Origin of the sequence: Pseudomonas machongensis, from assembly GCF_034961125.1 — a bacterium.
In the GTDB taxonomy this organism is placed as follows: Bacteria; Pseudomonadota; Gammaproteobacteria; order Pseudomonadales; family Pseudomonadaceae; genus Aquipseudomonas; species Aquipseudomonas machongensis.
This window is the reverse complement of sequence record NZ_JAYFUI010000054.1, coordinates 51,128-99,062: the sequence shown is the minus strand read 5'-3', so window position 1 is coordinate 99,062 and position 47,935 is coordinate 51,128. Positions and strand designations below refer to the sequence as shown.

The window sequence follows — 47,935 nt, the reverse complement described above, 5'->3', positions numbered from 1 at the left end:
CTTTCCTGCTGATTCTGCTGCGCCTGCGCGCACCCCGCCAGGGCCTGGGTGGCAGTTGGAAGGGCGGTCTGGCGCTGTTCCTGTATGCCTGGCTGTTCTCGGTGGCCTATGTGCAGCTGGGTGCTGGGGTAGGGGCCTTGGTGCTGTTCGGCGCGGTGCAGATGACCATGTTCCTGTACGCCTGGATTCGTGGCGAGCGTTTCAGCGGGCGGGTGATGGGAGGCATGTTGATGGCCTTTGCCGGGTTGGTGCTGCTGCTGTTGCCGGGGGCTGCAGCGCCGCCTTTGGCGAGTTCGCTGGTGATGGCGTTGGCGGGAGTGGCCTGGGGCGCGTATTCGCTGCTGGGCAAGGGGTCGTTGCGGCCCTTGGCCGATACGGCGGGCAATTTTCTCTTCAGCTTGCCGTTGCTGCTGTTGCTGGCTGCGGGGCTGGTGGTTGGCGATGGGCCGGTGGTGGGGACGAGTGGAGTGCTCTATGCACTGGCCTCAGGTGTACTGGCATCGGGGGCGGGGTATGCGGTGTGGTATGGCGTGGTCAGGCAGGTCAGCGCACAGCAGGCGGCGACCATGCAGTTGAGTGTGCCAGTGATCGCTTCGCTGGGCGGGGTGTGGCTGTTGGGCGAAACGCTGTCGCTGCGCTTGCTGGTGGCCTCGGTGGTGGTGCTGGGCGGGGTAGGGCTGGCGCTCTCGGCACGGCGCGTGTAGGCGCGCTTGTTGGAGCACCGAACCCACAGGTATTCAGCATGCCTGTGGGCTCGGGTTGGCTTCAGCGATCAGGGCATTTCACCGCAATTGCCCTTGGCTCACTGGTTGCGCGTCACTCGCCAGATGGTGTTGGCCAGGTCGTCGGCGATGATCAGCGCACCCTTCGGATCCACCGTTACCCCCACCGGGCGGCCGCGGGTCTTGCCGTCGTCACCGCGGAAGCCGGTGGCGAAGTCGATTGGCTCGCCCGCTGGCTTGCCGTTGCTGAACGGCACGAAGATCACCTTGTAGCCGACAGGGTTCGGTCGGTTCCAACTGCCGTGTTCACCCACGAACACACCGTTGGCGAACTTTTCGCCCATCGCCGGCAGGGAGAAATCCACGCCCAGTGCGGCGACGTGCGAACCCAGGCTGTAGTCCGGCTTGATCGCCGCGGCGACCTTCTCCGGGTTCTGTGGTTGGGCACGAGTATCGACGTTCTGCCCCCAGTAGCTCCAGGGCCAACCGTAGAACGCCCCCTCGCGCACTGAGGTCAGGTAGTCCGGCACCAGGTCCGGCCCCAGCTCGTCACGTTCGTTGACCACCGCCCACAGTTGCCCCGAATCAGGCTGGATGGTCAGCGCCGTGGGGTTGCGCAGGCCGGTCGCGTAGGGCTTGTGGGCGCCGGTCTGGGCGTCGATCTGCCAGACCATCGCGCGGTCGATCTCCACTTCCATGCCACGCTCGGTGATGTTGCTGTTCGAGCCGATGCCCACGTACAGGTAGCGCCCGTCCTCGCTGATGGTCAGCGCCTTGGTCCAGTGGTGGTTGATCGCCGAGGGCAGCTCGGTGAGCGTGGTCGGCGGGCCGTCGGCCTTGGTCTGGCCTTCGGTGTAGTCGAAGCGCACCAGTGCGTCCTGGTTGGCCACGTACAACTTGCCATCCGCAAACGCCAGGCCGTAGGGGGCGTTGAGGTTGTCGGCGAACACCGTCTGCACTTCGTAGCGGCCGTCGCCATCGGCATCGCGCAGCAGGGTCAGGCGATTGCCGCTTTTGACCTGGGTGTTGCCCTTGGCCTTGATCTGGCTGGCGATCACGTCCTTGGGCTTGAGCTTGGCGGCATTGCCGCCCCGGCCTTCTGCCACGATGATGTCGCCGTTGGGCAGGATCAGCGTCTGGCGCGGGATCTTCAGGTCGGTGGCGATGGCCGTGATGCTGTAGCCCTCCGGCACCTTGGGTTTCTGCTCGCCCCACAGTGCGGGTTCGGCGATCTTCATGCTTGGCAGCAGGCCACGTTCGGGGGCCGGAAGTTTCGGGTCGGGGCCGCGGGCCTGGGTGGCCTCGCCTTCACCACCGCAGGCGGCCAGCAGCAGGCTCATGCTCAGGATCGACAGCGCAAGAGGTGTCTTCATGCTGCACCTCCCGAGCGCAGGTTGGTCAGGCCGACCCAGGTGGCGATGCAGGCCAGCACGCTGACGATCACCGACAGTACCAGCCCTGAGGGCATGACCGCCCAGGCGTCCTTGGCGTGTTCGAAGGCGTTGACTAGCCCCAGCAGCCAGGTCACCAGCAACAGCAGCACGTACAGCACCGGGCGACCGGCCTTGCGCTCGGCGCGCACCAGGTTGGCCAGTGCGAACAGCACGGCCAGGCCGCAGAACAGCAGGCCTCCGGCGATCAGCCAGGCGGCGAAATTGCTCCACTGGATCTGGAAGGTCTGGTAGTAGGCGATGTCGCTGATCAGTGCCCCGAGAAAAAGCGGCACGGTGCCGGCCAGCAGGGTCGCATGCAGCGGCCCGGGCGTGCACCGGTAGGGGTCGTGGACGGTCGTGGTCATGGCGGCTCCTTGTCGTTGGCGATGAAAGCCAGCGATTTTTTACGCTGGCTGCGCCTAGGGAAGGATCGCGCGGGTGGTCGGTTGGTTCAGTGCAATTTCGCGTTCAAGTATTTTGTTCGCGTACCAGCTGCCCGTTTCGGTCCAGGTGATAACGCTGAAGATCGCGCGCCAGGATCAAGCAGCCGTTGAAGTGGGCCTGGGCTTCGGCGTGAATGTCGTCGATGCACGGGCTGCGCCGTGGATCGCCCTGGTAGCGCGCGCTGAAGTGCGTGAGCACGAGATTCTTCACCCCGGCGGCCTGGGCGAAGCGCGCCACCGCCTCGGCACTGCTGTGTCCGAAGCTGACTCCGGTGCGTTCGATCAGTGGCTGGGTGAAGGTCGCTTCATGCACCAGTACATCCGCGCCCTTGGCAACCTCTGCCAACAGTTCGGGGCGATCGTTGTCGCCACAGACGATGATCCGTCGCGCCGGCCGAGAGGCGCGCAGGTAGTGCCGTGGATCGAGTGCGCGGCCCTCGTGAACCACGGCAATGCCCTTGGCCAGTTCGCCCCACAACGGGCCGCGCGGGATGCCGTCGGCCTCCAGGCGCTGGATGTCCAGGCGGGGCTCGGGGTTGATCTCGGTGAACACATAGCCACGGCTCGGCACCCGATGGGACAGCTCGACCGCATTGACCTGCAGGCTGGTGTTGCTCCAGGTGCCGAAGGTTTCGGCCGCGTGCAGGCGCAGCTCGAAGGGCAGGTAGGTGTCGCTGACCGAAAGGCTCAGGCGCACCCAGTCGTGCAGGGCAGTTGGCAGGATCAGCTCGAGGGGCTCGCTGCGCCCGGACATACCGGCGCTGGCCAGCAGGCCGGGCAGGCCGAAGCAGTGATCGCCATGTACGTGGGTGATGAAGATCGCGCGCAGGTCGCGGACCGATAACGGTGTGTGCAGGAGCTGGTGCTGGGTGGCCTCGCCGCAGTCGACCAGATACCAGCCGCTGCCGCTCGTGTCGATGACGGCCGTTGCGCTGACATTGCGCGCCTTGGTGGGCGCTCCGGCGCTGGTGCCCAGGAACAGCAGGTCCATATGAAATGCTTCCAGAGAGTGTCGGCCTATTCTAAGGCGCGACATCCTGGTGGGCACAACCCGCGTTGGGCGCTGTGTCAGGCAAAGCTGCCGGTCTGCACCGCGCCACTGCGCCGGTAATGGGCGAGCAGTACCCCGCGTGGCGTGCTCAAGGACTCCACCAGGCTCAGCGCTGCCGGTTGGGCGTTGTCTGCGAACAGCCGTTTGCCGTGCCCGAGCATTACCGGGTTGATCAACAGGCGCAGCTCGTCCACCAATCCGGCAGCCAACAGTTGCTGCACCAGTTCGGCGCTGCCTTGGGTGAGCAGTGCCGGGCCGTCCTGCTGCTTGAGCGCACGGACGGCCTGGATCACGTCGGCGCCCAGGGCGCGGCTGTTTTGCCAGTCGAGGCTGTCGGGGTGGTGGGTGGCGACGTACTTGGGCACCGTGTTGAACAGCTCGGCCATGGGCGCGTTGTCAGAGCCTGCGTCTACCTTGGGCCAGTAGCCGGCAAAGATGTCGTAGGTACGCCGCCCCAGCAGCAGCTCGAAAGGCTGGCTGAACAGCGCTTGCATGGCCTGGCCAAAGGTCTCGTCGGCATAGGGCACGAGCCAGCCGCCAAAACCGAAACCTTGGCTGGTGTCTTCCTGCGGGCCGCCAGGGGCCTGCATGACGCCGTCCAGGCTGACGAACGCGGCAACGATGAGTGTGCGCATGGGAATGTCCTCGCGAGGGGTGTTCGGGGCAGTGGAAGAATAGGTCACTGCGGTGCCTGAACATTGGTCGAACGGGCAAGACGCGAATCGACAGCCCATTCGTTACCAGCGGCGATCAGTCCCGCCTTTGGCATAAGCACGGCCATGCAGGTGCGTTATAGTCCGGCGCGTGAACCCTTTCCTCCACAGGAGTGCCGCCCGTGACCGAGTACACCGCGTTCAAGGTCGAACTGACCGACAACATCGCCCATGTACAGATCAATCGCCCGGAAAAAATCAACGCGATGAACGCGGCCTTCTGGGAGGAAATCGTCGAGATCTTCCAGTGGATCGACGACACCGAGGCGGTGCGGGCGGTGGTTGTCAGCGGCGCGGGCAAGCATTTTTCCTCGGGGATCGACCTGATGATGCTGGCCTCGCTGGCCGGCCAGATGGGCAAGGAAGCCGGCCGCAATGCGCGCCTGCTGCGCCGCACCATCCTGCGCCTGCAAAGCTCGTTCACGGCCGTCGACAAGTGCCGCAAGCCGGTACTGGCGGCGATTCAGGGCTATTGCATCGGCGGGGCCATCGACCTGGTGTCGGCCTGCGATATGCGCTATTGCAGCGCTGATGCGCAGTTCTCGATCAAGGAAATCGACATGGGCATGGCCGCCGATGTCGGCACCCTGCAACGTTTGCCACGTATCATCGGCGACGGCATGATGCGTGAGCTGGCCTACACCGGGCGTATGATCGACGCCACCGAGGCATTGCGCATCGGCCTGGTCAACCGGGTCTATGACGACCAGGCTGCATTGCTCGACGGTGTCTTTGCCATCGCCCGGGAAATTGCAGGAAAATCGCCCATCGCCGTGGCCGGCACCAAGGAAATGATCAGCTACATGCGCGACCATCGTATCGACGATGGCCTGCAGTACATCGCCACCTGGAACGCCGCCATGCTGCAGTCAGAAGACCTGCGGGTCGCGGTGGCGGCCCACATGAACAAACAGAAACCGACGTTCGCCGACTGACTTCCCGACGGCGCACGCGCTTGAAGGGATCCGAACATGTCAGCACGCTGGACTACCGCAGTACTCGACCCGCAGACCGCTGGCGGCCTGGCCGTCGCCCGCAGCCCTGCGGGGTTCCTGGTGGACGACAACGGTGCGTTGTTCCCGCGGGACTGGCTCAAGCGCCAGGAGCTGGACGTGCTCTGCGAGCACGGTATCGGTCATTTCGACGGCGAACCGGTGTTCCTCCTGGAGCTGCGCACTGCCAGCGAACTGCCGGGCATGAGCTGGCGCGGCCTGCGCCAGTTCATGCTCGAAGGCGACTTCGACACCTACAAGCTGCTGGGTTACGCCGCACAGATCGGCACCTGGGCGCGCGAGCATCGTTTCTGCGGCAGCTGCGGCCAGCCGATGACGCAGATTTGCTGGGAGCGGGCGATGCATTGCCAGGCCTGCGACCTGCGCAGCTACCCGCGCATCTCGCCCAGCATGATCGTGCTGGTGACCCGTGGCGACGAAATCCTGCTGGCGCGCTCGCCGCGCTTCGTCACCGGGGTGTACAGCACCCTGGCCGGGTTTGCCGAACCGGGCGAGTCGGCGGAGGATTGCCTGGTGCGCGAAGTGCGCGAGGAAGTGGCGGTGCAGGTCAAGAATATCCAGTACGTGGGCAGCCAGTGCTGGCCGTTCCCACATTCGATGATGCTGGGCTTCCACGCCGAGTACGCCGGCGGCGAGATCGTCATGCAGCCTGACGAGATCGAGGATGCCCAGTGGTTCAACGTGCACGACCTGCCGCCATTGCCCGCTGGGCGCTCCATCGCCCGCTACCTGATCGACCTGTACGTGGCGCGGCGTCTGGGGCTGGCAGAGCCGGTGCTGCCGACCTGATCAGGGCTGTTCCGCGTGCAACCACGACGGGGTTGTTATCGTGGTTAATCCAAATGAGGGCTGGGCCGCTCAGGCCTGGCCGAACCAGTGCTGCCAGGCCAGGCGCACGGTCAGCGCCAGCACCACGGTGATGAACACCGGGCGAATGAACTTGCTACCGCCGCTGATCGCCGTGCGGGCGCCGAAGAATGCACCGATCATCACCGACACGCCCATGGCCAGGCCGACGATGTAGTCCACTTGCCCGGAAATCACGAACACCGTCAGCGCCGCGATGTTGCTGACGAAGTTCATGCTGCGCGCCACACCACTGGCACGTACCAGGTCTATGGGGTAGAGCAGCAGTGTGCTTACCGTCCAGAACGCACCCGTGCCGGGGCCTGCTACGCCATCGTAGAAACCTAGGCTGAAACCCTGGGGGAACTGCCATTTTTTCCTGATCGGTGCATCGGCATCCAGCGGCGCCTTGGGGGTGCCGCCGAACAGCAGGTACACGCCACAGGCGAAGACGATCACCGGCAGCATCTTGTTCAGCCATTCGGCGGGCATGTAGTGCGCGATCACCGCGCCGATCAGCGCGCCACTCAGGGTGCCGACGATCGCCAGGCGCCACTGGGCCGGGTGGAACAGCTTGCGCCGGTAGTAGGTGAATCCGGCGGTGGCCGAGCCGAAGGTCGAGCTGAGCTTGTTGGTGCCCAGCACCAGGTGCGGCGGCATGCCGGCGGTGAGCAGGGCGGGGGTGGTGAGCAGGCCGCCGCCACCGGCAATGGCATCGATGAAACCGGCGACGAAGGCCACTGCGGCGAGGATCAGCAGGGTAAGCGGTTCTACGGTGAGTTCGAAGGGCATGGGACGGCTTTCAGGCTACAGGCGAGGGCGCGGCAAAAGGTCGCGCCAGAGGCTGCACATGGTAGCCCTCGGGGCGCGCCCTTGCCAGAGTCGCTAACGCGGGTATGTGCCTGGCGCTTGATCCACTTCTCGCTCAGCGTGGAGAGGAAATTGTGAAACACCACCTAGTATTTTTGCCAGTTCCGCCCCGTCAATGATTCGCCCACACTCGGCTGAAATCTCCCCGCCACGGACTCCGCCATGGAACAGCCTACACACACCCTTGCCGCTTCCACTTCGGAACCGTTGACCTTCCGGGTCACGCGCCAAGCACAGGAATCTTTCATTGCACCCACGGTGCTTGAGGCGGCCAACAACGGCACAGGGCCGCTAGACCCGATCGATGCCCTGAGAGGCGCGACCGTGCGGGTGAGGTATGACGGTATGCAAACCACCGATATTCTGGTCGTGGACTGGGATGGGGGGGCTACAGCCGCTAATTGGCAAAGCGCGCAGGAGGCCGGCAGCGTCGTTGGCTACGTCGATTTCCTCGTGCCGGTGAGCGTGGTGGCGGCCAGCCAGGGCAAAAGTGTCACGATCGTGTATGTCGTGCTGCGAAATGGGCAGCCTAGATCGTCCCAGCCGCTCGAGCTGGCGGTGGGGGAATTGGCCGTTGGCGAGCTGAACGAGCCGACCGTGCCCGAAGCCCCGGACAAAACGCTTGATCTCGCGGCATTTGCTGGTGATGCCAGAGTCGTGGTCCAGCCCTGGCCGCTAATCGCCCAAGGGCAGCGTTACTGGATCAAAGTCAGCGGTGAGTTGGAAAATGGTAGTGCTTACTTTTTCTACGTCGCACAAAACTTACCGGTGACAGAAGATGAAGAAAAAGCGGGTCTTGACAAGCCACTTTTGCGCGCCGAATTGGAAAAATTCAAAGATGGGGCAAACCTTGAGATAGAACTCAGCGTGGCATTCGATCATTTGACTCCGAGGCAGTTTCCTAACTTAACTATAGTTTTGCTTAAAGCAATTACAGTAATGGAAGACTTCAGGAGCTTTTCCGCTCAGCAACTGGTTGTTGGTAACCCCTTGACATCTGTAACTGGAGTCATCATAACTCCTGAAATTGTAACTTGTAAGCGTGATAAGTGCACGGCTCTGTGGATCGATTCAAGTGCCCCATTACATATGGCAGATGGTTCAATCATAAAATTCACCGCGGGAAATAGAGCCAGAACACTGACCGTAGGCTACCACTATCTCCATACTGTTGGGCACTACGTCGAACTATTTGGCGCTTCAGGCCGGATGGTAAGTTATACATTGCCTGCTTCTGGTTATGCTACGGTCGAGGTTGATATTCACTCCACCAACAATGCTCCGATATTGTTTGTAAGGGTTCGCAGTGTAAGGGAAGCTGGCGAAGATGATACGGGATTTCTTATCGATTATTTGATATGGCGCTAGTGTGGTGCTTCACAAGTAGCACTCATATTTTTCGGGCTGAAGCCCCAACTGTCCAGCCGACGCTCGCCAGTATATCCTCGGCTTTTCGATACCAGCGAAACAGTCGAGGGTTGGTGTTGTAAGTGGACAAGTAGTGGTCAATCGACTCCTCCAGATCCTTCACGCGGGTATGTGCCTGGCACTTGATCCACGTCTCGCTCAGCGTGGAGAGGAATTTGTGAAACACCACATTAGCCCTGCGCAAACAACTCGCTGATCACCCGGCGCAACCACACACTGCGTGGCGCCTGCTGGAAGCGTGCGTGCCAGAACTGCTTGAGGTCGTAGCAAGGGATCTCTACCGGCGGCTCGACGATCTGCACGTTCACGGTATCCAGGTACAGATTGGCCACGGTGCGTGGCAGCACCACTACCAGGTCGGATTGCTCGATGATCGAGGGCACGCTCATGTAGTGCGAGGTCTCGAGCACGATGTTGCGCTTGATCCCCGCTTCGTTCAGATGCGCCTCGAACATTTCCTGGCGGCGGCTGCCGTCGCGCACCTGCAGGTGCTCCATGCGGGCGAAATCCTCGAGCGCCAGGCGCTCGCGGGCCAGTGGGTGGCCGCGGCGCAGCATGCAGGTGAGGTCGTGGGAGAACAGCCGTTGCTGATAGATGTTGGGGGCCGTGAGGTCGGGGAAGTAACCCAGCACGGCATCGACCTTGCCGTCATGCAGGCTGTCGGTGAGCGCATCGGGTGCCAGGCTGAGCGTGCGCAGGCGAATGCGTGGCGCGAGCTGGCGCAGCTTCTGGAACAACGGTGGCAGGAACACCACCTCGCCGATCTCGCTCAGGCAGAACACGAACTCGTCTTCGGCGGTGGCAGGGTCGAAGGTTGGGCTGCTGAGGATGTCGCGGTCGATGATTTCGATGACTTCGCGGGTGCGCTCGATGATGCCCTGGGCCCGTGGCGTGGCCTCCATGCCGGCACCGGAGCGGATGAACAGCGGATCCTGCAGCGAATGGCGCAGACGGGCGAGGGCGGCGCTGGCGGCGGGCTGGCTGATGCCCAGCTGTTTCGCCGCAGCGGTGACGTTGCCGGTTTCGTAGACGGCTAGAAGGACGCGAAGCAGGTTGAGGTCGGTGCGCATCTCTATAACCAAATCAAATAGTGCGAATAAAGAGAATTAGCTTCTGCGATTAAGCGCCGGTTGCGAGGATGAGTCCAGACAAAAATAAAACCAAGGGACTCCACCCATGATCAACCTGCACGATATCCGCTACGTGCGCCTGGGTACCGCCAACCTGGACGATGCACGCCGCTACGCGACGCAGATCCTCGGTCTGCAGGTGGCCCGCGAGGCCAACGGTGCGGTGTATTTTCGCTCCGACAGCCGCGATCACACCCTGTGCTACTACGAGGGTGACCCGCGCGAAACCACAACCGCCTTCGAGGTCACCAGCAGCGACGAGCTGGAGCACGCCGCCGTGCTGCTCGAACGCAATGCCTTCAGCGTGGTGCACGGCTCGCGTGAAGACGCCGAGGTGCGCCACGTCAACGAGCTGATCCGTTTCAAGGACCCCAGCGGCAACAACATCGAACTGGTGTTGCGCCCCCACGCCAGCGGTAGCCGCTACTTCCCCAGCCGCGACGCTGGCATCACCGGCTTCAGCCATATCGGACTGCGCACCACCGACGCCCGCCGCGACGAGGATTTCTGGACCCGCCTGGCCAACGCACGGGTCAGCGATCGCATCGGTGAGGCGCCGCTGCTGCGCATCGACGAGGTGCATCACAAGATCGCGCTGTTCCCCTCCAGCCACGCCGGGGTGCAGCACATCAACCACCAGGTCGAGAGCATCGACGACCTGATGCGCGCGTACTACTTCCTGCGTGAGCGCAACATCAAGATCCTCTTCGGCCCGGGTCGGCATCCGACTTCGGGTGCGGTGTTCCTGTACTTCGAAGGGCCGGACGGCATGACCTACGAGTATTCCACCGGGGTCAGCCACATCCGCGCCGAAGACGACTCCAGCCACCAGCCACGGCAGTTCCCCGGCGTATCGTCGTCGTACTGCGCCTGGGGTTCGAAACCCGATATCCCGGAGTTCAAGGCATGAGCGGCCAGCCGATTGCCAGCCAGGCGCAGCAACGCCAGGTACGCATGGCGGCCCGCGCGCTGGGCCGCGCCGGCCTGGCGCATGCCTACGGGCATTGCAGCCTGCGCCTGGACGCCGAGTACTTCCTGGTCTGTGCAGCGCGCCCGATGGGCCTGATCGGCGTGGGCGAGCCGGGCACCGTGGTGCCGGTCCATGGGCCGCTGCCAGACGGTGTGCTGGGCGAGGTGCGTATCCACCAGCAGCTCTACCGCCGCCGCGCCGACCTGGGCGCAGTGATCCGCAGCATGCCGGCGCAGGTGATGGCGCTGTCCTGCGCCGGTCTCACGCCACTGCCGCGGCACGGCATGGGCAGTTACTTCCAACCGTCGATCCCGCTGTGGGACGACGTCCAGTTGCTGCGTGACGATGCCCAGGCCAGCGCGCTGGCTGAGCTGTTCGGCCAAGGCAAGGCCCTGGCCATGCGCGGCAACGGTGCCATCGTCGCCGGCGATTCGTTGGTCGAGGCCCTGACCCTGACCTGGTACCTGGAGGATGCCGCGCGCATCGAGCTGCAACTGCAGGCCGCAGGCCTGGCCGAGCGCGGCCCGTTGCTCGATGCCCAGGCCTGCGCGCAACGCGCCACCCGTGGCGGGCGGATCTACGAGCGGATGTGGGAATACCTCACTGCCGGCGATCCGGAAGCCAGCGACACCGTATTCGAATAAAAAACAGAGGACTACCGATCATGCCTGCGCAAGCGTTCCGTCATTTCATCAATGGCGAGTGGGTCTCCAGTGCCCGCACCTTCGAAAACCGCAACCCTGCCGATAACAGTGTCATCGGCCTCGTCCACGAAGCGGGGCAGGCCGAAGTCGATGCCGCCGTGGCCGCTGCCCGTGCCGCCCTCAAAGGCCCTTGGGGGGCGATGACGGTCGCCCAGCGTACTGCGCTGCTGCACAAGGTCGCCGAGGGCATCGAGCGTCGCCACGCCGAGTTCGTCGCGGCCGAAGTGGCCGACACCGGCAAGCCCGCACACCTGGCCGGGCACCTCGACATTCCGCGCGGCGCGGCCAACTTCAAGGTGTTCGCCGACCTGATCCGCAACGTACCGACCGAAAGCTTCGTGATGGACACCCCGGACGGCGGCAAGGCGGTCAACTACGCCGTGCGAGCACCGCGCGGGGTGATCGGCGTGGTCTGCCCGTGGAACCTGCCGCTGCTGCTGATGACCTGGAAGGTCGGCCCGGCCCTGGCCTGCGGCAACACCGTGGTGGTCAAGCCGTCCGAGGAAACCCCGGCCACTGCCACGTTGCTGGGCGAGGTGATGAACGAGGCCGGTGTGCCGCCGGGCGTATACAACGTGGTGCATGGCTTTGGCGCCGATTCGGCGGGGGCCTTCCTGACCTCGCACCCGGATGTCGATGGCGTGACCTTTACCGGCGAGACCGGGACTGGCGAGGTCATCATGAAGGCTGCGGCCAAGGGCATTCGCCCGGTCTCGCTGGAGCTGGGCGGCAAGAACGCCGGTATCGTCTTTGCCGATGCCGACCTTGAGAAAGCGGTCAAGGGGCTGGGGCGCGCAGTGTTCGAGAACAGTGGGCAGGTGTGCCTGGGGACTGAACGCATCTACGTGCAGCGGCCAGTGTTCGAGCGCTTCGTCGAGGCCTTCAAGGCGCACGCCGCGAGCATCGTGGTGGGCGATCCGAACGCCCATGGCACCACCATGGGGCCGCTGATTTCCCTCGGCCATCGCGAGAAGGTGCTGTCCTACGCCCGCCAGGCTGTCGACGATGGCGCCACCGTGGTGTGCGGCGGCGGCATTCCCCAGGTGCCGGCGCACCTGGCCGAAGGCGCCTGGTTCGAACCGACCATCTGGACCGGCTTGCCGGAAACCTCCGCGGTGATCCGCGAAGAGATCTTCGGCCCCTGCTGCCACATCGCGCCGTTCGACACCGAAGAAGAGGCCGTGGCCCTGGCCAACGACACCCCTTACGGGCTGGCTGCCAGTGTCTGGACCCGCGACCTGCAGGTCGCCCACCGCTTGGGCAGCGCGCTGGATGTCGGCATCTGCTGGATCAACGCGTGGTTCCTGCGCGATCTGCGTACCGCCTTCGGCGGCGCCAAGCAGTCGGGCATCGGCCGTGAGGGAGGCGTGCACTCGCTGGAGTTCTACACCGAATTGCGCAACGTCTGCGTCCGCCTGTGAGGGGCACACCATGAACCTGAACGATATCCAGCGCGCTGGCCAGCAACTGCACCAGGCCCTGGCGTGTGGCCAGGCCCTGGCGCCGCTGACCGAAACCCACCCCGACATCACCCTGGAGCAGGCCTACCAGGTGCAGTTGGCGATGATCCAGCCGCGCCTGGACGCGGGCGAGCGGGTGCTGGGCAAGAAGATTGGCGTCACCAGTCAAGTGGTGATGAACATGCTCGGCGTCGACCAGCCAGACTTCGGTCACCTGCTCAGCGACATGCTCCACGCCGATGGCGCGGCCATCGCTATCGACGGCCTCATCGCGCCCAAAGCCGAGGGTGAGATTGCCTTCGTGCTCAAGGAGTCTCTGCAGGGCCCGGGCGTCACCGTGGCCGATGTGCTGCGCGCCACGGCCTATGTGATGCCGTGCTTCGAGATCGTCGACTCGCGCATTCGCGACTGGAAGATCCGCATCCAGGACACCGTCGCCGACAACGCCTCGGCCGCTGCCTTCGTGCTGGGGGACCGCGGTGTCGATCCGCGTGACGTGGACCTGGCCTGTGTCGGCATGACCCTGGAAAAGAACGGCGAGATCGTCGCCACCGGCGCCGGTGCCGCCGCGCTTGGCCATCCGGCCAACGCCGTGGCCTGGTTGGCCAACACCCTCGGCCGCCTCGGCATCGCGCTGAACAAGGGCGAGGTGATTCTCTCCGGTTCGCTGGCGGCCATGGTGCCGGTGCAGGCCGGCGACCAACTGCGTATCAGCCTCGGCGGCATCGGCTCGGCCGCTGTTCGCTTTGTTTGAAGGAAAATCCCTATGAACCTGTCCCAAGCCACCATCGCCCAACTGGCCGAACACCTGGAAAACGCCGAACTCAAGCGTGAGGCGGTGGCCAAGATCACCGACGCCCACCCCGACATGGACTGGGACGACGCCTATGCCATCCAGGACGCCATCCGCGCCCGCAAGCAGGCTCGTGGCGTACGTATCGCCGGCCTGAAGATGGGCCTGACCTCGTTCGCCAAGATGAAGCAGATGGGCGTCACCGATCCGATCCACGGCTTTCTCACCGACTACGGCTCGAGCCTCGACGGCGCGGCCATCGATGTCGACAGCCTGATCCACCCCAAGGTCGAGGCCGAGATCGCCTTCGTCCTCAAGCACCCGCTCAAGGGGCCGGGTGTGCATGTTGGCGACGTGCTGGCGGCCACCGATTTCATCGTGCCGGCGGTCGAAGTGATCGATTCGCGCTACGAGAACTTCCGTTTCGACCTCAAGAGCGTGATTGCCGACAACACCTCTTCGGCACGTTTCGTCACGGGCGGGCGCATGTCCGGGGTCGAGGGCATCGACCTCAAGTGCCTGGGCGTGGTGCTGGAAAAGAACGGCGAAGTGGTCGCCACCGGAGCCGGTGCCGCGGTGCTCGGGCACCCGGCGCAGAGCGTGGCGATGCTCGCCAACATGCTCGGCGCCAAGGGCCGCGAGCTGCCGGCGGGTACCTTCATCATGACCGGCGGCATCACCGAGGCCATTGCAGTGCAGGCGGGCGACAACGTCACCGTGCGCTACCAGCATCTGGGCAGCGTGTCGATGCGCTTCACCTCGTCCGGCCAACGCTGACAGGAGTACCTGACATGCCTATTGCCATCATCCATATCGCCGAAGGCCGCACCCCCGAGAAGAAGCGCGCGCTGCTGGACAAGGTCACCCTGGCTATCGCCGACAGCCTCGAAGTGCCGATCGAGAGCGTGCGCGTCCTGTTGCAGGAAATCCCCGAGACCCAGTGGGCCGCCGGTGGCCAGACCCTCGCCGAACGCCGTGCCAAAGCCTGAACACAGGACCACGACAATGAACGACAAGATCAGCGTTGCCATCATCGGTTCGGGCAATATCGGCACCGACCTGATGATCAAGATCCTGCGCAACGGCCAGCACCTGAAGATGGGCGCCATGGTCGGCATCGACCCGGCCTCCGATGGCCTGGCGCGGGCCGAACGCCTGGGCGTGGCGACCACCGCCAAGGGTGTCGAAGGCCTGCTGGCGCTGCCGGGTTTCAAGGATATCCGTATCGTCTTCGACGCCACCAGCGCCGGTGCCCACGGTCGCCACAACGCGTTGTTGCAGGAGCACCGGGTCAAGGTCATCGACCTGACGCCCGCCGCCATCGGCCCGTTCACCATTCCGGCGATCAACCTGGATGCCGAACTGGCCGCGCCGAACATCAACATGGTCACCTGCGGCGGCCAGGCCACCATACCGATCGTCGCTGCGGTGTCGCGCGTGGCCAAGGTGCATTACGGTGAAATCGTCGCCTCGATCAGCAGCAAGTCGGCAGGCCCCGGCACCCGCGCCAATATCGACGAATTCACCGAGACCACTTCCCATGCCATCGAGAAACTCGGCGGGGCACAGAAGGGCAAGGCGATCATCGTCCTCAATCCGGCCGAGCCGCCGCTGATGATGCGCGACACCGTGTTCGTGTTGTCGGAGCCGGCAGATCAGGCGGCGGTCGAGCGCTCGATCCTGGCGATGGTCGAGGCCGTGCAGGCCTACGTGCCCGGCTATCGCCTCAAGCAGCAGGTGCAGTTCGAGGTGATCCCGGCAGACCAGCCGGTGAATGTTCCGGGGCTGGGGCTGCGCAGCGGCCTGAAGACTTCGGTGTTTCTCGAGGTCGAGGGCGCCGCGCACTACCTGCCGGCCTACGCCGGCAACCTGGACATCATGACCTCGGCGGCCGTGGCCTGTGCCGAGCGCATCGCCGCTACCCAGTTCGTGGAGGGCTGAACACATGAACGCCGGCAAGAAACTCTACATTTCCGATGTCACCCTGCGCGACGGCAGCCATGCCATCCGTCATCAGTACACCTTGCAGCAGGCCCGCGACATCGCGCGCGCGTTGGACCTGGCCAAGGTCGATTCGATCGAGGTCGCCCACGGTGACGGCCTGCAGGGTTCGAGCTTCAACTATGGCTTTGGCCGGCACTCGGACCTCGAGTACATCGAGGCGGTGGCCGAGGTCATCAGCCACGCGAAGATCACCACGCTGCTGCTGCCTGGCATCGGTACCGTGCATGATCTCAAGGATGCCTACAACGCCGGTGCACGGGTGGTGCGCATCGCCACCCACTGCACCGAGGCGGATGTCTCGCGCCAGCACATCGAGTACGCCCGCGAGCTGGGCATGGACACCGTGGGCTTTCTGATGATGAGCCATATGCTGGCGCCCGAGCAGTTGGCGCAGCAGGCGAAGCTGATGGAAAGCTACGGCGCCACCTGCGTGTACATGGCTGACTCGGGCGGCGCGATGAACATGCAGGATGTACGCGAGCGCTTCCAGGCGTTCAAGGCGGTGCTCGACCCATCCACCGAGACCGGCATGCACGCCCACCACACCCTCAGCCTGGGCGTGGCCAACTCGATCACCGCGGTGGAGGCGGGCTGCGATCGCATCGACGCCAGCCTTGCCGGCATGGGGGCTGGTGCCGGCAACGCGCCGTTGGAGGTGTTCATCGCGGCCGCCGAACGCCTAGGCTGGAATCACGGCACCGACCTGTATCGGCTGATGGATGCGGCCGACGATATCGTCCGGCCCTTGCAGGATCGCCCGGTGCGGGTCGACCGCGAAACCCTGGCCCTCGGCTACGCCGGGGTGTATTCCAGCTTCCTGCGCCACGCTGAGGTCGCTGCTCGCCGCTACGGCCTGAACACCGTGGACATCCTCGTCGAGCTCGGCCGTCGCAAGATGGTGGGCGGTCAGGAAGACATGATCGTCGACGTTGCCCTGGACCTGCTGCGACCCTGAAACCACAACGCCTTGCCAATGCTTTGCCCCAACCACAAGCCTAATAAAAAGGGGAAATACCATGAGCCAGCACACTGCCCGAATCGGCGAGATCATCGATAACGCACGAATCTCGCCTTACCAGATCATCGTTCTTACCCTGTGTTTCCTGATCGTTCTGGTCGACGGCTTCGACACCGCCGCGATCGGCTACATCGCTCCGGCCCTGCGTGAGGAATGGGGCCTGCTACCGGCACAATTGTCGCCGGCCTTCGGTGCCGGTCTGTTCGGCCTGTTGGTCGGCAGCCTGGTGTTCGGGCCCATCGCCGATGCCATCGGGCGCAAGCGCGTGCTGCTGGTGTCGGTGCTGGTGTTCGGCGTCGGCACCCTGGCCTCGGCCTATGCCCACTCGATCGAGTCGCTGACCGCACTGCGTTTCGTCACCGGTATCGGCCTGGGCGGGGCGATGCCCACCTGCATCACCCTGAGCTCGGAGTACTCACCGGCGCGGCGGCGGATGATCATGGTCACCCTGAGCTGGAGCGGCTTCACCGCGGGCCTTGCGCTGGGCGGCATGCTTGCGGCGCAGATCATCCCGCTGTTCGGCTGGCGCGGTGTGCTGATGATCGGCGGTATCGTGCCGCTGGCCATGTTGCCGCTGCTGGCCTGGCTGATGCCTGAATCGGTGCGCTTCATGGCCTCCAGCCCCAAGCATGGCGATGCCCTGCGCAAGGTGGTCGAGCGCATCACCGGCAGTAGCTATGCCGGGGTGACCATCCTCGACGACGAGCGCCCGGCGCAGGTCCGCTCGCCCATTTCGCACCTGTTCATCGAGGGCCGTGCGGTGCGCACGCTGCTGCTGTGGCTGGCATTCTTCTGCTCGCTGTTCGTCTTCTACCTCCTGACCAGTTGGCTGCCGAGCCTGCTCAAGGACGCCGGTTACGACATCGCCCATGCCGCGCGTGTCGGTGCGATGGTGCCGCTGGGCGGCACGGTCGGGGCGATCCTGCTGGCGCTGCTGATGGACCGCGTCGGACCATACCGTGTGCTGGCCTGCTCCTACCTGGGGGCGGCTGTGGTGATCGCGCTCACCGGTTACCTGATGGGCGATATCTATGGCCTGGCGGCGGCGGTGTTCCTGATCGGTTTCGGCGTGGCCGGTGCGCAAAACGGCCTGAACCTGGTGTCGGCGACCCTCTACCCGACCACGGCCCGCGTCACAGGGGTCAGCTGGGCCATGGCCTGCGGGCGTTCCGGCTCCATCGTCGGCTCGACCCTGGGGGCCTGGCTGATCGCCGCGGCCGGTACGCCGGTGGTGTTCTTCCACTGGCTGGCCATCCCAGTGGTGGCAGGTGCGGCGGCGATCTTCGTGCTGTACCGGCTGAGCATCCGGCCATCTGCGGCCTGGCCGGCTGAAGCACCTCCCGCGCACTCCTGATCCCTGAACGAGTACCAGCGCCCGCTTCCTGACAGAAGCGGCGTCGGGCACGGCTTGCCTGCGCCTGGCGTTCGGCGCTGCACATAACAACAAGAAACGAGGAGCACACAGCATGTCTTGCAAACGATCTTCTTTCGCTCCCGGGCTGATCGCCCTGGCGCTGGCCCCCCTGACCAGCCAGGCCGCTGGCCTGATCGAGGATTCCCATGCGCGCCTGGAAATGCGCAACATCTACTTCAACCAGGACAACCGCAGCGGCAGCGCCAACCCGTCCAAGCAGGAGGAGTGGGGCCAGGGCTTTCTGTTCGACTTCACTTCCGGCTACACCGAGGGCGCCGTCGGTGTCGGTGTCGATGCCCTGGGCATGCTTGGCATCCGTCTGGATTCGGGCAAGGGCACCCACTACAACCCGCAGAGCACCAACCGCGGTGGCCTGGTGTTTCCCAGCGACAGCGATGGTCGTGCGGTGGACGAGTTCAGCACCTTGGGCGTGACTGGCAAGCTTCGCGTTGCCAAGACCGAAGCGCGGCTCGGCACTTTGCGTCCGAAGATGCCGGTGCTGACCCTCAACGACGGTCGCCTGTTGCCGGAAACCTTCGAAGGCCTGCAGATCACCTCGCGCGACCTGGACAGCTTCACGTTCACCGGTGGGCAGATCCAGCGGGTCAAGAGCCGCAACTCGTCGAACAACGAAGGCATGGCGATTGCCGGGGCGGGCGGGCCGTTCGGCAAACGCAGCAATGCGTTCAACTTCTTCGGCGTCGACTATGCCGTGAGCCGCGACCTGACCTTGCAGTACTACTACGGCGAGCTGGAAGATTTCTATCGCCAGCACTTCGTCGGCCTGGTGCACCAGTTGGCCTTGCCGGTGGGCAGCCTCAAGACTGACCTGCGCTATTTCGACAGTGGTCCGTCGGGGCGCAACGGCAGTGTGGCTGGGCGGGCCGAGGGGTACCGCAGTGCCGGTTTCGGCAACAACGGCAAGGTCGATAACCAGGCGTTTGCCGGGCTGTTCACCTACAGCCTCGGCGGCCACGGTTTCAGCCTGGGCTACCAGCAGCTTGAAGGCGACAGCGACTTTCCCTTCGTCAACCAGGGCGATGGCTCGGCCACCTACCTGATCACCGACCGCCAGACCGGTGCACGTTTCCAGAAGGCCGGCGAGCGGACCTGGGTGGCGCAGCACACCTACAACTTCGCCGCTGTCGGCATTCCGGGCCTGACCACGCTGCTGGCCTACCAGCGCGGCGATAACATCAAGTCGGCGCAGGGTGACCAGCATGAGTGGGAGCGTGATTTCTGGGTGACCTACGCAGTGCAGGGCGAGATGTTCAAGGGGTTGTCGTTCTCCTGGCGCAACGCCAGCTTGCGCAGCACCTACGCCAACCAGCGTGACCTGGACGAGAACCGTCTCTACATCACCTACAGCCTGCCGTTGTTCTAAGGCATAGCCCGCGCCACTCTTGTGGGCGCGGGCTTGCTCGTGAACGGGCGCTGGAGTGAGCGATTGGCAGATGGGCACCATGCCGATGTCGTTCGTCTAACCGCCGACTGGGGCACGGCGCTGATGGCAGAGGATCCGGTGTGGGCACCGGTCAGGTAGCGTCGGGTTGAATGCCGCTGCGCTGCACGAGCATTCACGCGCGATCACCGCCAGTGCTACAGTCGCTTCTTTTTTGCCCCGAGGATGGAACATGCGAGCACTACTGCCGATGACTGCAGCCCTGATGTTGATTGGCTGCGCTTCGTCGACCATGGAGGCCGCGCGCAACGGCCAGCCCAGCGCGCGCCTCGACTCGCAGAAAGCGCCGGAGTTGGTGGCCCAATGCATCCAGTTCAGCTGGCAGGAAGAATCGCGCTTCGGCGTTGACGCCAGTGGTTACCTGGAAACGCGCAAGGGTGGTGGCTTGACGGTGTACACCCGCGAGGCGGAATCCTTCGTTGACGTCTACCCGCAGGCTGGCGGGACCCGGGTCGATTACTACGCCCGCAAGAACGACATGGTTGCGCTGCAGCGCAAGGCTGCTGCGGCAACCTGCCTGTGAGTCAGCGAGGCATGTAGCGCAGTTGCCAGCGCCGTGGAATCTTCCACGAGACCACGGCGAGCAGCAGGGCGGTCAGCGCGCTGGCCAGCAGTGCCGCTCGCTCGAAGCGTTGCTCCAGCAGCACACCCAGCACTGCGCCGATGAACATGCCGCTCCAGGGCACCAGTTGTACGCGCCACCCCAGCCGTTGTTGGCCCAACAGGGTGCGGCCCAGCCCGCGGCCGAACCGCGACAGCGCGCCGGTGACGTAGGTCAGGCCGATCGGCAGGCCGTTCACTTCCTCGACCACCGCATTGATCATGCCCATCGCGGTCACCGCCGCCAGTAGCGCGGGCAGTTGCATGGGCTCTGGCAGCATGCCGGCGGTCGCCAGCAGCAGGGCGATCACACCCAGCAATGGCCAGTGGCGCCGACCGCTTCTGGCGGCAACGATCACCCCCAGTGCATTGCCCAGCACGAACGCCGCGATCACCAGCGCCAGGCGCAGCACCGGCCCCAGTTCGGCGCTGCCCAGCGAGACCGCTAGGCGCGTGGTGTTGCCGCTCATGAACGAAACGAAATCGCCCGTGGCCATGAAGCCGATGGCATCGGTCATGCCGGCGAGTACCGACAAGGCGGCAACGAAATACAGCCCCACCGTGCCGCGGCGCTGTACCCGCTGTTGACGCTGGCTGTCGAGTGACGCACTTCCCGGTAGCATCGCAGCTCTCCCCCTGAATCAGCCCAGCCGTGCCTCGAGCCTGGCGATATGTGCTTGCAGCCGTTCATGTTCTTCGCGTTCGGCGGTGATGTTCGCGAATACGCTGATCAGGTGCTCGGGTTGGCCGTCGGCCTGGCGTTGCAACGAAGTACGCGCGCGGACCCACAGGTAGTGGCCGTTTTTGTGGCGTACGCGCTTTTCCACTTCGTAGCGGTCGATCTCGCCGTCAAGCAGGCGCTGCAGCAAGTGCAGGTTGTGCGGCAGGTCGTCGGGATGGGTCAATTGCTGGAAGGTGGTGCCGTAGAGCTCGTCTTCGCGGTAGCCCAGCAGTTCGCAGAAGCTGCCGTTGACCCGCTGCCAGCTGCCGTCGGGATCGATGTAGGCCAGCGCGCCCCAGGCGAACTCGAAGATGGTGCGAAAGCGCGCCTCGCTCTGGCGCAATTCTTCTTCGGCGACTTTGCGTTCGGTGGTGTCCATGCTGATGCCGACCATCTTCACCGCGCGCCCGGCGCTGTCGGCCAGCACGGTGGCGCGCGAGGCGATCCAGCATTGGCTGGCGTCGGGGCGGGTGATGCGAAAATCGCATTCGCAACCGGTGCCGTCGGCGACGGCCTGGGCGTACATGGCCTGCATCGGCGGAATGTCGTCCGGGTGGATATGCGCCCAGAACTCTTCGTTGCGCTGCACGGGCCAGCCATACACCGCCTCGACGTTGGGCGAGTAGGTGACTTCATCGGTGACCAGGTTCCACTCCCAGGTGACGATGCGTGCGCCTTCCTGGGCCAGTTTCATGCGGGTTTCACTTTCCATGATCTCGGCGGTGTAGCGGCGCCGCACGTCGGTCATCGGCAGCTCTACCACCTCGGCCTGCTGCACGCTCTGCAAGGCTTCTTCACCGTAGCGCAGCCAGATCCAGTTGACCTTGAGAAATGCGGCGAGCTTGCGCAGGTTGTCGTAGTCGATTTCGCCACCGCGAGTCCACTTGTGCACCGCGGTGCGTGAAATGCCCAGGGCGGTGCCCACGGCTTGCAGGGTCAGCTTGTGGTGTTCGAGCAATTCCTTGAGGCGAAAGGCAAAGCTGTTTTCAACCATGGGGCGGTTCCTGGAAGCGGGCCGGAAACGCGAGTATACCCGAGCCGTAAACTTCAGGTTGACGGGCAAATGCGGTTTTTTCTCATCCGGGTATTCCTCGCATCGTTCATAAATTGTTATGTTATTACATGAAATTTAGGAGCGTCGTTGATGAAAGTTTCCCCCGCCCGGTTCTACCTGGGTTTTTCCCTGTCTGTGTTCGGCCTGCCCGGCAATGCTGCCGAACCTGTAATACTCGAGGCCCTGACCGTCAGCGACAGTCATCTGCAGGAGCGCGCCGACGGCCCTGTGCAGGGCTATCGCGCCACCCGCTCGAGCACCGCGACGCGCACCGATACCGATGTGCGCGACACGCCGCAGAGCATCGCCGTGGTGCCCAGCCAGGTGCTTGAAGACCTCAACAGCACGCGCATTGACCGTGCCCTGGACTTTGCCGGTGGCGTCACCCGGCAGAACAACTTCGGTGGCTTGACCTTCCTCAACTACAGCGTGCGCGGTTTTACCACCGGCGAGCTGTACAAGAACGGCTTTGCCATCAACCGCGGCAGCTACAGTGCACCGGACACCTCGACCATCGAGCGCATCGAGGTGCTCAAGGGCCCGGCCGCCAGCCTGTACGGGCGCGGCGATCCGGGTGGCCTGGTCAATATCGTCAGCAAGCGTCCACAGGAGGAGGCTTTCACGCGCCTGAAAGCCAGCGCCGGAACCTGGGATCGCTACCGCGGCAGCCTCGACGTCAACACGCCGCTGGACGAGGAGGGGCGCCTGCTGTCGCGCGTCAATCTGGCAGTGGAGGACAACGGCAGCTTCCGCGATCACGTCGACAGCCGCCGCCAGATCGTCAGCCCGTCGCTGAGCTGGCAACTCGACCCTGACACACGGTTGTTGCTGGATGCCGAATTCTCGCGCACCGAGTCGGTGTTCGACCGGGGTATTCCGGCGGTCAACAATCAGTTGGGATCAGTGAAGCGCTCGACCTTTCTCGGCGAGCCCAACGACGGCCACATTCGCAACGACAACCAGACCCTGGACCTGGCCCTGGAACGCTACCTGAACGACAGCTGGAAACTGCGCCTGGCCAACCACTACACCCAGGGCCACCTGCGCGGCAACAGTTCGGAGCCGTCGCGGGTGGTCGGCCAGGCGATCAGCCGTTTCTACCGCGAACGCAATTTCGAGTGGAACGACAACATTACCCAGGCCGAACTGCACGGGCAGTTCGATTTCCTCGGCTGGCAGCACCAGAGCCTGATCGGCCTGGAGTACGAGAACTACCGCAACAGCCAGAAATACCCACAGAGCGCTACGTCGCTCGGCTATGGGCTGGATATCTACCAGCCGGTCTACGGCCAGCCCAAGCCGCCGCTGATCAACCCCAATGACTTCTTCGAACGCACCGAAAGCCAGGCGCTCAACCTGCAAGACCAGATCATCTTCGACGAGCGCTGGCGTGGCCTGCTCGGCGTGCGCCTGGAACGGGTCGAGCAGACGGCGCTGAACCGTGCCACCGGGGTAAGCAACAGCCAGGTCAAGGAAGTCGCTACGCCGCGTGTGGGGCTGTTGTATCAATGGACGCCGGAAGTGGGGGTGTTCGCCAATGCTTCCACCTCGTTCAAGCCCAACGCCATCGGCACCCAAGGCCAGGTGTACAAGCCGGAGAAGGGGCTGGGCTACGAGACGGGTCTGAAGCTCGACCTGTTCGACAGCCGGCTCGGTGCGACTGTGGCGTTGTTCAGCATCGACAAGGAAAACGTCGTCACCACCGATGCCTTTGGTGAAAGCATCGCCGCGGGCAAGGCGCACAGCCAGGGGCTGGACGTGCAGTTCAGCGGTCAGCTCACCGAGGCCGTGCGGGTAATCGGTGCCTATGCCTATATCGATGCCGAGGTCACCAAGGGCGATGCCGCACTGCCCAAGGGCAGCGACCTGCTGGGCATTCCTCGGCACAGCGGCAGCCTGATGGTGGTGCACGAGTTCCAGAACGGCTGGCTGCGTGGCTCGGATGTCGGCGCCTCGGCCAACTACGTGGGCGAGCGTTCCGGGCAGGCGGGCGGTGACCTGCGCCTGCCGGCGTACAGCACGCTGGACTTGCTGGCGCACTACAAGGCCAGCGAGCAGTTGAGTTTCGGGGTGAACCTGAACAACGTCTTCGATCGCAAGTACTACGAACGCGGTTACAACGCGGCGTGGAACATGCCGGGCGAGCCGCGCAACCTGAGTGTGAGCATGAGTCTGTCGTTGTAACCTCGGGCCGCACGGCGGTCCTGGAAAGCCCCATCAACCCCGCTGCATCCACCCTGGGCAGCGGTCCTCGAACGAGTGCCCGGTCGGTACCAGGCGCTCGTCCTCGATCTCATCGAAACACCCCAGCAGCAACGCCACCGTCGGTGCATCGTCGATTGCCCCTATCGAACTGCCGCAGCATCGGCAAAATGCCCGGCTGGAATAATCCGAAGAGCGCCAGGTGTCAGGCGCCCCGCCGGCGCCGACCCAGCGCACTTGCGCACGATCGAACTCCACCCAGCTCGCCACCAGTGCTCCGGTGTGCTGCTGGCACCAGCGGCACGAGCAGTGGTGGGGATTGCCCGCTGGCCCATCGGCCTCGAAGCGGATCGCACCGCACAGGCAGCCGCCCTTGTAGGTCTTCATGCTGGCGTTCTCTCCTTGAATGGCTGGTTGTCGGCCTGCCCCCTGGCCGGTTAACGTGGTGGTTTTCCGCACAGGGAAGTGTCCATGAATCCGTCACTGGAACTCAACCGCGCCAATTGGGACGAGCGGGCGCCACTGCACGCCGCCTCGCCGGGCTATGAAGTCGAATGCTTCGTGCAGTCTGCCACGCATCTTTCCGAAGTCGTGCGCTTCGACCTGCCGCGCCTGGGCAATATACAAGGCCTCAAGACCCTGCACCTGCAATGCCACATCGGCACCGACACCTTGTCGCTCGCGCGGCTGGGCGCGCAGGTCAGCGGGCTGGACTTTTCGCCCGCATCGCTGGCGCAGGCGCGGTTGCTGGCAGAGCGCTGTGGCACCGATATCGACTATGTCGAGGCGGATGTCTACCGTGCCAGCGACGTGCTGCCCAAGGCGAGCTATGACTTGATCTACACCGGGATCGGCGCACTGTGCTGGCTGCCGGACATCCGGCGCTGGGCGCAGAATGTCGCGGCATTGCTCAAGCCGGGCGGGCGGCTGTTCCTGCGTGAGGGGCACCCGATGTTGTGGGCGCTCGACGAAACCCACGCCGATCGCCTGCAGGTCGACTTTCCGTACTTCGAGCATGAGGCGCCGCTCATCTTCCACAGCGACCAGACCTACGTCGAAAGCGAACATCGCCTGGCGCAGACCGAGACCCATTCCTGGAACCGCGGCCTTGGCGAAATCATCACGGCGTTGCTTGAACAGGGCATGCAACTGACCGCCCTGGTCGAGCACCCGAGCATCCCGTGGGAGGCGTTGCCTGGGCAGATGCTCAAGGGCGCCGACGGCGAGTGGCGCCTGGCCGAGCGGCCCGAGCGCCTGCCGTTGAGCTACACGCTGCAGGCGCGCAAGGGCTGATCAGGAAAGGAAACCGCCGTCGACGTTGAGTGCGGTACCGGTGGTATAGCTCGACGCGTCGCTGGCCAGGTACAGCACCGCGCCGGCCATCTCGCTCGGGTCGGCCACGCGCTTGAGCGGAATCTGCTGCAGGGCGGCGTTGAGGATGGCGTCGTTCTTCACCAGTGCCGAGGCGAACTTGGTGTCGGTCAGGCCCGGCAGCAGGGCGTTGCAGCGGATGCCGAACTGCGCGCACTCCTTGGCGAAGACCTTGGTCATGTTGATCACCGCAGCCTTGGTCACCGAGTAGATGCCCTGGAACAAGCCCGGTGTCACGCCGTTGATCGACGCTACGTTGATGATGCTGCCACCGCCGTGCTCGCGCATCAGCTTGCCGGCTTCCACCGACATGAAGAAGTAACCGCGGATGTTCACGTCGACGGTCTTCTGGAAGGCGCTGACATCGGTGTCGAGTACGTTGCAGAACTGCGGGTTGGTGGCGGCATTGTTGACCAGGATATCCAGGCGTCCGAACTGCTCGCGGATGCCGGCGAACACTTGCTGGATCTGTTCCAGCTCACCGATATGGCAGGCCACCGGCGTAGCCTTGCCACCGGCTGCGATGATTGCGTCGGCGACCTGCTGGCAGCCGTCGAGCTTGCGGCTGGAGACGATCACATGGGCCCCTTGCTGGGCCAGCAGGTGGGCGATGGCTTCGCCGATGCCGCGGCCGGCGCCGGAAACGAAGGCGATCTTGCCGTCAAGGTCGAACAGTTGGGTCTTGGACATGCTGGTTTTCCTTGTTGTCGCCGGTTACAGGGTGGATTTGCCGATCAGTTGCAGGCTCATCTGCTCCAGCAGCCTGTTCATGTGGATGAACTGGGCGAAGCGTTTGTCCTGGGTCTGGCCGTGGAAGAAGCGGTAGTAGATCTGCTGGACGATCCCGGCCAGGCGGAACAGGCCGTAGCAGTAATAGAAGTCGAAGTTGTCGATGCGAATGCCGGCGCGCTCGGCGTAATAGTCGACGAACTGGCGGCGGGTCAGCATGCCGGGGGCGTTGCTCGGCTGGCGGCGCATCAGTTGCACCGGTGCCGGGTCGTTGGCCTCGATCCAATAGGCCAGGCTGTTGCCCAGGTCCATCAGCGGGTCACCGATGGTCGCCATCTCCCAGTCCAATACGCCGATGATGCGCATGGGGTTGTTGGCATCGAGGATGACGTTGTCGAAGCGGTAGTCGTTGTGCACGATGCCAGGGCGCGCGTGGTCGGCGGGCATCTTCTCGCGCAGCCAGGCGATCACCTCTTCCCAGCGCGGCGCATCCGGGGTCAGGGCTTTTTCGTAGCGGCTCGACCAACCTTCGATCTGACGCTGCACATAGCCTTCGGGCTTGCCCAGGTCGGCCAGGCCGCAGGCGTTGTAGTCGACCTGGTGCAGTTCCACCAGACGGTCGATGAAGCTCTTGCACAGCGCCTCGGTGCGGCTGGCGTCGAGGTTCAGCTCCGGGGGCAGGTCCGAGCGCAGGATGACACCCTCGACCCGCTCCATCACGTAGAACTCGCCGCCGATCAGCGATTCGTCGGTGCAGTGCACATAGGCCTTGGGGCAGAACGGGAAGCCGTCGTTGAGCTGGTTTAGAATGCGAAACTCGCGGCCCATGTCATGGGCCGACTTGGCCTTGTGCCCGAAGGGCGGACGACGCAGCACGAACTCGCGCTCGGGGTAGGCGACCAGATACGTGAGGTTGGAGGCGCCGCCGGGGAACTGGCTGATGCTCGGGGTGCCTGCGAGGCCCGGGATATGCGCCTTGAGGTAAGGATCGATGATGGCTGCATCGAGTTCTTCGCCGGGGCGGACCTGGGTGGACTGGTCGGTGAGCGTCATGCGTATTCCTTATTCTCGGTCGCAAGGATCATTGGCTAATCTAATGGCCAACCTGGGTTGGGACAAGCGTGCCAAACGTCATATCGACGCGGGTGTTGCTGCGCGATCACTGCCCCTGATGAATGGTGCATGCAGGCTGCGGGCAAAAAAAAACCGAAGCCGGTCAGGCCTCGGTTTTCTTCAAGCGCGTGTTCGCATCACTCAGGACGGGAACAGCTCGCTCAGCTTCATCGACAGCATCATGTCGCCTTCGACGCGCAGCTTGCCGCCCATGAAAGCCTGCATGCCATCGGTCTCGCCACTGACGATGCCTTTGAGGGTTTCGCTGTCCAGAACCAGGGTGCAGTTGGCGTCAGGGTTCTCGCCTTCCTGGATCTCGCAGGTGCCGTCCTTGACGAGCAGGGCGTAGTGCTTGTCTTCGTCGGTGATGTTGAAGCCGAACACCAGGTCCAGGCCGGCGGCGGCGGCAGGGTTGAACTTGGCTTTCATCGCTTCGACTGCTTTAGCTACGTCGCTCATGGTGTATTCCTTGTTGGGTGAAAGTCGCGTGCACGGGGCACAACAGGCCGGGCTCATCGATAGGTGAGAAGCTCCGGCATCCGCAACAGCTGCACGTGGGCCTGGCTGTTGAAGGAGGTCAATGCCACGTCGCGGCCACGGAACTTCAGGTGGCTGAGCGACGTGTTGATGATCTGCCAGTTCAGCGCGAACGCCTGGGCTGGGGTGATTCCGGTGACCAGGTGGAGCAGAGCGGCGATGCTGCCACCGGAGGTGAAGATGGCAATGTTGTCACGGCTTGAGGCTTGTGCCAGGACGCGTTGCAGGCCGGCACCAACGCGCGCTGTGAACGCGGCCCAGGTCTCCAGGCCATCGTGAGCCTCGTGCTCGCCGTCATGCCAGCGCTGCACCATCACCGCGAACAGACGCTGGAACTCGCTGCGATTCTGCGCAGCATTGCGCAGCACGTGCAGCGCCTCGGGCTCGTCTGGCAGCAGGGCAGGGAGCAGGGCGCGGATCACGCCGTCGGCATCGAACTCATTGAAGGCTGCGTCGGTCTCTATGGCCGGGATTGCGCAGCCGGTAGCGGCCATTGCGTCGAGCGTCAGCCGTGCGGTGTCCTGCTGGCGCCGCAGGTCGCCGGCCACGCAGCGATCCAGGTGCAGGTCCAGTTGAGCCAGGTGCTCACCCAACGCCTGACTCTGACGCACACCCAGCGGCGACAGGACATCGTAGTCGTCGGCGCCGAAGGAGGCTTGGCCATGTCGGATCAGGTAGATGTTGCCCACTGGAATGTCCGGCCGGGATGGAGGTTGCTGCGAGGTTAGGATGCGCCAGAGAGGCTGTCAATGAAAAAACATACAAGCGTTTGAAAAGGTTGTTTGAACTGTGTTGCCAGCATTTTCCCATGCTGGCGGCAGCCCAGGCGCACCGGTATGCTTGCATCAGTTTCGCGTCGTGCAGGCGCAGGTTTATTAAGGAGTCAATGTGGAGTTTCTTGCCGAATACGCAAGCTTTCTCGCCAAAACCGCCACTGTGGTGATCGCCATCCTGGTCATCCTTTCGGGTATCGCCAACCTGCGTGGCAAGGGGCGACGCAAGCCCGGCGGGCAATTGCAGGTCACCCGCCTCAACACCTTCTACAAGGAGCTGCGCGAGCGCCTGGAAGCTGGCCTGCTCGACAAGGCCGAGCTCAAGGCCCTGCGCAAGCAGCAGGCCAAGACAGAAAAACAGAAGAAGAAAGGCAAGGCCAAGCCCGAGGAAAAGGGCCGGGTCTTCGTGCTGGACTTCGACGGCGACATCAAGGCCTCCGCCACCGAGAGCCTGCGCAACGAAATCACCGCGCTGCTCACCCTCGCCACCCCACGTGACGAAGTGGTGCTGCGCCTCGAGAGCGGTGGCGGGCTGGTGCACAGCTACGGCCTGGCTGCCTCGCAGCTGGCGCGTATCCGCCAGGCCGGCATTCCGCTGACCGTGTGCATCGACAAGGTCGCGGCCAGCGGCGGCTACATGATGGCCTGTATCGGCGAGAAGATCGTCAGTGCGCCGTTCGCCGTACTTGGCTCGATCGGCGTCGTCGCGCAGTTGCCCAACGTCAATCGCTTGCTGAAAAAGCACGACGTCGACTTCGAGGTCTTCACGGCCGGCGAATACAAGCGCACCGTCACCGTGTTTGGCGAGAACACCGAGAAGGGCCGGGAGAAATTCCAGGAGGACCTGGACATCACTCACCAGCTGTTCAAGGACTTCGTCGCCCGCTACCGCCCACAGCTGCACATCGATGAGGTCGCCACCGGCGAAGTGTGGCTGGGTGTTGCCGCACTCAACCGCAAGCTGGTCGACGAGCTGCGCACCAGCGACGAATACCTCAGCGACCGCGCCCACGACGCCAACCTGTTCCACGTCCGCTACGCCGAGCGTAAATCCCTGCAGGAGCGCATCGGCGTGGCCGCCAGCGGTGCCGTGGAGAACACCTTGGTAGGGCTTTGGAGCAGGCTTGGCCGCTTGCGCTAACACCTTGAACCCCTTGAAGATTTTTTTCTTCAGGGGGGTTGCAAGGTGAGGGGAATGCCGACATAATGGCGTCCATCGAAACGCAGCTCACTTGAAAAAGCTGAGCGGTTTCAAGGAGATAGCGAAAGCTGACTCCGAACTTTGAGGCCGAGTAGCAAAGTGGTTATGCTCCGGATTGCAAATCCGTCTACGCCGGTTCGATTCCGACCTCGGCCTCCACCATTCGAAAGCCCCGCAGATTAACGTCTGCGGGGTTTTTATTTGGGCGCAGAAAACCCGGATCGTTTCCGCATTCTTAGGCATCGTTTCCGCATCATCCCTCTACTTGGTCGGGCTGACTACCTCGCCGACGCGGCGATAAACGCGCTTGGTGATTTCCTCCTTGGAGTGCCCAAGCAGCCGACTGGCGTGGCTGATGTCTTCAATCTCCGACGCCGCCTTCGGTCGGATATCGCGGAACTGGAACTGCCGAACTTTGATGGCCAGGTCTGTGTTTCCGTCGGCAGTGAGCTTGCGCGCAGCCCTGTCCCGGGCTTCGCTGAAGCGGTTCCTCAGCATTTCCCAGCTCATGCGCAGGCCTGAGTCGTTGGTGATGAGGCGTGAGTTGCGCACACCCTGCAGCTTTCGCCGCTCCAGAAGCGCCTCGATGAACAGGCCAAGGCCGGTGAGCTCACCGTTGACGTGCCGCCGGATGCGCAGCTTCTTGTCGGTCTTGTTCTGATCGACCCACAGGTAGTCCTCGTCCAGATCGACGGTGCTGAACTTCAGGGTGTCTGCTGGGCGCTGCCCGGCCAGGTAGGCCAGATCCATGGCATCTTTGAGGCCCTGGTCGCCTTCGGCATACACCGCATCCCAGATTTCGTCGGCCGCGTAGAAGTCGCGGACCTTCTCCTTGTTGCGGCGAACCGCCAGGCATGGGTTGCGCTCTGCAAATCCCCATTCCATGGCCATGGTGAAGACGTGGGATAGAAGGGCGATCTCCCGGTTTGCCCGGGTCTTCGCGCTGCGGGCGTCCCGGTACTGGGCAATGACAGGCGGGCTGATCGCCTCAATGGGGGCGTCAGCGAACGCCTTGCGCAGGCGCTCCAGCTCGTACCTGTTGTCCTTTTGCGTGCGTGGGGACTTGCCCGGGATGATGTCCCGCTCGTAACGGTCAAACAGCTCACCCATCGTCGCCATCACTTTCGGCTTCGCCCTGTGCTCCAGGCGGGCCCATTCCAACTTGGCCTCAGCGAGGTCAGTCCCCAGCGGCACTTCCTGCCGCTTCCCTTCAGCATCCCTCCCGTCGTAGTAGTAGCCAACCCACAGCTTGCCGCTTTTTAGCTTGCGGACCCGCCGCAGCATTCTGGGCGGCAGGTCCTTGTTCGATGCCTTCCTGTTGCGCATCCTTTACCCCACGCGCGATAAGTCCAATGTCCAGGTTTCAGTTGTTGCATTCGTCGCGTTTGGCTTCACACCGGCCATCTTGAGCCTGGCGTATACCCGGCCAACAATGGGCCGCCTGGCCCGGGTGAGCGTGTACTGCCAGCCGTTGTTCGCCAGCCAGGCGATTTGTTTGCTCGGGATCTGGTAGCCGGTGATGCGGATCACCTCTTCCTCGTCGAGAAACTCGCTTGCATGTTCCATGGGATGGTCTCCACGCCGCCGGTGGCGGCAGGTTGGTGGTCAGTCGCAGCTGCTGGAGCTGGATCCGCTGTCGCTGGAACTGCTGCTGTCGCTCGACGAAAAACTGCTGCCGCTGTCGTAGCTGCTGTAGTCCCGGCTGGTACAAGAACTGCTCGAGCGAGCCGGTTCGTAGCTGTCCGCCAGATGTATGGGATGCATAGGGCTAACCGGGCTCATGGGGTTGAGCGGGTCGAGTATCGGGTCTTGCCGGCCAGATGCGGGGCTGTGGCCGCGGGCATACCCGGTCGGGCCGAGCGCGGCGCGTTGCGCTGGCTTCTTCTTGCGCTTGAACAGGCGGGCCAAGAAATTGAACATGAGTCTCTCCATGCCCGCAGTCGGCGGGCTTGAGTTGTTGGGGGAGGGGTTAAAACAGGTGGGCGCCGGCTTCGAGCAAGCTGTCGCGGTCTTTGCGCAGCGCTTCGTTCTCTGCAGCGAGCTTGCCGAGCATCCCGTAGCACTCTGCAAGCAAGTTGTTGGCTGCATCGAGCGCTGGGCCTTTGCCGTTCACGCCGCGCTGGCAGGCCTGCATCAGGCTCTGTACTTTGGCTGTTTGAGTGCTCACGGCATCAGCTCCTTGGGCACCTGGACGGTATCGCCGTGCCTGGCGGCGACGATGGCGCGGCAGGTGGCAATCAGGTGGGTTGAGCCGTCCGCATCGCCCGGAAGGTCATCCAGGCCGGTGACGGCAAAGAAATAGTCCGAGTAGAGGCCAAAGCCGACGCGGTATTTCTCGATCAGCTTCCCGCCAAGCCCCCAGTCTTCCCACGGGTTGAAGCGTTTGGTGCGCTCTGTCGCATGGCCCTGGTACCGAGCGAACACTCGCCACGGGTTGCCGTACTGCGGTGGCTCAAGGATCAGGTCTAGGCCTTCTGCCTTGCCCACAGCCCAGCCCAGTGCCTCACCGGCCAGGTCTGCAGTCTTCACTTCGATCAGGCCGGTCATGGCTGAACCTGCACCGGGTAGGGCGGCTGAGTTGAGATGGACAACGAGCCGATCAGCGGAAGCCGAACCCAGGCGCCGAAGTGACCATGGCCGACCCGGTACCGGGTGCCGACCGCCATGGATGGCCCGAAGGCAGGAAAGCACAGCACTTTCTTTGGCTTGCGCCACCAGACCGCCCAGCGCCAGTAACCGCACTTCAGCGCCCAGCTCAAGATCACGGCCTGGTCTTTCGCGCCGTAGCACCAATTCAGACCGACAAAGAGTCTTCCGATTTTCACAGCTGATACTTCTCATCAATCCAGCGCCCAGGCGCCAGTGCGGGTGTAGGTTCGGGTTGGGTTTCGTGCGGGGATAGCTGGCGCTGGTTGCCGGCCTGGCTCTGGCCGCGAAGCATCCAATCCGGCAAGCAGCTGAGGCCTGCCGAGTTCGACCAGCAGGTAACGGACCTCTGATCGTCGTGGTAAACATAGAACCCGGTGCGCATCGGCAGGAGTTCAAGTTGGCTTGCGCTGGGCTCGGCTTTGCATTGGCTGTGATCGCTACTCCAGCAGTCAGGCTGGCAACCGGTCAGGGTGGCCAGCAGCAGGAGGCAGAGGGCGAGGCGGGTCATTGCGCCACCCGCTTGAATTCGACGGCCCAAACCCAAGGGTTGGCGTCCCAGCTTTCTGGGCCGTTGATGGATCGCCATAGGCCTGCGAACGCCTTCGTCGCGTGGGTCTCCAGTGGAGTGGATCCGTCGTCAGGGCCAACCATGTAGCCGCGGCAGATTGGAAATCCGTCATCGGGCCTGAAATCCACACCGACGACTCCCTCGGCAAGCGCCTGCTGCTCGCTGATGTCCTGCAGGCGCTCGACGCGCACGTCGGTGACCTCCAGCAGGATTCGACTATCGCGCCGGCGCATATGAATGCTCGGCTTCCACGGGCCGCCGTAGTCGGTCCGGTTGTCGCACTCGCGGTAGACCACCCAGCTTTCGCCAGGCGCCTGCGCCACGTGGATCTGCGCCCATGCTTCACGCACCCACAGGCGGTCGCCGCGACTGCCGTATGGGCATACCCCTGAAGACACCAGTTCCGCGGCGCATGATGCCGCATCAGCACCGCTCACTCCGAATCCCCAGCGCTGATGGCGCTGCGCGGTGGCGAACCAGGTGTCGTCTTCTTGCCGGCTTGGCTGCTGCCATTCCTTCACGGGACGGCGAGTGACGGTTTTCCGGCCTTCAACGATGGCGCGGACCATCGGCCCGCTGAACAGAATCGGGCGTTCCTTTGCTTGAGACATAGCTTCGCCTTGGCCGCCATATCGCGGCAGTGAATAGAGGGGAGAGGGGTTACAGCTGGAGCGTTTCCGGGTACGTTCAGCCTTTTCAGGAGGACACCCGGTGATAGTTCATGGAATTGAGTACGCGTTTTGCCGAGCCTCAAGCGTCACCGAAGGGCACGATGGTTTGGGCCTTGAGTGCTCGCGCGGCGACCAAATCATCTTCGAGATTTTCCGAAACGATGAGACGCTCAAGTTTGAAGTGACGCTATTCGAACGTGATGTCCCTTTGGAGCTGCTCGAGTACGCCGTGCCTGCCGCTCGCGAGCTGCTCGGTGACTTCATGCCCTACGTTCCTGAGTGATCGGTGTTGCTGGATCGGTTTTCTGTGGGCATGGGTATACCTTAGTGTTATGGCATTTTGCCTTCATCTGTTGTAAATGACTGATACCTTCTACAGATGGAGTGCTTAGGATGGCTGATGGATCTGTCAAAAAACCACAAAACTGGGATAGCAATCGGATAAAGCACGCGCTCCATCTTCCTGGCTGGACCTTTAGAAAGGACAGCGAAGCAACTTTGCGTGCCAATGGTAAGCCGGTGCTCGTGTCTGAATACCAGCCCGATATGAAAGGGTCACTTTTTTGTCCAGAGTGTTGCTGCCCTCTCTTCAGGTCGCCCACAAAGGAAGAAGCAAACAAAAAGGGCAAGAACGCGTTTTATGCGCATCGCCGTAACATAGTTACCGATTGCGGACTACGAACTAAAAAGGCTGAGGGTAAGAAATATCTGAGCGAAGAAGAGGCTGCCCAGGCCATCGTTGATGGTAAGTTGGTAATCGTGGAAGGATTCTTGCAGACGCGTCCTGCCGTGCCGGAGAAAAAAGCCGGAGTTTACGACCAGACGGCCGTCGAGGATCAAGACGGAGAGGTAACTACGGTACCAATTGCTCGGCATCGCGGCAAATCATTCAATTTGCCGTCAAAGCTTACCACCGTCCGAGGTCTGTGTAGGAACTTCAACGAGAACTTGTATAAGTACTATGTTCTTCCTGGGGCGCAGCATGCACGGTTGCTTCTTGACTCGCTTCGAGACATCTCGGCAATGGACTCGCCGACTCAAAGCGAAGTCCTCGGGTTTGGGCGTATACAAAGCATCTGGGATGCTGGTCCCAATCCACACAATATCCGATTCGTGAAATTGAAGTTTAACCGCGGGGGAGGGTATGCAGATTTCTCCATCAAAATTCAAAGATACGACGCTGAACTGCACAGCCTTAACGAGCAATCCGTAGGGAGATTTGTCTTGTTCTATGGGATTGTAAGAGAGAGCGGCGTTGGTCTAGCCGTCAGTAATTTGGCTTGGGGGGAAGTAGCCCTTCTGCCTCTTAAATATGATCAGTACTTGACCTGATCCGAAGCACAGCTTGGCCAGGATGTGTCATGCCGGGGTTCAGCTCGACGCGCTCACCAGCCAGTAGGCCGGCGATATGCGCATTCAGGTCGAGCCCAACCTCCCGCGTCTTGCGTGCCTTGCCAATCTCCCGACCCGAAAGAAATTGCTCGATCAGGGCGTGGTCCTGCGCCTCCACGGCCATGAGGTCTCGGCCAGTGGAATCCATGCCTATTGCCTGATCTTCCTCGCCGCGTGGCACCAGCTGATGGATCTTTTCGTATACAGCCGAAACCCAGGCCAGTGCGAAATGGTCGCCTGCGGTCTCAGGCGAATAGTTGCTGCGTTGCTCGCCTTTACGTACCCGTGATACGTATTCTCGTCTGGCAATCGTCAGCTTGGTCAAAAGAGCCTCGTATGCATACATTGCAATCTGTGGTGCGGGATTCACTCCCACGTACAGCTCGCATTCAATGATTCTACTCGTCGATTTGCACCACTGGCGCCGCGAGAATGAGCGAACGCTGAATGCTTCCCCAACAATCGAACCCAGCTGTCGGTCCCAAGTCGGGCGGCGTTTGACCCTTGAACATTCCGACTCGACCTCGCCGACGTCACTGAGGTGAACATCGATTTCGGTAAGGCGATACTCTCGCATCAGCGCCTGGGCCTGACGCATGGCAGTGGCCGCCTCGGTTTCGTTCGAGCTTTTCGACAGCGCTAGGCAGCGCTTGATCTTGCGGATGATCCGTTCGAGCTTGCTCTCGTCGTGCTGTTGTTCGGTCATGTTGTGGTCCTTGCTCGCAGGCGCCGCCCTCGCCGGGGTGGCGTGATTTGGTGATATGAGGTATTCAGGTAAGTGCAGGAGGCAATGTGCCATCCAGGTATAGAAGGAATGATCTGTGGAGCAGGTGAGAGCAGAGTTTGCTGAAGCGATTTTCGACGCGATCCGTCAGTGCCACGAATTTGGTTACCACCCAACAAAGTGGGAAGCCATGAATCGCGCGCAGCATCCGGTTGAAGCGTCGATAAAGCTGGTTCAGTCCCCTGAATTCCAAGATGGATTCAGAAAGTTACTACGAGAGGGAAGGGAGCACCTGACCGTCGAGTCGATAATGCTCAGGCCCGAATTCGCAGCTCTATTCAATGGAGAGCTGCTGCAGGCCGCAAGGTGGCGTTTGCAGGCGGCTCCTCGTTAATCCAGGGCCTATTGCGCGCCGGTGCTCCATCCGCCGAGGCCGGCGAACAGGTCGATTACTGTGGTCATGGTGGTTTCCGTATAATTCGTTGTTAAAACACGCTAACGAAATTGTCGAGAGCATCCGAGCAAGCGACCCTTTACCGAACTAGTTGTTTTCGATAGAGTTTGCGCCTCTGGGTGATTGCAAAAAAATGTAAAAATTGGCTAACTGGGTGCGGTGTTAAAATGTCTATGGATGATATGACGGCAAAAAACCAGGAAAGGAAGTGGTGGCCTGGAAACAGAGAGTCTTACTTTAGTAAGATTTTCTATATGTTGTGTGCGTATGTTTTTATTGGTCTTCTGCTTTACTGTGCATTCTCAATTATTCCTCCGATCAAAGGTATTTTGATGAAGAAGGAGGAAATAATGGCTGCGCAACTTACAGGGTTGCAGCGGATACCAAAAATTGAAGAGGCTATTCAGAGAATGGAGGAAAGGCAAGCGACCCTGACCTCAAAGTCAATGGATGAGCGCTTGTCAAAAATCGAAGGTGCAGTGACTAAAGGTGATTTGAGCCTTGAGGAGATTAAAGAGCTGTCTCAGCTTGCTGAAGAGGTTAAAATTTTGAAAGGTTTCCTTGTTAAGGATCCATCGGCTTTCTTTGAATTAAAGGAGCTGCAGTCTAACTACAAGGCTCTGGTGTCAGATCAGGCTAAGTACGCGGTGAAAGACGTTGTTGACTCCCAGATCACCATGATGCAGTGGGTTGGGGGGATTTTTATGGGTATTGTCTTGGCCGTGATATTCAGTCCTCTTGCAACGAAAACCAAAGCTACAAGGCCTCTTAAGAAGGGCAATGCTAGCGATGGTCAAGGAGACGCGGCTGAGGAGGAGTCGCCATGATAGCGCTTGTTACATTGATGTTGTCTGTGAAGGAATTAAGCGAAGAGCGAAAGAGCACAGTGCAAAGTTTGGCTCGCAGTTTAGGTTTTGACACGCATGTTGAAAGTGATCAAGGGAAGAGGTTGTCTTTACCTGAGATGGTCTTTTGCGGTAAGTTTGAAGGTGAAACGGCTGCAAAAATAAGAGATGATGTTAATCAGCAAGTTGCTGATGCCCTAGATAGGGCTGCAGTGAGGGCAAGGTTTATGGTTCTGGTTAGTAACGGCTATGCGTGGGCGTTACGAAACTCATGACCAGGCCTCTGATAAAATTTATACGTTAGCGCTCTGCTCTCTGTTGACTCCAGGCTCCTACGGCGCCTTGGCGGCCCCTGCTCCGTCGAGCTTTGTGTCGGCAGGGATAGCGATCCAGCTGAACACCTTCAGGTAGTTAGGTTTGGCCGTTTCCCTCAGGTCGATGTAGGTGGCTGTGATCACCTAGGTCAGGTGCTCGGCCCGGTAGCTGCCCTGCGGCCCGGCAAGTCCGCTCCAGTCGCGCCCGCATGTTATGGGGTTTGCGCTTGCTCATTGCCGCACGCCTTTGGTGGCGGCACCGGCCTCCATCGCATCAACAAATCGCATGGCCGCCTGGTGACTGAAGCAGAAGCCTTTGGTCTTGCCGGTGGCGATCTCGATGATGTGCCAGGCCTTGCCCTTGGCGACCGCCTGGTACAGAGGGCGAGCGGTAGGAGCGGGCAGGCCAATCAACCCGTAGAACTCGGCAGTAGCCATGAGCGAGCGTGCACGCAGGGCGGCCAGGCCGTCCACGCGCTGTTGCATGGATTGGTGCATGGGATGTTCCTCGTGGGAATCAAGCGTGGTAGTCGAATGACTCTGCTTTGCGTAGAACGCGGACCTGGGCGATCCGGCGTTCGGGTACTCGGCGATCGCGGCGCATGGGGTCGCTGTCGCCGATGGCGGCGTGAGTGGCGACCAGTGCGGCGAGCAGGAAGCACATCGGGCTGATGATGTTGCGGCGCATGGCCTCGGCGACCAGTGCTGCCCGGCGGGGTACGTCGAGCTTGAACATTGCGGCGGCGATGCGCTTCTCGACGCCGCCCTCGCTGATGCCGAAGTGTCGGGCGATCTGCTTGGATGTCATGCCTTGGGCAACATCGAGAACACACTCCAGTTCGCGGGGCGCAAGACCGCGCCCAAGATGGCCCATCCAAGAGCCGCTTGTGATCGTGTCCATGGGTTATCTCGGTTGTGCGCTTTCCAATGCCTTGCGCAGATCAATGACCAGCGCTGTGGAAATGGTTATGCCTCGCGCTGCCGGCGGGGGCACCTGTTCAAAGCGAGCCGTCAGATGCTCGATGACGCGAAGGCGTTGCAGAGCTACATCGACGGGCGGGCCCGTTATGGCTTGACCATGGCCGAAGAAGCTCAACTGCTCTATGGCAACGGTAAGCGTCTACCGGCTATGATCCATGACCGCTCTTACCCAAGCCTCTTTAGCTGGTGGTGCAGCGTCAGCACCATACCAGCTAGGGTCGCGCAGGCGGTATGTTCATCCATGCCTTCTTTCTTTGCATCTGATAAGAAGCGTTCGATATACGTATCGTTGTTTGCGAGCCTTGCTTTACCGTTAGGACTGGAGAAGTAGGATCTGACCCAGTCTTGATCCTGACTCTTAAACCGTGCTGTGGTCTCCTGAATGGCCCCTCTGGCGGTGTTCTCAAAGTGTACGGCAGAGCTGCATTGTCTCCGTGATATCTTTTCCATCACATCGTTGATGGCTACGTAAGGAACCATAGCATCGATTAATTTGGACTTGTCGTACTCCGCCATCGCTTGCAGCGGATGCGCGAAGCAAAGGCTGAAATAAATTACCCAAGATGATCTTGAATGCATGTCTATCTCCGGCAAGAGAGTGCTATGTCGTGAGAATAGAATCAATAGAGGATAATGCAAGCTTGGTCTGTATGATGACATGCGACTGCGCACTAACGGCGCCACATTCATTTGGTTTAGCTTGGATATCGTTCTTGTCTTTGTGAATCAGGGGAGTAACTGGATTGGAACTGAGGGCCTTTGAAATTATGCTAGCCACCTGACCATTCGCAGGCCTGGATCGCTTGGTAATGCGATAATTTGCCATCCATTCTGCAATCCTGTTTTCGGAAGTACTCGTAGATATGTCCACTACTGTCCGCTTTGCTGTGCCCGAAGATGCACGCTTCTTACCGCCAATTGAGAGTTCTGCTGCGCAAGCGTTTCGTGTTTTCAAGGGGTTAAGCTGGCTCGCTGATTCTCCCCCTATACCCGTTGAACGACATCTTGAGCTTATCAAACGCTCGATGTGCTGGGTGGCTATTGATGCCGATAATCGCCCGCAGGGCTTTCTCAGTGCTGATCTTTACGGTAGAGACCTTCACGTCCATGAGCTTTCCGTCCGCCAGACCATGCAGGGACATGGGATAGGACGAAAACTCGTACAGGTAGTGCAGGAATTTGTTGGGTTGAAGGGGTTGCGTGCGGTGACTCTTACGACCTTCAGACACGTACCGTGGAATGCTCCATTCTACTCTCGTCTCGGTTTTCAGATTGAGTCCGAGCAGCAGGTCGATGAAAGGCTGTCAACACTGTTGAGTGAAGAGTATGAACACGGATTTCCCGCGGGAAGCAGATGTGCGATGGTTTGGAGAGCAGGCGAAGAGTTTTGAAGAGGCACGTATAGCCTCCAGTCGCAGGCTATACGATGCTTGAAAAGGAATACTCGAGTGCGTTGTGGCTGGGCGCCGAACAAGTGAAGCGAAGCCGTTGATCTATGGTTTCATTACCAAAGCGCGGTAAACGACAGTCAAGATCCGAAGAGGTGAGCAGTTAGTTTCTATTTACGGTTTAGCAGTTGCGCACTGCGTGGAGCAGACGGAAACCCGCGCCGGTCGCCTGTAGACCGTCTTTACGGCGTGCGAAATATCGGTGATTGATTGCGCTAGCGTCTAGATTTTCTCGTAAGGTAAAACCGATCGAACTGAGTAGCGCGCTCATTTCCTCTGGGTCAAAGCTTGAGAGCCATGGTTCTCCCATCTGAGCAAACAGATTCGCAGCATGACTTTCAATTACTCGTTCAATTGGAGGAAGCCGCTCCGGTGAGACCCGATAATCGAAAACTATTTGGCTTCCCTCCGGCAAATGGGCCAGCGACTTTAGCGTTTCGACGATCTGTTCTCTCGTGAGGTAAGGGGTCACGCCAAGCCATGCAACAAAGACAGGTTGTTGTGCTTCCAGCCCGTTCTCGACCAGGCATGGTAGCAACGCGTCTTTGCGCAGATCACATGGAACATAGCGTACCGAATTGGCGCCCGAACTTAATCCACCTATCGCTTTTCTCTTTTGCTCTTGGGTAGTGTGGAGGTCTACCTCGAATACAACCAGGCTCTCGTCCTCGTTACGTAGCGCATAGGTGTCGAGTCCAGCCCCAAGAATCACATATTGGCGTAGATCCATGTTCCTGGAGTTCAACAGCAAGTCTTCGCTGTAGCGGCTGCGTGCAACAACGGCTGCCCGCAAAGAGCGCATCACGGGCTCATTGAACTGAAACGGATCTTTTTGCAGCATGCTTTGGACGGGTGAGGGCAACACCTCGAGCGCGTATGGATCGTCAAAAACGACCGGGTCGTCCAGTAATTGATGGACGGCACGCGCCATTGCCACACGTAGCGCTGAGGAGGGGCGGTTGGGGATATCTTGCGAGGTCACAGTAGTGCTCCGGTGAATGGTTTCGCCGGCACTGTAAAGCCTCCCCTTAGCGTGAGGGTCAAGCCTGTTTCTGAAGGTGCTTTCCAAGCCATTCTCGAACGCGTGCAGGAACCGGATGCCCGATCTGCAAGATAGGCTCACAGCGGTAGGCCATCTGGAGCTTTCTGGCGAGCGCGCAATTGCCTCTGGTCATCTTGTCTACAAGCGAATGGTATTGCGTTATCAGGCTGTCGATTTCCAGCGGACTCACTGAGTCGCCGGCCTTGAGCAATTGGTCGGCGCGGCGGCCGAATTCACTCCACTCCCTGGCAAGTCTTTTATCCAGGCTAAGGATGTCTTCCTCGGTCAGATGACGTCGCAATGCATCCATGCGCAACTCTATGGCCGGAGTGATGTAGGCAAGCAGGCTCGTGTCCAGTCCGACGTGGTCACGCTGACCATGGTCTTTTTCATGCAGATTGCTCCATCTTCTTGCTACCTCAATGTCTCCATCCATCCATAGCATTGCTGCATCCATCCAGCGTGCGGCCAAACGCTGGACCTTCGGCTTGTGGTAGTCCAAACCCTCTGCCATTACCGCCTGGAGTTCTTCTATCAGGCGTTCGAACAGATTTCGAGCAAGAGCCCAGCGCCCAAGAATTTTCAGTAGCTCAGCTTCCGTGAACGCTTTGCGATAGTGTTCAAGTAGTGTTACGGCGTTGGGCCAGGGGAAGCGATCATTGACTATGCCGGCGGTCAGCCCAGCGGCAAGGACAGACAGCTTCGCTTTGCGCTGTTTCATCAGCGCCATATCTTCATCGATCCGAGAGAGCTGGATTGAAATGGCTTCTATGCTCTGCTGGCTAGGAGTGGTCAGGAGGCGCTTAATGCTCTCCAGCGACAGTCCTGTCTCTTGGAGTGTTTGGATTGCGTTTATTTGCTCAACCGCGGACTCGGCGTAGAGACGATACCCCGCCTGCGTGCGTGCAGCTGGCTTGATGAGGCCTATTTCATCATAGTGATGGAGGGTTCTAATGGTTACCTTGCAACGGCGCGCTAGGGCCCCTACCTGATAGAGTGGTGGTATTCCCATTTTCACTCATTTCCCGAATATATGAGCGGCGCATTATACGGGCCATGGAGCAGCGTGCAGCCCATAGCCCTGCCTTCTTTTGGGCTGATTTTGGGGGGCAGGGGTACGGCAGGAGGATAACGTCACGCTTATGCCATCTACAATTGTATGTTCGACAACTGGGATGTATCGGTGAAACGTACGCTCGAAGGAATGGTTGCTGCAGGTGAGGAGTTACTTCGTCAGGCGCTTGATGCCAATCGACGCCTGCAGCGCCGGCTGGCCGTCCCGCCGCCGGATGTAATAGGGCTGTTTCTTCGGCCCACCCTCATCAACCCACTCGTACCAGCCGTCGATAGGCGTAATAGCCCGATGCGGCCAGATGGCCCGGAAGAACGGGCCGTGAGCGACCTTCTCGACGCGGGCATTGATCGGCGCGGCGCGATCGTTTGCCCAGTGCGGCCGCCACCCCCACCTCACCAGGTCCGCCCGCGGCCCTCCCTCATCAAAGCGCAGCACAGCAACGGGCGTAGTAGGCGCAACATTGTACCGCTGCAGCGCCTGGTCACCGACGTTGTTCCTCCACACCTCCGGCATGCTCAGCACTTCAACGAAGTCGTGAATGCCCCGGTACTGGGTCAGCCGTCCACACATTTCCCGTCCCTCCTGCTCGAGCACAAGGCATAGCCCGCCAGGCGGTACTGGCGCGGGCTGCGCGTGCAATGCTCAAATACTGTATCGATATACAGTATTGGTGCCGTATGTACTTCCTCCTTGTTCGCCGTCGAGTGCGCGGCGTTGCGATCCCCAATGGACAACTGACGAAGATCCAGCCGATTCGCGCTGACGTTCACATCGAGTACGGACACAGTTCGGTACTCGGTCGGCAGTGCCTGGGTGCCTGGGTATTCAACCCAACCCCAGGGCCTGACGTTATCCCGCGCCTGCACGACGCGCGCGTGACCGGGATGGCCCAAGGCGGAATGAACGTCACGGGTATCGAGGAGGTGGATTGTGTGCCCTATGCGCAATCGTGGTGGTGTCGTGCGCAGTAGCGCGGCGGGCATCCCGCAGCCCTGGATGGACGAGCTCAATGACCAGGTCGCGATGATCACCGATCCAGACGGGCGGGCCAGGGTTCTTTGCGAGATGGTATTTGCCGCCCGGCGCCGGGCGGATGTGGATGCGCGCGGTCTTTCCGACATGCTGGAGTTTGTCGAGTCGGCCCGGCTGTGGGCACTGCTCGAGCATGAGTTTGATGCGGGGAGAGAGTCGCACTAGCCAGGACGGCTGGCGTTTCGGCTGGATGCGGGGGAGGGGGCGGTTGTCTAAAACTCCGCCGAAGCTTCTCGGTTTTACTGGTCGAAGCTCGCCCAAAGTCGCCAATGCATATTAGACAGCATCGACGCATAGGCCGCATGAGGCGCGGCCTTAGGTCTGTTTTTACCGCTACTGCTGCACTACTGTATCTGCTCAGCGGAATGAGACTGAGTCAGTCTCCGGTCCAGCTCTCGTCGACAATCACCTTTCCGTTAATATCGGTCTGGCGGACAGACTGCGACCTGCGGAAACCATTGACTGCGGTGTGGTCTCGATGGACTACGGCGCCGACGATTTGTCCCTGGGAATCAACCACTGAATACTCAGTGATGTCCTCTTCGGCTATGAAGCCCTTCGAGTGGGAACTGATGAATTTCAACGATTCTCCTGCGTTCAACTTGACTCGGCTCTGCATCTCGATCGCTCCTTGATGTGTGGGAGAATGAACCGTACCACAGTGGCATTCGGCCTGCACGGACCCTCAAAATCGATTCCAAAACTAAAACGGCGACCCTTGCGGTATGCGGCTTGTAGCTGTGCTATTTAACCCTTGTTTTGGAATTGATTTCGCCTTCCGATGCGCGCCACACATGGGGTTATATAACGGTCTTGAAAACCGCTGACGAGGGATCAAAATCAGTTCCGCAACTCGATACAGACCCCTTGATTTTAAAGGGCCGCAGGCCATCTAGAATCAGGCCGGTGCGGAAATTGAAATCTCGTAAGGTATTGAAATAAAAGGAAATGCATCGCGGATTGCAAATCCGTCTACGCCGGTTCGATTCCGACCTCGGCCTCCACCATTCGAAAGCCCCGCAGATTAACCTCTGCGGGGTTTTTCTTTATGGGTCCAAAAAGCCAAGAGTTCCGAAACAAAAGGCATGGGGCATGCGCTACACCGGACCCGCAACAGAAGGCCATATCGCGGCAGTTGAAAAAGTTTGTGGGGGAGGAGATTGCGTCAGACCATGACTGCTGCCATGGCATGGGGGCGGCAGCGCGCCCTGGACTGGATCACTGAGCGCTTTCCGCCTGCGCCTATCGGCCTTGAAGTTAAACCCTCTGGACGCAGGCCTTCACGTACTTTCAGATAAGGATGCTGGAAAACGGAACGCTCTTGAAATGACATCAGTCGTATCTTCATCGGAGGCGCATTTGAGGCGCACAATTGGAGAGAATGATGAGCCTTCAGTCCATAAGCCATAACCTGTACGAGCACACCTACCTTGGGTACCAGGCATCTATCTACGTGCTGTGGGAGGCTAGCCTTGATTTTCCCACCGGGATGCTGGTTGAAGTAGGGAGACCAGGCGCTACGGCGCGCACGATGCGTGTGAATCGGCCATTCTCCTCCCCGTTTGAAGCAGTTATCGAAGGAAAGGTAATGGTCGAACAGTACGTGCAGAGTCAGAACGGCTGAGCATGATTGGCACGCACAGCTTTCAGGTCCGCTAGATGGCATTACCAACCCTCGAGCCTCGAAGGCTCGGGGTTGGGCTGCGCTGAATGCCTTCTGCTACAAGCACGCCAAACTAAGAAAGTCGTTCGACCAATGGCAATGCATTTACCTGGGGTCGAGCGAACAGAAATCCTTGCATCAAATCAATCCCCAATGCTGCCAATGCCTGGCACTCTGCATCTGTCTCAATCCCCTCGGCGATCAGCGTAATGCCCAGCCTTTCGGCCACCAGAACGATACCCGCGACGATGGCTTGCCGAACCGGATCCTGGCTGATTCTCCGCGTGAGTGCCATATCCAGCTTCAGTACGTCTGGCTGAAATTCTGCGAGGAGGTTCAAGCCTGAGTAACCCGAGCCGAAGTCATCTATCGCAGTGGTGAAGCCCTGTCGGCCGTATTCCTTGAAGATTGCTTTCAAGTGCTCGGTATCGTCGATCCGCTCACCCTCGGTCACTTCGAACATGAGCTGATTGGCAGGGAAGTCGAATGTCCGGGTGGCTTCCAGGGTAGCTCGGATACAGGTACTGGCACGGTAGACGGCGTTGGGCAGAAAGTTGATGCTCAATTTACAGTCCGCATGCCGTCCCAGTCCTAGTGCTGCCGCTTGCTCGATGGCCTTCACTCGACAGGCCTGATCGAAACGGTACAGATTATCGGGCGACACCTTGGCCAGGATTTGCGCAGCGCTTTCACCGCTTGGACCGCGAACCAATGCCTCATAGCCATACGGCCTACCTGAAGGAACGTGAATGATGGGCTGGAAGGCCATCGTAATGTCGAAACCCAGGCTCGCAAGGTCGCGACATTGGGAGCAGCCAATCGCTAGAAAGGGCTGGGGGAAGACGGGCTTGCTCATGGGTTATCGCCGAGGTGCGTGAGTACGACTGTTGAGAACGCTTGAATTCACAACAAGTTCCAATTTGTACCCACTCGCCTTGGCTCAGGGGCAGTCTGCCGTGAGCTGGCGTTAGGGCGAACTGTGTTCTAACGGCGTCGGACCTTCGGGAGGTTATTTGTGGGCTAGAAACCTGTTTCTTGTACATGGTCTTCGGTGGCGTACAAGATTCAGGGCCGCCTGTCAGACTGCGACGGATTTTGACGCCAATTTTATGAATGTCGCCGGAGGCAACGCTAATGTGGGTACGTCACTTACATTAACGCGTATGTCGAAGGAGGCCGGCATGATTATCAGAGGAGAGGTGTTTTGGGGCTGGGCCGACCCGACCCTGCATCACCGCGATCACGTAGAAGCGCTGGATGACGGAACCGTGATCGATGTTCAGGCGAGGCTGTCTCGAATAGGGGGCACGCAGCTTTTCATCGGCGTTTACTCGTCTTCAGGCGCCAGGCTTCTTGAAGAGGCCTACGATGAACGTCCTGGAGAGTCGATGACCCGCGCTCTTGCATGGGGTGTGGGACGCGCCAGGAGGATTGCGATGGAAGGGGCGCCCAGGAAGATTGCAGCCAGGGCATGACCCTTGAGGTTAACCACGAAGCCCAGCTCCGCGCTGGGCTTTTTGCATCTGGCGACACGACGCCCCCACAGTGCTCTCTCAAAGGGGGATACATGAAATACTGCTCGCATTGCTAGCCATGCCCGGCGTGGTTGGATGCTCATCGCCGGATGCATTGAGCAAACCCGGCTAGGTACGCTTTCCGAGCATCGACGATCCTTGCCTCACCGCAACCACTGGGCCTTGCCACCGATGTCCTGCACACCTCCCAACGCGATCTACGCCAAGCGCTTCGAAGCGGTGCTCACCCATATCCAGGCCAATCTCGAAGGTGACCTGTCGGTGAACACCCTGAGCGAGATCGCGAACTTCTCGACCTTTCACTTCCATCGGCAGTTCACTGCGTATGTCGGCGTGCCCGTCGCGCGATACGTGCAGCTGATGCGACTGCGTCGGGCTGGTCAACGACTGGCGGGGGATGACAGCCACTCGGTACTGGACGCTGCGTTGGACGCCGGCTTCGAAAGCCCCGAGGCGTTCAGTCGTGCGTTTCGCCGGGCCTTTGGCATGTCGCCGAGCACCTTTCGCCAGGCGCCGAGCTGGCAGCTGTGGAATGCGGTATTTGCCATTCCTCATTTTTCCAGGAGTATCGTCATGCAAGTCAGGATCGTGGACTTTGTCGAGGTCAAGGTTGTAGCGCTGGAGCACCATGGTGCACCGGCATTGTTGGACCAGACCGTCGGGCGCTTCATCGATTGGCGCAAGCGCACGGGCCAGTCGCCGGTGGAGAGCAGTCGCACGTTCGGCATCCCTTACGGCAACCCCGACACCACACCAGCGCAGGATTTTCGCTTTGCCATCTGTGGCGAGATCAATCAGCCGTTGGTGCCTGATGACGAAGCGGTGCGAGAGCTCATCATCCCTGCCGGGCGTTGTGCGGTGGTGCGTCATGTCGGCTCGCCGCATGCCATTGGCGAGACTATCTATCCGGTCTATCGCGACTGGTTGCCGGGCAGTGGTGAGGAACTGCGCGACCATCCGCTGTACTTCGAATACTTGAGCGTGTATCCGCAGACGCCGCTCGAGCAATGGCAGACGGATATCTACATCCCCCTGCGTTGAGCGCTGATCAATAGGTGGCGGTGATCGCCAGCGCCAGTTGTCGGTCGCTCATGAAGGGTGGTGTGGCGCTGGCGCGGTATTCACGGCGTGCCTGTTCGAAGCGAGCTCCGCGAATGGCGCCGTCGGAGCCGATGAAGGCGAGTGCGTCGACGCAGAAAAAGAAAAACCCGCCATTGGGGCGGGTTCAAGAACGTATCGAAGCCTGGTCACTATGCCCCTGTGAATGTCAGCATTTCGTGAAAGGCATGTCGACAGACTGTTTCTAGATGTGGCTGAGTTCCAGTCGGCTGATCACGCACACCGAGCCGTCTTCGGCGGCGGTGGAGTCGCTGTAGTCCACCTGGTTATACACGCCGCCATGGAAATTGAAGGCGCGGATGTTCCAGCTCTGGGTCATCTGCAGGACGCCAGTGCTGCCCGTACGGCCGTTGCAGGTGGCGCTGACTGTTGCCGCACCGGCGCTGGTGACGTCGATGCTGATCTCGAACGGGGTGTTCAGCGGCACGTCGGTCAGTACGTTGCTACTCAGCGGCGTGAGTTGGTTGAAGTCCTGGCGAAACCCCAGGGTGATCTTGCCCTTGTTCCAGAACACCTTGATCACAGGGCTGTCGTCGTCCTTGACGTGCATCTGCGAAATCACCACTTTTTGCGCCGAATTGACCTTTTCCAGGGTCATGCGCTGATGATTGCTGTGGCGGGTAGCGCTGGTCAGGGTCCAATAGCGCG

58 protein-coding genes, 1 tRNA gene and 3 pseudogenes (1 of these 62 only partly in view) are annotated in these 47,935 nt (G+C 61.2%); 30 read left to right on the top strand and 32 right to left on the bottom strand.

Features of this window, described 5'->3' with window-relative positions; all coding sequences use genetic code 11:
• The coding region (locus VA602_RS04345) for a DMT family transporter (protein WP_323452586.1) at positions 1–704 on the top strand (704 nt) is incomplete at its 5' end.
• 98 nt (positions 705–802) lie between these two features.
• On the opposite strand, the gene VA602_RS04340 is transcribed toward VA602_RS04345, so the two are convergent.
• The 4 genes from VA602_RS04340 to VA602_RS04325 all read right to left on the bottom strand — a co-directional run bounded on the left by VA602_RS04340 (position 803) and on the right by VA602_RS04325 (position 4,284).
• Positions 803–2,095: a PQQ-dependent sugar dehydrogenase gene (locus tag VA602_RS04340; protein ID WP_323452585.1), complete on the bottom strand. Its 1,293-nt coding sequence runs from the start codon at positions 2,093–2,095 to the stop codon at positions 803–805.
• Complete coding sequence (locus VA602_RS04335; protein ID WP_323452584.1) at positions 2,092–2,520, bottom strand: DUF2231 domain-containing protein; 429 nt, start codon at positions 2,518–2,520, stop codon at positions 2,092–2,094. The genes VA602_RS04340 and VA602_RS04335 overlap by 4 nt, the downstream gene beginning before the upstream one ends.
• Positions 2,521–2,623: 103 nt before the next feature.
• Entirely contained in the window at positions 2,624–3,589 is a 966-nt protein-coding gene (locus VA602_RS04330; protein WP_323452583.1) for an MBL fold metallo-hydrolase, read from the bottom strand.
• Between the two features lie 77 nt (positions 3,590–3,666).
• The gene (locus VA602_RS04325) at positions 3,667–4,284 is read right to left on the bottom strand and encodes a dihydrofolate reductase family protein (protein ID WP_323452582.1); all 618 of its coding nucleotides are present in this window, start codon (positions 4,282–4,284) and stop codon (positions 3,667–3,669) included.
• Between the two features lie 200 nt (positions 4,285–4,484).
• Here VA602_RS04325 and VA602_RS04320 point away from each other — a divergent pair, with 200 nt between their 5' ends.
• Positions 4,485–5,297, top strand: a complete 813-nt coding sequence (locus VA602_RS04320; RefSeq protein WP_323452581.1) for a crotonase/enoyl-CoA hydratase family protein — start codon at positions 4,485–4,487, stop codon at positions 5,295–5,297.
• Positions 5,298–5,333: 36 nt separating this feature from the next.
• Positions 5,334–6,164, top strand: coding sequence for an NAD(+) diphosphatase (gene nudC / locus VA602_RS04315; protein WP_323452580.1), 831 nt, complete (start codon positions 5,334–5,336; stop codon positions 6,162–6,164).
• A gap of 69 nt (positions 6,165–6,233) precedes the next feature.
• Here nudC and VA602_RS04310 read toward each other — a convergent pair whose 3' ends face one another.
• Positions 6,234–7,013, bottom strand: a complete 780-nt coding sequence (locus VA602_RS04310; RefSeq protein ID WP_112898686.1) for a TSUP family transporter — start codon at positions 7,011–7,013, stop codon at positions 6,234–6,236.
• A 240-nt stretch (positions 7,014–7,253) separates the two neighbouring features.
• On the opposite strand from VA602_RS04310, the gene VA602_RS04305 reads away from it, so the two are divergent.
• Positions 7,254–8,459, top strand: a complete 1,206-nt coding sequence (locus tag VA602_RS04305; RefSeq protein ID WP_323452579.1) for a hypothetical protein — start codon at positions 7,254–7,256, stop codon at positions 8,457–8,459.
• Between the two features lie 230 nt (positions 8,460–8,689).
• Here the strand turns inward: VA602_RS04305 and VA602_RS04295 are convergent, their stop codons facing one another.
• Positions 8,690–9,589 carry a LysR family transcriptional regulator gene (locus tag VA602_RS04295; protein ID WP_063545475.1) on the bottom strand — a complete coding sequence of 300 codons (900 nt, stop codon included), beginning with the start codon at positions 9,587–9,589 and terminating at the stop codon, positions 8,690–8,692.
• Positions 9,590–9,695: 106 nt separating this feature from the next.
• Here VA602_RS04295 and VA602_RS04290 point away from each other — a divergent pair, with 106 nt between their 5' ends.
• From VA602_RS04290 to VA602_RS04240, 11 genes are all read left to right on the top strand, one after another.
• Entirely contained in the window at positions 9,696–10,559 is an 864-nt protein-coding gene (locus VA602_RS04290; protein ID WP_112898684.1) for a VOC family protein, read from the top strand.
• Positions 10,556–11,263: a class II aldolase/adducin family protein gene (locus VA602_RS04285; protein WP_054892128.1), complete on the top strand. Its 708-nt coding sequence runs from the start codon at positions 10,556–10,558 to the stop codon at positions 11,261–11,263. The genes VA602_RS04290 and VA602_RS04285 overlap by 4 nt, the downstream gene beginning before the upstream one ends.
• Positions 11,264–11,283: 20 nt before the next feature.
• Positions 11,284–12,744: a 2-hydroxymuconic semialdehyde dehydrogenase gene (locus VA602_RS04280; RefSeq protein WP_323452578.1), complete on the top strand. Its 1,461-nt coding sequence runs from the start codon at positions 11,284–11,286 to the stop codon at positions 12,742–12,744.
• Between the two features lie 10 nt (positions 12,745–12,754).
• Positions 12,755–13,537: a 2-oxopent-4-enoate hydratase gene (gene dmpE / locus VA602_RS04275; protein WP_065861828.1), complete on the top strand. Its 783-nt coding sequence runs from the start codon at positions 12,755–12,757 to the stop codon at positions 13,535–13,537.
• Positions 13,538–13,549: 12 nt separating this feature from the next.
• The gene (gene dmpH / locus VA602_RS04270; RefSeq protein ID WP_112898682.1) at positions 13,550–14,353 is read left to right on the top strand and encodes a 2-oxo-3-hexenedioate decarboxylase; all 804 of its coding nucleotides are present in this window, start codon (positions 13,550–13,552) and stop codon (positions 14,351–14,353) included.
• A gap of 14 nt (positions 14,354–14,367) precedes the next feature.
• Positions 14,368–14,565, top strand: a complete 198-nt coding sequence (locus VA602_RS04265; protein WP_323452577.1) for a tautomerase family protein — start codon at positions 14,368–14,370, stop codon at positions 14,563–14,565.
• A 16-nt stretch (positions 14,566–14,581) separates the two neighbouring features.
• A complete protein-coding gene (locus VA602_RS04260) occupies positions 14,582–15,517 on the top strand; it encodes an acetaldehyde dehydrogenase (acetylating) (protein ID WP_323452576.1) in 936 nt (311 codons plus the stop codon).
• Positions 15,518–15,521: 4 nt separating this feature from the next.
• Complete coding sequence (dmpG, locus tag VA602_RS04255) at positions 15,522–16,535, top strand: 4-hydroxy-2-oxovalerate aldolase (protein ID WP_323452575.1); 1,014 nt, start codon at positions 15,522–15,524, stop codon at positions 16,533–16,535.
• A 61-nt stretch (positions 16,536–16,596) separates the two neighbouring features.
• Complete coding sequence (locus VA602_RS04250; RefSeq protein ID WP_323452574.1) at positions 16,597–17,952, top strand: MFS transporter; 1,356 nt, start codon at positions 16,597–16,599, stop codon at positions 17,950–17,952.
• Positions 17,953–18,064: 112 nt separating this feature from the next.
• Positions 18,065–19,396 carry an OprD family porin gene (locus VA602_RS04245; RefSeq protein ID WP_323452573.1) on the top strand — a complete coding sequence of 444 codons (1,332 nt, stop codon included), beginning with the start codon at positions 18,065–18,067 and terminating at the stop codon, positions 19,394–19,396.
• Positions 19,397–19,646: 250 nt separating this feature from the next.
• Positions 19,647–19,997 (top strand): hypothetical protein, encoded by a 351-nt coding sequence (locus tag VA602_RS04240; protein WP_125929493.1) that lies wholly within the window; start codon positions 19,647–19,649, stop codon positions 19,995–19,997.
• Between the two features lies 1 nt (position 19,998).
• Here VA602_RS04240 and VA602_RS04235 read toward each other — a convergent pair whose 3' ends face one another.
• Both VA602_RS04235 and VA602_RS04230 read right to left on the bottom strand, forming a co-directional pair.
• Positions 19,999–20,697 carry a YoaK family protein gene (locus VA602_RS04235; RefSeq protein ID WP_323452572.1) on the bottom strand — a complete coding sequence of 233 codons (699 nt, stop codon included), beginning with the start codon at positions 20,695–20,697 and terminating at the stop codon, positions 19,999–20,001.
• Positions 20,698–20,715: 18 nt separating this feature from the next.
• On the bottom strand, positions 20,716–21,789 hold the full coding sequence (locus VA602_RS04230) for a helix-turn-helix domain-containing protein (protein WP_153774868.1): 1,074 nt from the start codon (positions 21,787–21,789) through the stop codon (positions 20,716–20,718).
• Between the two features lie 150 nt (positions 21,790–21,939).
• Here VA602_RS04230 and VA602_RS04225 point away from each other — a divergent pair, with 150 nt between their 5' ends.
• Positions 21,940–24,033, top strand: a complete 2,094-nt coding sequence (locus VA602_RS04225) for a TonB-dependent siderophore receptor (protein WP_200603353.1) — start codon at positions 21,940–21,942, stop codon at positions 24,031–24,033.
• 33 nt (positions 24,034–24,066) lie between these two features.
• On the opposite strand, the gene VA602_RS04220 is transcribed toward VA602_RS04225, so the two are convergent.
• The gene (locus tag VA602_RS04220; RefSeq protein ID WP_323452571.1) at positions 24,067–24,438 is read right to left on the bottom strand and encodes a GFA family protein; all 372 of its coding nucleotides are present in this window, start codon (positions 24,436–24,438) and stop codon (positions 24,067–24,069) included.
• An 84-nt stretch (positions 24,439–24,522) separates the two neighbouring features.
• Between VA602_RS04220 and VA602_RS04215 the strand changes: the two genes are divergently transcribed.
• The gene (locus VA602_RS04215) at positions 24,523–25,344 is read left to right on the top strand and encodes a class I SAM-dependent methyltransferase (protein WP_323452570.1); all 822 of its coding nucleotides are present in this window, start codon (positions 24,523–24,525) and stop codon (positions 25,342–25,344) included.
• Here VA602_RS04215 and VA602_RS04210 read toward each other — a convergent pair whose 3' ends face one another.
• From VA602_RS04210 to VA602_RS04195, 4 genes are all read right to left on the bottom strand, one after another.
• Positions 25,345–26,112 (bottom strand): SDR family oxidoreductase, encoded by a 768-nt coding sequence (locus VA602_RS04210; protein WP_323452569.1) that lies wholly within the window; start codon positions 26,110–26,112, stop codon positions 25,345–25,347. It abuts the gene before it with no gap.
• 24 nt (positions 26,113–26,136) lie between these two features.
• Positions 26,137–27,204, bottom strand: a complete 1,068-nt coding sequence (locus VA602_RS04205; RefSeq protein WP_197891167.1) for a phosphotransferase family protein — start codon at positions 27,202–27,204, stop codon at positions 26,137–26,139.
• A 201-nt stretch (positions 27,205–27,405) separates the two neighbouring features.
• Positions 27,406–27,723, bottom strand: a complete 318-nt coding sequence (locus tag VA602_RS04200) for an SCP2 sterol-binding domain-containing protein (RefSeq protein WP_027920549.1) — start codon at positions 27,721–27,723, stop codon at positions 27,406–27,408.
• Positions 27,724–27,776: 53 nt separating this feature from the next.
• Entirely contained in the window at positions 27,777–28,490 is a 714-nt protein-coding gene (locus tag VA602_RS04195) for a histidine phosphatase family protein (protein WP_323452568.1), read from the bottom strand.
• A 199-nt stretch (positions 28,491–28,689) separates the two neighbouring features.
• Here VA602_RS04195 and sohB point away from each other — a divergent pair, with 199 nt between their 5' ends.
• A complete protein-coding gene (gene sohB, locus VA602_RS04190; protein ID WP_151926198.1) occupies positions 28,690–29,715 on the top strand; it encodes a protease SohB in 1,026 nt (341 codons plus the stop codon).
• A 145-nt stretch (positions 29,716–29,860) separates the two neighbouring features.
• Positions 29,861–29,934: transfer RNA gene (locus VA602_RS04185), tRNA-Cys, on the top strand.
• 102 nt (positions 29,935–30,036) lie between these two features.
• On the opposite strand, the gene VA602_RS04180 is transcribed toward VA602_RS04185, so the two are convergent.
• Genes VA602_RS04180 through VA602_RS04145 form a run of 8 tightly spaced genes read right to left on the bottom strand, consistent with a single transcriptional unit; the run spans position 30,037 to position 33,603 of the window.
• On the bottom strand, positions 30,037–31,101 hold the full coding sequence (locus VA602_RS04180; RefSeq protein ID WP_323452567.1) for a site-specific integrase: 1,065 nt from the start codon (positions 31,099–31,101) through the stop codon (positions 30,037–30,039).
• Positions 31,102–31,104: 3 nt separating this feature from the next.
• On the bottom strand, positions 31,105–31,341 hold the full coding sequence (locus tag VA602_RS04175; RefSeq protein ID WP_065863443.1) for a DUF4224 domain-containing protein: 237 nt from the start codon (positions 31,339–31,341) through the stop codon (positions 31,105–31,107).
• Positions 31,342–31,380: 39 nt separating this feature from the next.
• Positions 31,381–31,695 carry a hypothetical protein gene (locus tag VA602_RS04170; protein WP_323452566.1) on the bottom strand — a complete coding sequence of 105 codons (315 nt, stop codon included), beginning with the start codon at positions 31,693–31,695 and terminating at the stop codon, positions 31,381–31,383.
• A gap of 49 nt (positions 31,696–31,744) precedes the next feature.
• Positions 31,745–31,942, bottom strand: coding sequence for a hypothetical protein (locus VA602_RS04165; RefSeq protein WP_323452565.1), 198 nt, complete (start codon positions 31,940–31,942; stop codon positions 31,745–31,747).
• Complete coding sequence (locus VA602_RS04160; RefSeq protein WP_323452564.1) at positions 31,939–32,322, bottom strand: DUF2591 domain-containing protein; 384 nt, start codon at positions 32,320–32,322, stop codon at positions 31,939–31,941. Before VA602_RS04160 ends, VA602_RS04165 begins: the two co-directional genes overlap by 4 nt.
• Complete coding sequence (locus VA602_RS04155; protein ID WP_323452563.1) at positions 32,319–32,600, bottom strand: hypothetical protein; 282 nt, start codon at positions 32,598–32,600, stop codon at positions 32,319–32,321. Before VA602_RS04155 ends, VA602_RS04160 begins: the two co-directional genes overlap by 4 nt.
• Positions 32,597–32,932 carry a hypothetical protein gene (locus VA602_RS04150; RefSeq protein ID WP_323452562.1) on the bottom strand — a complete coding sequence of 112 codons (336 nt, stop codon included), beginning with the start codon at positions 32,930–32,932 and terminating at the stop codon, positions 32,597–32,599. Before VA602_RS04150 ends, VA602_RS04155 begins: the two co-directional genes overlap by 4 nt.
• The gene (locus tag VA602_RS04145) at positions 32,929–33,603 is read right to left on the bottom strand and encodes a hypothetical protein (protein ID WP_323452561.1); all 675 of its coding nucleotides are present in this window, start codon (positions 33,601–33,603) and stop codon (positions 32,929–32,931) included. The genes VA602_RS04150 and VA602_RS04145 overlap by 4 nt, the downstream gene beginning before the upstream one ends.
• A gap of 100 nt (positions 33,604–33,703) precedes the next feature.
• On the opposite strand from VA602_RS04145, the gene VA602_RS04140 reads away from it, so the two are divergent.
• Entirely contained in the window at positions 33,704–33,946 is a 243-nt protein-coding gene (locus VA602_RS04140; protein ID WP_125929506.1) for a hypothetical protein, read from the top strand.
• 110 nt (positions 33,947–34,056) lie between these two features.
• Positions 34,057–34,995 (top strand): hypothetical protein, encoded by a 939-nt coding sequence (locus VA602_RS04135; RefSeq protein WP_323452560.1) that lies wholly within the window; start codon positions 34,057–34,059, stop codon positions 34,993–34,995.
• Here VA602_RS04135 and VA602_RS04130 read toward each other — a convergent pair.
• Positions 34,970–35,761: a DUF2786 domain-containing protein gene (locus VA602_RS04130; RefSeq protein WP_323452559.1), complete on the bottom strand. Its 792-nt coding sequence runs from the start codon at positions 35,759–35,761 to the stop codon at positions 34,970–34,972. The two genes, VA602_RS04135 and VA602_RS04130, sit on opposite strands and share 26 nt — an antisense overlap.
• Positions 35,762–35,876: 115 nt before the next feature.
• On the opposite strand from VA602_RS04130, the gene VA602_RS04125 reads away from it, so the two are divergent.
• The 3 genes from VA602_RS04125 to VA602_RS04115 all read left to right on the top strand — a co-directional run bounded on the left by VA602_RS04125 (position 35,877) and on the right by VA602_RS04115 (position 37,353).
• Positions 35,877–36,173, top strand: coding sequence for a hypothetical protein (locus VA602_RS04125; protein WP_323452558.1), 297 nt, complete (start codon positions 35,877–35,879; stop codon positions 36,171–36,173).
• 227 nt (positions 36,174–36,400) lie between these two features.
• Positions 36,401–37,060: a hypothetical protein gene (locus VA602_RS04120; RefSeq protein ID WP_323452557.1), complete on the top strand. Its 660-nt coding sequence runs from the start codon at positions 36,401–36,403 to the stop codon at positions 37,058–37,060.
• Entirely contained in the window at positions 37,057–37,353 is a 297-nt protein-coding gene (locus VA602_RS04115; RefSeq protein ID WP_323452556.1) for a hypothetical protein, read from the top strand. Before VA602_RS04120 ends, VA602_RS04115 begins: the two co-directional genes overlap by 4 nt.
• Before the next feature lie 270 nt (positions 37,354–37,623).
• Here the strand turns inward: VA602_RS04115 and VA602_RS04110 are convergent, their stop codons facing one another.
• Complete coding sequence (locus VA602_RS04110; RefSeq protein WP_125929513.1) at positions 37,624–37,890, bottom strand: hypothetical protein; 267 nt, start codon at positions 37,888–37,890, stop codon at positions 37,624–37,626.
• A 19-nt stretch (positions 37,891–37,909) separates the two neighbouring features.
• A complete protein-coding gene (locus VA602_RS04105) occupies positions 37,910–38,293 on the bottom strand; it encodes a response regulator transcription factor (protein ID WP_323452555.1) in 384 nt (127 codons plus the stop codon).
• Between the two features lie 90 nt (positions 38,294–38,383).
• Here VA602_RS04105 and VA602_RS04100 point away from each other — a divergent pair.
• Positions 38,384–38,506, top strand: a pseudogene (locus VA602_RS04100) (phage major capsid family protein); the annotation flags it as partial.
• Between the two features lie 32 nt (positions 38,507–38,538).
• Here the strand turns inward: VA602_RS04100 and VA602_RS04095 are convergent.
• Entirely contained in the window at positions 38,539–38,952 is a 414-nt protein-coding gene (locus VA602_RS04095) for a hypothetical protein (protein ID WP_323452589.1), read from the bottom strand.
• Positions 38,953–39,236: 284 nt separating this feature from the next.
• On the opposite strand from VA602_RS04095, the gene VA602_RS04090 reads away from it, so the two are divergent.
• On the top strand, positions 39,237–39,764 hold the full coding sequence (locus tag VA602_RS04090; RefSeq protein WP_323452554.1) for a GNAT family N-acetyltransferase: 528 nt from the start codon (positions 39,237–39,239) through the stop codon (positions 39,762–39,764).
• A 178-nt stretch (positions 39,765–39,942) separates the two neighbouring features.
• On the opposite strand, the gene VA602_RS04085 is transcribed toward VA602_RS04090, so the two are convergent.
• The 3 genes and pseudogenes from VA602_RS04085 to VA602_RS04075 form a co-directional block, all read right to left on the bottom strand.
• A complete protein-coding gene (locus VA602_RS04085; protein WP_323452553.1) occupies positions 39,943–40,803 on the bottom strand; it encodes a class I SAM-dependent methyltransferase in 861 nt (286 codons plus the stop codon).
• A gap of 58 nt (positions 40,804–40,861) precedes the next feature.
• The gene (locus tag VA602_RS04080) at positions 40,862–41,875 is read right to left on the bottom strand and encodes a MerR family transcriptional regulator (RefSeq protein ID WP_323452552.1); all 1,014 of its coding nucleotides are present in this window, start codon (positions 41,873–41,875) and stop codon (positions 40,862–40,864) included.
• 234 nt (positions 41,876–42,109) lie between these two features.
• Positions 42,110–42,508 (bottom strand): annotated as a pseudogene (locus VA602_RS04075) (SOS response-associated peptidase); the annotation flags it as partial.
• A gap of 107 nt (positions 42,509–42,615) precedes the next feature.
• Here VA602_RS04075 and VA602_RS04070 point away from each other — a divergent pair.
• Both VA602_RS04070 and VA602_RS04065 read left to right on the top strand, forming a co-directional pair.
• Entirely contained in the window at positions 42,616–42,909 is a 294-nt protein-coding gene (locus VA602_RS04070; protein WP_323452551.1) for a hypothetical protein, read from the top strand.
• Positions 42,878–43,135: a hypothetical protein gene (locus VA602_RS04065; RefSeq protein WP_323452550.1), complete on the top strand. Its 258-nt coding sequence runs from the start codon at positions 42,878–42,880 to the stop codon at positions 43,133–43,135. The genes VA602_RS04070 and VA602_RS04065 overlap by 32 nt, the downstream gene beginning before the upstream one ends.
• A 211-nt stretch (positions 43,136–43,346) precedes the next feature.
• On the opposite strand, the gene VA602_RS04060 is transcribed toward VA602_RS04065, so the two are convergent.
• A complete protein-coding gene (locus tag VA602_RS04060) occupies positions 43,347–43,589 on the bottom strand; it encodes a hypothetical protein (protein ID WP_323452549.1) in 243 nt (80 codons plus the stop codon).
• 1,117 nt (positions 43,590–44,706) lie between these two features.
• Positions 44,707–45,489 carry an EAL domain-containing protein gene (locus VA602_RS04055; protein ID WP_153774863.1) on the bottom strand — a complete coding sequence of 261 codons (783 nt, stop codon included), beginning with the start codon at positions 45,487–45,489 and terminating at the stop codon, positions 44,707–44,709.
• A gap of 325 nt (positions 45,490–45,814) precedes the next feature.
• Between VA602_RS04055 and VA602_RS04050 the strand changes: the two genes are divergently transcribed.
• Together VA602_RS04050 and VA602_RS04045 are read left to right on the top strand one after the other, a co-directional pair.
• The gene (locus tag VA602_RS04050) at positions 45,815–46,108 is read left to right on the top strand and encodes a hypothetical protein (RefSeq protein ID WP_054892102.1); all 294 of its coding nucleotides are present in this window, start codon (positions 45,815–45,817) and stop codon (positions 46,106–46,108) included.
• Between the two features lie 231 nt (positions 46,109–46,339).
• Positions 46,340–47,209, top strand: coding sequence for an AraC family transcriptional regulator (locus tag VA602_RS04045; protein ID WP_065862473.1), 870 nt, complete (start codon positions 46,340–46,342; stop codon positions 47,207–47,209).
• Positions 47,210–47,216: 7 nt separating this feature from the next.
• Here VA602_RS04045 and VA602_RS04040 read toward each other — a convergent pair.
• Both VA602_RS04040 and VA602_RS04035 read right to left on the bottom strand, forming a co-directional pair.
• Positions 47,217–47,345 (bottom strand): annotated as a pseudogene (locus VA602_RS04040) (DUF2388 domain-containing protein); the annotation flags it as partial.
• Positions 47,346–47,471: 126 nt separating this feature from the next.
• Positions 47,472–47,935: the 3' portion of a polysaccharide lyase family 7 protein gene (locus tag VA602_RS04035; protein WP_323452548.1), read on the bottom strand. It continues 211 nt past the right edge of the window; the window shows 464 of its 675 coding nt (coding positions 212–675); the start codon falls outside the window, past its right edge; its stop codon occupies positions 47,472–47,474.

Bases quoted from the DNA above. Each gene is read 5' to 3' on its own strand.
- VA602_RS04050 (WP_054892102.1), top strand. From the start codon at position 45,815: ATGATTATCAGAGGAGAGGTGTTTTGGGGCTGGGCCGACCCGACCCTG.
- VA602_RS04065 (WP_323452550.1), top strand. From the start codon at position 42,878: ATGCGCAATCGTGGTGGTGTCGTGCGCAGTAGCGCGGCGGGCATCCCG.
- VA602_RS04060 (WP_323452549.1), bottom strand. From the start codon at position 43,589: ATGCAGAGCCGAGTCAAGTTGAACGCAGGAGAATCGTTGAAATTCATC.
- VA602_RS04285 (WP_054892128.1), top strand. From the start codon at position 10,556: ATGAGCGGCCAGCCGATTGCCAGCCAGGCGCAGCAACGCCAGGTACGC.
- VA602_RS04090 (WP_323452554.1), top strand. From the start codon at position 39,237: ATGTCCACTACTGTCCGCTTTGCTGTGCCCGAAGATGCACGCTTCTTA.
- VA602_RS04290 (WP_112898684.1), top strand. From the start codon at position 9,696: ATGATCAACCTGCACGATATCCGCTACGTGCGCCTGGGTACCGCCAAC.
- VA602_RS04170 (WP_323452566.1), bottom strand. From the start codon at position 31,695: ATGTTCAATTTCTTGGCCCGCCTGTTCAAGCGCAAGAAGAAGCCAGCG.
- VA602_RS04080 (WP_323452552.1), bottom strand. From the start codon at position 41,875: ATGGGAATACCACCACTCTATCAGGTAGGGGCCCTAGCGCGCCGTTGC.
- VA602_RS04180 (WP_323452567.1), bottom strand. From the start codon at position 31,101: ATGCGCAACAGGAAGGCATCGAACAAGGACCTGCCGCCCAGAATGCTG.
- dmpG (WP_323452575.1), top strand. From the start codon at position 15,522: ATGAACGCCGGCAAGAAACTCTACATTTCCGATGTCACCCTGCGCGAC.
- dmpE (WP_065861828.1), top strand. From the start codon at position 12,755: ATGAACCTGAACGATATCCAGCGCGCTGGCCAGCAACTGCACCAGGCC.
- VA602_RS04265 (WP_323452577.1), top strand. From the start codon at position 14,368: ATGCCTATTGCCATCATCCATATCGCCGAAGGCCGCACCCCCGAGAAG.
- VA602_RS04135 (WP_323452560.1), top strand. From the start codon at position 34,057: ATGGCTGATGGATCTGTCAAAAAACCACAAAACTGGGATAGCAATCGG.
- VA602_RS04160 (WP_323452564.1), bottom strand. From the start codon at position 32,322: ATGACCGGCCTGATCGAAGTGAAGACTGCAGACCTGGCCGGTGAGGCA.
- VA602_RS04325 (WP_323452582.1), bottom strand. From the start codon at position 4,284: ATGCGCACACTCATCGTTGCCGCGTTCGTCAGCCTGGACGGCGTCATG.
- VA602_RS04095 (WP_323452589.1), bottom strand. From the start codon at position 38,952: ATGCATTCAAGATCATCTTGGGTAATTTATTTCAGCCTTTGCTTCGCG.
- VA602_RS04335 (WP_323452584.1), bottom strand. From the start codon at position 2,520: ATGACCACGACCGTCCACGACCCCTACCGGTGCACGCCCGGGCCGCTG.
- VA602_RS04305 (WP_323452579.1), top strand. From the start codon at position 7,254: ATGGAACAGCCTACACACACCCTTGCCGCTTCCACTTCGGAACCGTTG.
- VA602_RS04210 (WP_323452569.1), bottom strand. From the start codon at position 26,112: ATGTCCAAGACCCAACTGTTCGACCTTGACGGCAAGATCGCCTTCGTT.
- VA602_RS04295 (WP_063545475.1), bottom strand. From the start codon at position 9,589: ATGCGCACCGACCTCAACCTGCTTCGCGTCCTTCTAGCCGTCTACGAA.
- VA602_RS04250 (WP_323452574.1), top strand. From the start codon at position 16,597: ATGAGCCAGCACACTGCCCGAATCGGCGAGATCATCGATAACGCACGA.
- VA602_RS04340 (WP_323452585.1), bottom strand. From the start codon at position 2,095: ATGAAGACACCTCTTGCGCTGTCGATCCTGAGCATGAGCCTGCTGCTG.
- VA602_RS04175 (WP_065863443.1), bottom strand. From the start codon at position 31,341: ATGGAACATGCAAGCGAGTTTCTCGACGAGGAAGAGGTGATCCGCATC.
- dmpH (WP_112898682.1), top strand. From the start codon at position 13,550: ATGAACCTGTCCCAAGCCACCATCGCCCAACTGGCCGAACACCTGGAA.
- VA602_RS04220 (WP_323452571.1), bottom strand. From the start codon at position 24,438: ATGAAGACCTACAAGGGCGGCTGCCTGTGCGGTGCGATCCGCTTCGAG.
- nudC (WP_323452580.1), top strand. From the start codon at position 5,334: ATGTCAGCACGCTGGACTACCGCAGTACTCGACCCGCAGACCGCTGGC.
- VA602_RS04105 (WP_323452555.1), bottom strand. From the start codon at position 38,293: ATGGACACGATCACAAGCGGCTCTTGGATGGGCCATCTTGGGCGCGGT.
- VA602_RS04055 (WP_153774863.1), bottom strand. From the start codon at position 45,489: ATGAGCAAGCCCGTCTTCCCCCAGCCCTTTCTAGCGATTGGCTGCTCC.
- VA602_RS04205 (WP_197891167.1), bottom strand. From the start codon at position 27,204: ATGACGCTCACCGACCAGTCCACCCAGGTCCGCCCCGGCGAAGAACTC.
- VA602_RS04150 (WP_323452562.1), bottom strand. From the start codon at position 32,932: ATGACCCGCCTCGCCCTCTGCCTCCTGCTGCTGGCCACCCTGACCGGT.
- VA602_RS04145 (WP_323452561.1), bottom strand. From the start codon at position 33,603: ATGTCTCAAGCAAAGGAACGCCCGATTCTGTTCAGCGGGCCGATGGTC.
- VA602_RS04115 (WP_323452556.1), top strand. From the start codon at position 37,057: ATGATAGCGCTTGTTACATTGATGTTGTCTGTGAAGGAATTAAGCGAA.
- VA602_RS04070 (WP_323452551.1), top strand. From the start codon at position 42,616: ATGTACTTCCTCCTTGTTCGCCGTCGAGTGCGCGGCGTTGCGATCCCC.
- VA602_RS04225 (WP_200603353.1), top strand. From the start codon at position 21,940: ATGAAAGTTTCCCCCGCCCGGTTCTACCTGGGTTTTTCCCTGTCTGTG.
- VA602_RS04215 (WP_323452570.1), top strand. From the start codon at position 24,523: ATGAATCCGTCACTGGAACTCAACCGCGCCAATTGGGACGAGCGGGCG.
- VA602_RS04130 (WP_323452559.1), bottom strand. From the start codon at position 35,761: ATGACCGAACAACAGCACGACGAGAGCAAGCTCGAACGGATCATCCGC.
- VA602_RS04240 (WP_125929493.1), top strand. From the start codon at position 19,647: ATGCGAGCACTACTGCCGATGACTGCAGCCCTGATGTTGATTGGCTGC.
- VA602_RS04230 (WP_153774868.1), bottom strand. From the start codon at position 21,789: ATGGTTGAAAACAGCTTTGCCTTTCGCCTCAAGGAATTGCTCGAACAC.
- VA602_RS04245 (WP_323452573.1), top strand. From the start codon at position 18,065: ATGTCTTGCAAACGATCTTCTTTCGCTCCCGGGCTGATCGCCCTGGCG.
- VA602_RS04110 (WP_125929513.1), bottom strand. From the start codon at position 37,890: ATGCACCAATCCATGCAACAGCGCGTGGACGGCCTGGCCGCCCTGCGT.
- VA602_RS04045 (WP_065862473.1), top strand. From the start codon at position 46,340: ATGTCCTGCACACCTCCCAACGCGATCTACGCCAAGCGCTTCGAAGCG.
- VA602_RS04280 (WP_323452578.1), top strand. From the start codon at position 11,284: ATGCCTGCGCAAGCGTTCCGTCATTTCATCAATGGCGAGTGGGTCTCC.
- VA602_RS04260 (WP_323452576.1), top strand. From the start codon at position 14,582: ATGAACGACAAGATCAGCGTTGCCATCATCGGTTCGGGCAATATCGGC.
- VA602_RS04120 (WP_323452557.1), top strand. From the start codon at position 36,401: ATGTCTATGGATGATATGACGGCAAAAAACCAGGAAAGGAAGTGGTGG.
- VA602_RS04330 (WP_323452583.1), bottom strand. From the start codon at position 3,589: ATGGACCTGCTGTTCCTGGGCACCAGCGCCGGAGCGCCCACCAAGGCG.
- VA602_RS04200 (WP_027920549.1), bottom strand. From the start codon at position 27,723: ATGAGCGACGTAGCTAAAGCAGTCGAAGCGATGAAAGCCAAGTTCAAC.
- VA602_RS04310 (WP_112898686.1), bottom strand. From the start codon at position 7,013: ATGCCCTTCGAACTCACCGTAGAACCGCTTACCCTGCTGATCCTCGCC.
- VA602_RS04235 (WP_323452572.1), bottom strand. From the start codon at position 20,697: ATGCTACCGGGAAGTGCGTCACTCGACAGCCAGCGTCAACAGCGGGTA.